Raw genomic sequence first — 42800 nt, 5'->3', positions numbered from 1 at the left:
CCACAGGTATTACATAAGCCCTAAGCCTGCGCCGTACCTGTGGGAGCGGGCTTGTCCCGCGAACACCGGCAAAGCCGGTGCCAGACACCGCGTTTCCCGGTTTGTATCCAGGGCAAGCCTCCTCCCACAGTGATCGCGCCAGCTTTCAAGCATTGTGCAAGCCAGTTCCACAGGTATTACATAAGCCCTAAGCCTGCGCCGTACCTGTGGGAGCGGGCTTGTCCCGCGAACACCGGCAAAGCCGGTGCCAGACACCGCGTTTCCCCGGTTGTACCCAGGGCAAGCCTCCTCCCGCAGTGATCGCGCCAGCGTTCAAGCATTGTGCAAGCCAGTTCCACAGGTATTACATAAGCCCTAAGCCTGCGCTGTACCTGTGGGAGCGGGCTTGTCCCGAACACCGGCAAAGCCGGTGCCAGACACCGCGTTTCCCCGGTTGTACCCAGGTCAAGCCTCCTCCCGCAGTGATCGCGCTAGCGTTCAAGCATTGTGCAAGCCAGTCCCACAGGTATTACATAAGCCCTAAGCCTGCGCCGTACCTGTGGGAGCGGGCTTGTCCCGCGAACACCGGCAAAGCCGGTGCCAGGCACCGCGTTTCCCCGGTTTGTCCCCAGGGCAAGCCTCCTCCTGGCAGTCAGATCTCGACCTGGGTCCCCAGTTCGATCACCCGGTTCAGCGGCAGGTTGAAGAAGCGCAGGTTACCGTTGGCGTTCTTCAGCAAGAACGCAAACAGGTTGCCCCGCCAACGCGACATGCCTTCCAGACGTGAAGCGATGACCGTTTCGCGGCTCAGGAAGTAGGTAGTGCGCATCGGGGTGAAGTCCAGATCGTCCCGATGGCACAGCTTCAATGCCGCCGGCACGTCCGGCTCGTCCATGAAGCCAAAGTGCAACACCACACGGAAGAACCCGTCACCATAAGCCTCTACCTCGAAGCGCTCCTGTTCCGGTACCCGCGGCCGGTCCTCACTGACCACAGTCAGCAACACCACCTGGCTGTGCAGCACCTGGTTATGCAGCATGTTGTGCAGCAGCGCGTGGGGCACGGCATCAGACCGTGCAGTGAGGAACACCGCCGTGCCTTCGACCCGGTGCGGCGGCTGAATGCGAATACTGCTGATGAACAACGGCAACGGCAGCGCACCTTCGTCGATGCGTTCTACCAGGATCTGCTTGCCGCGTTTCCAGGTGCTCATCAGCAGGAACAACACCCCGCCGGCCAATACCGGAAAGGCACCGCCCTGGACGATTTTCGGCACGTTGGCAGCGAAAAACAGCCCATCGACAAGCAGGAAGCCCACCAGGATCGGCACGGCCAGCACCGGCGGCCACTTCCACAGCAGCAGCATCACCGCCGATACCAGAACGGTGGTCATCAGCATGGTGCCGGTCACCGCCACACCGTAGGCCGCCGCCAGGGCGCCGGACGACTCGAAGCCGATCACCAGCAGCACCACGCCCACCATCAACGTCCAGTTCACGGCACCAATGTAGATCTGCCCCTGTTCGTCGCTGGAGGTGTGCTGGATATGCATACGCGGAATGTAACCCAGCTGGATGGCCTGGCGGGTCAGGGAAAAGGCCCCGGAAATGACCGCCTGCGAGGCAATCACAGTGGCCATTGTGGCCAACCCGACCAACGGCAGCAGCGCCCAGTTCGGCGCCAGCAAGTAGAAGGGGTTACGCGCTGCCTCCGGGTCTTGCAGCAGCAGTGCACCCTGGCCGAAATAGTTGAGCACCAACGCGGGTAGCACCAGGATGAACCAGGCCCGGGCGATCGGCTTACGGCCAAAATGCCCCATGTCGGCGTACAGCGCCTCGGCGCCGGTCAGCGCCAGCACCACCGCGCCAAGAATGGCCACGCCCATGCCCGGGTGCACCACGAAAAAGTTGACTGCCCAGCCTGGGTTGAAGGCCTTGAGCACCTCCGGGCTCTGAGAGATACCGTGCACGCCCAATGCGCCCAGCACCACGAACCAGGTGACCATGATCGGGCCAAACAGCTTGCCGATCTTGTCGGTGCCGTGCTTCTGCACCAGGAACAGCGCCACCAGCACCACCAGCGAAATCGGCACCACCCAGTGGTCGATACCGTCAAACGCCAGGCCCATGCCCTCCACGGCCGACAGCACCGATACTGCCGGGGTGATCATGCTGTCGCCGTAGAACAGCGACGCGCCGATCAAGCCGCAGATCACCATCAGCGTGCGCAACCGCGGATAGGCAGCCGTGGCCCGCCGCGCCAGCGCGGTCAGCGCCATGGTGCCGCCCTCGCCCTGGTTGTCGGCCCGCAGGATGAACATCACGTACTTGAACGACACCACCCACAACAGCGACCACAGGATCAGCGACAGGATACCCAGCACGCCATCGTGGTTGACCGGCACTCCGTAACCGCCGGTGAAGACTTCCTTGAGGGTATACAAAGGGCTGGTGCCGATATCGCCATAAACCACCCCGACCGCCGCCACGAGCAGGCCAAGCGAGCGAGCCGCGCCCTGCTTTGCCGCGTGCCCGCCCTCGACGTGACTGCTTGCCTGAACCATCGACCACTCCCGCAGACGGCCATCTCGGCCTTTAGTATTCACTCGCGCGCCAGGCCCTCGAAGGCACCATCACGCAACGGCGCGAAGCATAGCGCAGCGTTCGTCGTATTTCTGCTGGTCAAGCGACCTTGCGCTCGCTAGAATTGCGCACTTTTTGATCAGAGGCGCTAAAAAGCGCCCGTCAAGATCGCCCGCGATTCCGGCCGGGCGACCTGTATTCAATACCGAGGTTAGTCATGTCCACCACGCCCGCCACCCCCAAGGTAGGTTTCGTAAGCCTGGGTTGCCCAAAAGCCCTGGTCGATTCCGAGCGCATCCTCACCCAGCTGCGCATGGAAGGCTATGAAGTCGTGCCCACCTACGAGGACGCCGACGTGGTGGTGGTCAACACCTGCGGCTTCATCGACAGCGCCAAGGCCGAGTCGCTTGAAGTGATCGGCGAAGCGATCAAGGAAAACGGCAAGGTCATCGTCACCGGCTGCATGGGTGTCGAGGAAGGCAGTATCCGTGACGTGCACCCGAGTGTACTGTCGGTCACCGGCCCACAGCAGTACGAGCAGGTGGTTAACGCAGTGCACGAAGTCGTGCCGCCGCGCCAGGACCACAACCCGCTGATCGACCTGGTGCCACCACAGGGCATCAAGCTGACCCCGCGCCACTATGCGTACCTGAAGATTTCCGAAGGCTGCAACCATAGCTGCAGCTTCTGCATCATCCCGTCGATGCGCGGCAAGCTGGTCAGCCGCCCGGTAGGTGAAGTGCTGAGCGAGGCCGAGCGCCTGGTCAAGGCCGGGGTCAAGGAGATCCTGGTGATTTCCCAGGACACCAGCGCCTACGGCGTAGACGTCAAGTACAAGACCGACTTCTGGAACGGCCGCCCGGTCAAGACCCGCATGCTTGAGCTGTGCGAGGCCCTGAGCAGCCTGGGCGCCTGGGTACGCCTGCACTATGTGTACCCCTACCCGAACGTCGACGACGTGATTCCGCTGATGGCCGCCGGCAAGATCCTGCCGTACCTGGACATCCCGTTCCAGCATGCCAGCCCGAAAGTGCTCAAGTCGATGAAGCGCCCTGCCTTCGAAGACCGCACCCTGGCGCGTATCAAGAACTGGCGCGAGCAGTGCCCTGAGCTGGTAATCCGCTCCACCTTCATCGTCGGCTTCCCGGGCGAGACCGAGGAAGATTTCCAGTACCTGCTGGACTGGCTGACTGAAGCCCAGCTCGACCGTGTGGGCTGCTTCCAGTACTCGCCGGTAGAAGGCGCCCCGGCCAACGACCTGGGCCTGGAAGAAGTGCCGGACGACATCAAGCAGCAGCGCTGGGACCGCTTCATGGCCCACCAGCAGGCCATCAGCACCGCCCGCCTGCAACTGCGCATCGGCAAGGAAATCGACGTGCTGATCGACGAAGTCGAGGAGCAAGGTTCGGTTGGCCGCAGTTTCTTCGATGCCCCGGAAATCGACGGCAGCGTTTTCATTGATGGCGACCATGGCTTCAAGCCGGGCGACAAAGTGCGTTGCCGTGTAGTGGATGCCGACGAATACGACATGTGGGCAGAGCCCATCTAAAGCGGCTGAAACATGAAAAGCCCCTGCCCTGCCATTCCACGCAAGGAATGACGCGAGCAGGGGCTTTTTTCGTCAGAACGTGTGAAACAGCATCAGGCCACCCTCTGCATCCGGGCTCGCATCAGAGAAGCCTTTAACCGCGTAGAGCTGGACTTTCCATTGCTGGTTGAGCTTGTGGGTCAGGAACAGGGTGAGCTCCTTGATCTGCGAACCGGTCGAGACCACTTTCTGCCGCCAGTCGTAGGAGGCGCCCGCCGAAGTACCCGCAGCCACTGGCAGGGCGAAGCCGAGGCTGACAAATACCGGGTCGTCGAAATCGCTGTCGGGCGGGTCGCCGAACTTCTTCCAGCCCAATGTCGCGAAACCGGTGACCGGGCCAAAGCCCTTGGTGATGTCGACCTGGGCGGTGTAGTCATATTCACCGGTGCCAAGGCACTGGTCTTCATCGGCGGTTGGGAATTTGACCTTGCCGATCAGGTCGAGCATCAGGCCCCCGTCACTGCCATCTAGCAGGGCATACCCGGCGCTGGCGACCGTGTCACCCAGCCCGCTCTCCACATCCCGGCAACCTCCGGGCAAGGGGTCACCATTGGGGCCTACTTCCGGGTTGGTGATGCGCAACCAGGGCACGGTGACCTTGTAGGTCATGGGGCCGGTTTCATATTTGCCGACCACGGGGACGTACCAGATTTCCGAAGTGGTACCTGTGCCATAGTCGCCACTTGAATAGTCCATGCCGATGGCGGTGCTGAAGGTATCGGCCACGGTCGACGCACTGGTACATGACAGCAGGCAGGCAAAAAGAGGGAGCGCGGGTCTCATCTGCACCTCAGTACCCCTTCGGGAAGTGTGGTCGGACTTCCCCAGCCTAGTTGCCTAACGCCCGGATCGCTCCGGATGCTCTACTTTTTCGACGGTCTCTACCTTTTGCGGCCTTTCGATGGTTTCGATTTTCTCGACTTTTTCCACCTTCTCGACCTTTTCAGGCTTTTCGACTTTCTCTACCTTTTCAGGCTTTTCCACCTTCTCGACCTTCTCAACTTTTTCTACTTTCTCGACCTTTTCAGGCTTTTCCACTTTCTCGACCTTCTCAACTTTTTCTACTTTCTCAACCTTTTCCACTTTCTCGACTTCAACCTTCTCTACCCGATCACCCTTGCCACTGTTGCTGCTCTCGGGCTGCTCCACGGTTTCGACATGCTCTGACTTACCAGACTTGTCCACGCTTTCAGACCTGCCGTGACCACTGGCGTCTTCAACGGTACTGCGCCCTCTGTGATCATCACTGCTTTCGCTGCGAACGCTGGTCGCCTCGCTTGTTCCATGGCCGCTGTTGTCGGAGCCGGCTGAGTCAATGCTGCCGTGCTCGCCGCCATGCCCCGAATGGCCTCGGCCCGGGTTGTCAGCACGGTCATCCTGGAATTCCACACGGGTGGCCCGTAACTCGTGAGTACCACTGAGCACGCCGCTCACCCGAACGCGTTGATCGAGCGCCAATCCTGCAGGCTGCCTGCCGACAACCACAGTGCCCTGCCCCAGCGTCACATTAATGCCCGCGACCACCAGTTGCCGTGCCTGAACGCGCTGCACCAGCCCTTCGACCACCGCCTGCTGTACACGGCCAGCAAACGGCAGGCTCGGGTCTGGGCGGGTTTGTGCCACTTCCAGCTGGCGCCCGGTCCACTGGCCGCGCACCAGCACTTCCCGCGCGGGGGCTACGCGGGTGCCCAGCGTCAACCCTTGCAGGCTGCCTGGGCGGTCGATTGCACCAATGGCACTGGCCTCCCTGAGGCCCGGCGCCCGTTCGATACGGGTTGCCACCACTTCGCCCGTGGCATCGCGCAAGCCGCTGACCCGGACCGGCTCGCCCGCACGCAGCCCTTCAGCCACCCGCGCGCCTTCGGCGAGCCGCACAGGCTGGCCCATCACCCGCAGGGGGGCCGAAGCATTGGGGAGCGCCGTCAGCGGCCCTTCGTAGACGTTGAGGATCGAGATACGCCCTGCCTGGAGACCGCGCTGGGTGGCAATTGCCTCCACCGCTACAACCTGCCCGATCGCCAAGTGAGCACTGCTGGCGGGTGCACCGTTTTCACTCACCGGCACGTTTTTGCCATAGTGCACTTCCATGCCATTGACGCAGATCGAAGCAAACCCGGTGATGGTGCCGACGATGCCGGTACCACCGGTACCGCCTGGGCGCAGGATCGGCGCACCGGTACCGCCTACCCCGCCATTACCGTTATCAGAGTAGGTGCCGTCCACACCTTCGGCCACCGCGCCAGTACCGCCGGTGCCGCCAGGACGTTGCGGGAAGGGCGCGCCAGTGCCGCCGACACCACCGTTTCCACTGCGTGCACCGGTACCGCCTGTCCCCCCCGGAAACTGCAGGCCTGTGGCACCGGCCATGCCCACTTCGTCGCGGCTGACACAAACCGGTGCTGCGACCACATCGGCAGGCGCCGCCAGGTTCAACCCCAGGACCAGGGCAAAGGCAACGACACGGAGGCAGCGCGTGAGGGGCGTCATGGGCCTGGCGTCTTGGACAATTCGGGGTCGGTAGCTTCAGTGTAGAAATAAAGCCCGACAGTGATGCGCTGAGGTTGCTCCGCGCTGGGCACATCAACGCTTTCCAGCTCTGCTGCGAGCCGGCTGAAGGCCAGCAGCGTCTGCATGCCATCTTTGGCAACCACTTCACGCACGTGCTCGACGCTGGCCGGGCTCAAAGCATCGTAGTGCACACTGCGTTCGAAGAACGGCAGGCCCTGGCCACTGAGGTTGTGCACCGCTGCGCAGGCATGGTCATGCAGGTTGTGGCCGAAGTACGCGGCTTTTTCATCGAAACCTTTCTGCGGCACGAACGCCTTGGCTTCCAGGTGCACACGATCCTGCTCATCAAGCCGGACGATGCCAAGGCGCAACCACTCATCCAGCACCACACGCCCGCGGATATCAGTGCTGACCGTGGCCACCAAGGCATCGAATGAACACTCGCCACCCACACTTGCCAAACGCGGCAGTGCCAGGGCCTGGCCAGGTGCCGAGCAGAACGGCGGGCGGGTGGTCCATGCATTGACCAACTGTGCGCCCAGGGTGATGTTCGCCGGCAAGGCCTCGAGTGCCGTGCCACCTTCGCTGCGCAGCCGCCGGACATCCTTGCGATGCACACCCGTGAGCAGGCTGATGCGACTGTCGGTGGGCGGGGCGCCGTCCAGGCCAAACTCACGATGGGCTACGTCGACGAACACTTCCTTGAGCAGGTCGGCGAACATCGTATAGCTAACCCCTTTGCGCAACATCAAGCGCACCAGCGGGCGCATGACACGCCGCAGTGCGCTTAACAGCGAAGCGGGCAGAGTTGGGCTGATCAACGCCTGTCAGCCCCTGCTGTTGTCATCACCCGGTTCGCCACCCACATGGTTGCCGTGATCATCACCAGGTTCACCACCAACGTGATTGCCGTGATCATCGCCAGGCTCGCCGCCGACATGGTTGCCATGATCGTCACCGGGCTCGCCGCCCACGTGATTGCCGTGATCGTCACCGGGCTCCCCCCCCACATGATTGCCATGATCGTCACCCGCTTCAGCATGGTTGCCGCTGCGCCCAGCGTTTGAATCACCGGCGTGGCCCTGGCCGCTGCCACTGTTGCCGGCATGGCCACCGCCGTCTCCTCCACTGCCGTGGCCACCACCGCCGCCACTTCCACCGCCGCTTCCGCCCCCACCACCGTGGCCACCACCACCGCCGCTTCCGCCACCACCGTGGCCACCCCCTCCACCGCCGCTTCCACCTCCGTGGCCCCCCCCACCACCACCGCTTCCACCTCCGTGTCCGCCACCGCCACCGCCATCTTTGGCGTAGGCGCTGGAGCCATGAGAAATCGAGTCAGGGATCAAAACAACGGCCGTCGACAGCACGCCCGCTACAGCAGCCGCGATTAAAGCCTTCTTGAACAGCAGGTGGATTTGCATGGTCCGTCTCCAGATAGTCGCCACGAGAACGCCAGATCAGTACGAATCTTTTTCGAATTTTCTTTTTGTGGGATTTTTTCCCACGCTTAATTAATAGACCCCTGCACCCCACCGTTCAAGCACAGCACGGACAAGCCGACCGGTGGTTGGCCTGCTATGTTTTCCCTATCGCCATGGAGGACCACCGGCATGCAATCGCTACTGACGCTGCAAACCCCGCACTTGCGCGATTACGGCGAGCTGGTACAGATCTGGGAGGACTCGGTGCGTGCCACTCACGATTTTCTGCCCGAGGGGTACATCGTGTTACTGCGCGAACAGGTGCTGCGCCGCTACCTCGACGCGGTGATGCTGATCTGCTGCAAGGACCGGCAACGCATCTGTGGCTTTGCCGGGGTCGCCAACGGGCGCGTGGACATGCTGTTTGTTGCGCCTGAGTACCGTGGCAAAGGGGTAGGCAAGCGCCTGCTGCACTATGCGATCAACGAGCTGAATGCCGAGCGCCTGGACGTCAACGAGCAAAACCCTCAGGCCTTGGGCTTTTACCTGCATGAAGGCTTCGAGGTGATCGGCCGATCGGAAACCGACGGCTTGGGCCAGCCCTACCCGCTGCTGCACATGCGCCTTTGCAAAATGGCGTAAATGACACAGATTCCCAGCCCCTCTGCCGCTCAGGCAGGTACAATGCTGGCCTTTCCCTGCCTCTGCGAATTGCCGTCATGTCCGAACCCGTCCGCCTGTCCAAACGCCTTATCGAGCAACTTGGCTGCTCCCGCCGCGATGCCGAGCTCTATATCGAAGGCGGCTGGGTCACAGTCGACGGCGTGGTGGTCGAGCAGCCGCAGTTCAAGGTCGAACACCAGCACGTCGAGCTGCTCCCGGGTGCCCGGGTCGAAGCGCTGGAGCCGGTAACCCTGCTGCTCAACCAGGCGGCCGGCGTGGACAGCGAAAGCGCCCGCGCCAGCATGAACATGGGCAACCTCAGCGAGGCGCACCGCGAAGGTGTGCGCGCCCTGCACGGGCATTTCACCCGGCAGGCCTGCGTGGCACCGCTCGAGCGCGGCGCCAGCGGCTTGCAGGTATTCACCCAGGACTGGCGGGTCAGCCGCAAGATCGAGGCCGACCTGCGTCGCCTGGAGCAGGAGTTTATTGTCGAAGTGCGCGGCGAGACCACACCTCAGGCGCTGGAACGCCTGGCGCGCGGTGCTACGCGCAATGACCGCGAGCTGCCCAAGGCCAAGGCCAGCTGGCAGAACGAGACCCACCTGCGCATGGTCGTGAAAAACCCCCAGCCCGGGCAAATCGCCGAGCTGTGCGCCTACCTGCGCCTGGAACTGGTCAGCATGCGCCGCATTCGCCTGGGCGGGGTGTCGATGGGCAAGCTGCCCCTGGGTCAATGGCGCTACATGGCGACCACCGAACGTTTCTAAGCAATACGCCACGCACAAGCGTGGCACCTGAACAGGATTCTGCAGCAATGAACCACAACGACGTCCTGCGCAGCCTGCGCTACATGCTCAAGGTGAACGACGCCAAGATGGCCGAGATCATCGGCCTTTCCGGCCTCGAAGTGCACCCTCAGGTATTGGCCACCTACCTGAAGAAGGAAGAAGAGGAAGGCTTCGTGCGTTGCCCTGATCGGGTGATGGCGCACTTTCTCGATGGCCTGGTGATCCACCGCCGCGGCAAGGACGACAGCCGCCCGCCGCAGCCGGTAGAGCTGCCAGTGACCAACAACCTCATCCTCAAGAAGCTGCGGGTGGCCTTCGAACTGAAGGAAGACGACCTGCACACGATCCTCAAGTCGGTCAATTTCCCGGTCAGCAAGCCTGAACTTAGCGCGCTGTTCCGTAAAGCCGGCCACGAAAACTATCGCCCATGCGGCGACCAGTTGCTGCGCAACTTCCTCAAAGGCCTGACCCAGCGCGTGCGCGGCTGATTGGCCATGCAGCATACGGTTGCTCCGGTCGGCATCGTCCGCTCCTGCTTCAAGGAAAAATTCGCCATCCCGCGCCAGCCCCAACTGGCGCCTGCCGCGCGCGGCGTGCTCGAACTGCTGCCGCCGTTCGACCAAGGGGATGCGGTCGAAGGCCTGGAGCAGGTCAGCCATGTCTGGCTGCTGTTCCTGTTCCACCAGGCCCTGGAGGACAAGCCGCGCCTGAAAGTGCGGCCACCGCGGCTGGGCGGCAACAAGAGCATGGGGGTGTTCGCCACCCGTGCAACCCACCGGCCAAACGGCATCGGCCAGTCGGTGGTACGCCTGGAGGGTGTGGAGCCGGGGCGCCTGTTGCTGTCCGGCATCGATCTGCTCGATGGCACGCCGGTACTGGACATCAAGCCCTATGTGCCGTATGCCGACAGCATTGCAGACGCCAGCAACCAGATGGCCAACGCAGCGCCCGCCGCAATTGCCGTACAGTGGGGCGACAACGCCCTGCCCCAGGCCCGCGAGCATGCACTGCGCCTGGCTGAACCGCTGGTAGAACTGATTGAACAATGCTTGGCGCAAGACCCGAGACCGGCTTACCAGGTACCGCCGGCCGAACGGGTCTACGGGGTGAAGTTCTGGGATGTGCAGGTGAGGTGGCATTACCCTCAGCCGGATGTGATCCGGGTGCTGGAGGTGGTGCCGGCCTGACCGCGCACCGAGGCGAACCACACACATTAAAAAGGCGACCCGAGGGTCGCCTTTTTCGTACAACAGCCGCGCGATCAGCGCGCTGGGCCTTCTGCCACGCCCAGGTCATCGGTCGGACGGGTATCGACCAGCGGTGCACCACCGGAGGCCAGTTCGGAGGCCAGCTTGTCGTTGTCCATTTCCTTGACCCACTTGGCCACGACCACCGTGGCAACGGCGTTGCCCACCAGGTTGGTCAGTGCGCGGGCTTCGGACATGAAGCGGTCGATGCCGAGGATCAGCGCCAGGCCAGCTACCGGCAGGTGGCCAACAGCCGACAGGGTGGCGGCCAGCACGATGAAGCCCGAACCGGTCACGCCGGCAGCACCTTTGGAAGCCACCAGCAGCACCAGCAGCAGGGTGATCTGGTGGGTGATGTCCATGGTGGTATCGGTGGCCTGGGCGATGAACACCGCAGCCATGGTCAGGTAGATCGAGGTGCCGTCCAGGTTGAACGAGTAACCGGTCGGAATGACCAGGCCGACGACCGACTTCTTGGCGCCCAGGCGCTCCATCTTGGCCAGCATGCGGGGCAGGGCCGATTCCGAGGAGGAAGTACCCAGCACGATCAGCAGCTCTTCACGGATGTAGCGGATCAGCTTGAGTACGCTGAAGCCATGGGCGCGGCAGATACCGCCCAGCACCACCAGCACGAACAGCAGGCAGGTGATGTAGAAGCAGGCCATCAGGTAACCCAGTTGCACCAACGAACCAACGCCGTACTGGCCGATGGTGAAGGCCATGGCGCCGAAAGCACCGATCGGGGCCAGCTTCATGATCATGTTGATGATGTTGAACATGACATGGGCGAAGCGGTCGATCATATCCAGCAACGGCTTGCCGTAGCTGCCCAGGCGATGCAGGGCGAAGCCGAACAGCACGGAGAACATCAGCACCTGCAGGATATCGCCATTGGCGAAGGCGCCGACCACGGTGTTAGGGATGACGTTGAGCAGGAAGCCGACGGTGGTCTGCTGCGCGCCGGCGGCGGCGTAGGCAGCCACACTGCTGGCGTTCAGGGTGCTGACGTCGATGTGCATGCCAGCGCCTGGCTTGACCACGTTGACGACGACGAGGCCGATGATCAGGGCGATGGTGGAGACGATTTCAAAGTACAGCAGCGCGTAGCCGCCAGTCTTGCCAACCGACTTCATGCTCTGCATGCCGGCGATGCCGCTGACCACGGTGCAGAAGATGATCGGGGCGATGACCATCTTGATCAGTTTGACGAAGCCGTCACCCAAGGGTTTGAGGGCAACGCCCGTTTCCGGGTAGTAGTGGCCGAGCAGGATGCCGATGGTGATGGCAACGATCACCTGGACATACAGGGATTTGTACAGCGGCTGACGTGTCGTCATGGCTCATTTTCCTCAAGTGTGCCGGTTCACCCTTCCCAGGGTGATGCGGCACCTGAATCGCTAACCCTCCTGCACTTGGAGGGATTTGTCGTTGTGTTCGAGCTGCCTGGGCAGGCCTCTGCCATGATCAATAGCAAGGGTGGTGCCAAAATGCCCATGAAGGGTGCAAGGGCCACATTTGCTGGGGATAAATGCCCAACGACAGGGCGATTTGCCTGAGGAAGGCTGGCGGATTTCCGCCCGGTGGCGGTTTTTGTACACGGGGTATGGCGGGAATCCGCCCTCCTGAATCAGAAGTGCCGGCCAATCAATCGAGGTGGAAAGTGATTCTGAACGCCGCGCCCCCCAAGGGCGAGTCCCCCAGGCTCAGCTCGGCGTCATAGCTGTCGACAATGTCCTTGACCACCGCCAGCCCGATGCCCTGGCCCGGGTGCTGGCTGTCCAGCCGCTCACCGCGCTCCAGAATGCGCTCACGCTGGTCGGCCGGCACCCCGGGCCCATCATCTTCGATACACAAGGTCAACTGCCCGGGCGCCTGCTCAAGGCTAACCCGCACCTGGCCCAGGCTCAGGCGGTAGGCGTTTTCCAGCAGGTTGCCCAGCATTTCCAGCAAGGCGCCCTGCTCCATCGGCACCTGCGCCGCATCGGGCACTTCCAGCGTCACGTTCACCCGCTTGTCCCGGTACACCTTGGCCAAGGTGCTGCACAGGCTATCGAGCAACGGCCGCAGCCTCACGCTGTGGCGTACCAGGCCGCTCTTGCGCAGGCTGGCACGTTGCAACTGATAGTCGATCTGCTGGCTCATGCGCTCGATCTGGCTTTGTAGCACCCGCGCCTGCTCGCGCTCACCGCTACGCTGCTGCAGGCTTTCGCCCACACCTTGCAACACCGCCAGTGGCGTCTTCAGGCTGTGCGCCAGGTCGTCCAGTGAATCGCGGTAGCGCGTGCGCTGCTCACGCTCACTGCGCAACAGACGGTTGAGCGAGCGGGTCAGGCGCAACAACTCACGAGGGTGCTCGCCGCTCAGGCCATCGCGTGTGCCCGACTCCACTTCATCCAGCTCGCGGCTCAGCCGGCGCAACGAGCGCAGGCCCCAGGTCAGGCCAGCCCATAGCAATACCATCAGCGCCAGCAAGGCAGCACCAAAGCCCAGATAGAGCTTTTCCCGCAGGCCATTGAGGGTAGCCTTGTACTCGCTCACCGGCTGCAGGGCGACAATGCTGTAAGCAGCGCTCTGCCCCCCCAGCAGCTTGATCTCAACGTCGTACACGAAGAATTCTTCGCCATCTGCCTGGTGAATGCGGGCAAATTCGTTGCCGCGCCCGTCATATCGGGGGCGGTAGTTGATGTGCCGATCGGCGGTGGCACGCGACTGCCAGACAAGGTTGCCATCGCGGTCAAAGATGTAGCCGAGCAAGCCCGTGTAAGGCAGGTTGTAGCGCTCGTCCGGCAGCAGCGTCGGCATCTGCAGCTGGCCATGCTCGATACGCGCGGCGGAAATCAACGTGGTCACATCCGAAGCCAGGCGCTGCTCGATCGATTCCTGCAGGGCGAGGCTGAAGGCCTTCTGCAAGGCCGGCAGCAGGGCCAACATGAACAGCAATGCCAGCACGGCTGCGGCCAGCATCAGGCGTACCCGCAGCGAGCGGATCATCGGCAGCGCTCGGTGAACAGATAACCCAGGCCGCGCACGGTGTCGATGGGCTTGAAGCCATGCTCGCCCTCAAGTTTACGGCGCAGGCGGCCAACCAGTACTTCGATCACATTGGGGTCGCGCTCCTCGTCCCCCGGGTACAGCTGCTCCATCAGGCGGTCCTTGGCCACCACCTGCTGATGATGGCGCATGAGGTATTCGAGAATCCGGTACTCGTAGGCAGTCAGCGCCAAGGGCTGGTCGTCGAGGGTAGCCTGCTTGCGGTTGAGGTCGAGTACCAAGGGGCCAGCAGCGATGGTCGACTGGGTGAAGCCGCTGGAGCGGCGCAACAGGGCATTCAGCCGCGCTTCGAGCTCTTCGAACTGGAACGGCTTGACCAGATAGTCGTCGGCACCGGCGGCCAGGCCCTCGACCTTGTCTTGCCAGTTGCCGCGGGCGGTGAGGATGAGAATGGGGAAGGTCTTGTCCTGGTTACGCAGGCGCGTGATCAGCTCCAGGCCACTGATACCGGGCAGGCCCAGGTCGATGATGGCCAGGTCGAAGTGGTATTGCCCAGCCTGGAACAGCGCCTCCTCGGCATCGGCGACCGCCTCGACCACATGGCCGCTTTCGCCCAAGCGGGTGTAGAGGTGATGGCGAAGCAGGGCTTCGTCCTCGACCACCAGCAATTTCATGTGCAGCTCCTTGTGTGTATTGCCTGTGCCGGCCCTTTCGCGGCTAAAGCCGCTCCCACAGGTGCTGCACACGTCTCAGGAACTGTGCGATCCCTGTGGGAGCGGCTTTAGCCGCAAAAGGGCCGGTACAGGATAACGCGGCTCGCGCGTCAGAACTTGTAGCTTGCGGCCAGATAAGTCTGCGCACTGCTGGTCAGGCGCAGGGTGCCGTCCTTGGGCCCGCCATGCGCGCCCACTTCCGTCGCGGCATTGGTGCGCAGGTAACGATAGCCCAGCTCCACCGAAGCCTTGTCGGTGATGTCCTGGATCACGCCGGCCTGCAGGCCGTAGGCATAACCGTAGTCGGTATCCCGGCTGGCCCCGGGCGAGTCCTGGGTGAGCTTGGTCATGCCCAGGCTGCCACCGCCGAACAGTTTGGTGGTATCGCCCACCGGCAGGAACAAGTCGTAGCTGCCCAGCAGGTTTTCCTGGCGCAACTTCAGGCCACTGTGGTCGCCTGAAACGTTGTCATAAGTCATGTAGTAGCGGCCCTGGTCGTTGATCTTGCCCACACGTACACCCCAGGTGTCGTCCTTGCCGATGATGCCATCGGCGTTGAGCTGGTCAGTGTTGCGCTGCAGCAGGCCGGATTTGCGAACCTTGTCGCTGGTCTGGCCGTAGGTCAGGCTGGCGAAGTTGTCGTCGGCGGCCTGGGCAGTGGTGATGCCAGCGGCACAGACGGCCATGGCGGCAAGCAGGGTGTTGAAGGTTTTCATGGCTGGATACTCCAGTTGGGTGCGCTGTTTCGGTCTGGAAGCTAGAGTAAGGAAGGCACCCTGAACCGTGACTGAACCCTGGCTGAACACCGGCTGAACGAACTGTCTGCAAGACAAGGAGTAGTAAAGATGCGTGCCCTGCTGGCCCTGACCCTGATGTGCAGCGCCGCCCTCGCCCAGGCGGCAATAGTGACCCGCGAGATCCCCTATCAGGACGCCGAGGGCAAGCGCTTGATCGGCTACTACGCCTATGATGATGCAGTCCAAGGCAAGCGTCCGGGCATCGTCGTGGTGCATGAATGGTGGGGGCTGAATGACTATGCCAAGCGCCGCGCCCGTGACCTCGCGGCCTTGGGTTACAGTGCGCTGGCCATCGACATGTATGGCGATGGCAAGCAGACCGAACATCCGCAGGATGCCCAAGCGTTCATGGCCGAAGCGATGAAAGACCCGGCGGCGGCCGCCAAGCGCTTCGACGCCGGCCTGAAACTGCTGGAACTACAGCCTTACACCGATAAGAGCAGTTTAGGTGCCGTCGGTTACTGCTTCGGCGGCAAGGTGGTGCTCGATGCAGCACGACGCGGCGTGGACAAGCTCGATGCAGTGGTGAGCTTCCACGGTGCACTGGCCACACAGACGCCGGCCCAGGCTGGCAAGGTGAAGGCCTATGTACTGGTCGAGCACGGCGCCGCAGACAGCATGGTCACCCAAGAGCAGGTCAATGCGTTCAAAGCGGAAATGGACGCCGCCAAGGTCAACTACCAGTTCGTCAACATTCCGGGGGCCAAGCATGGCTTCACCAACCCGGATGCCGACCGCTTGAGCCATGGTGAGCATGGCGGACCGGATATAGGCTACAACAAGGCTGCGGACGAGAGCTCTTGGGCGGATATGCAGGCGTTCTTCAAGCAGGTGTTCAAATAAGGATTAGCGCAAACCTCAAGCGCTGCGCAACACCTGTGGGAGCTGGCTTGCCGGCGATGGGCTGCGCAGCAGCCCCCTGCTGTTCCACCTCCCACACCGCCGCTGCGGCTGGCACAATAGCCCCATGAACATTCTCCCCGCCTGCTGCGCCCCGCTCCAGCACCACTGGCCCCTGCCCCGCCCGCTGCCCGGCGCGGTGCTGGTCAGTTGCGCCTTCGACCCTGCCCGCCTGGCACCCGACGACTTCCAGCGCGCCGGGCTCGTGCCCAGCGCCAGCCTGCAGCGCTCGGTGGCCAAGCGCCAGGCTGAGTACCTGGCCGGTCGCGTATGCGCGCGCGCCGCGCTGCAGGGCCTGGACGGTCGCGACTACGTGCCTGGCACCCATGAGGACCGCTCGCCGATCTGGCCGGCGGGTATCCATGGCTCGATCACCCACGGTAAGGGCTGGGCCGCCGCCGTGGTCGCCGCCGAGCGCAGCTGCCAGGGCTTGGGCCTGGATCAGGAGGCCTTGCTGGATGACGAGCGCGCCGAGCGGCTGATGGCCGAAATCCTCACCCCGCCCGAGCTCGAACGCCTGGAGCGCCGCCAGCTCGGCCTGACGGTCACCCTGACCTTCTCGCTGAAGGAAAGCCTGTTCAAGACCCTCTACCCGCTGACCCGCCAGCGCTTCTATTTCGAGCATGCCGAAGTGATCGACTGGTCCACCGAAGGCCTGGCTCAGCTGCGCCTGCTCACCGACCTGTCGCCGCAGTGGCGCCATGGCACAGTGTTGCAGGGCCAGTTCTGCCTGCAGGACGGCCACCTGCTCAGCCTGGTCAGCGTCTGACCTTTACAGTGGCGCCTGCTGCCGTGGCCAGTTAAGGCTGAAGCAGGCGCCCCCCAGCGCTTCGCTGCGCCCCACCGTCGCACGGCCCGTGTGCCAGTAGATGATTCGCCGCACGATCGACAGGCCCAGGCCGTGCCCACCCGAAGCACGGGCGCGGCTGTCGTCCAGTCGGGTGAACGGGGTGAAGATGCGGTCCCAGAAGCCCTCGGGGATCCCGGGGCCGTCATCTTCGACATCAATACGGCACCGCTGCTGCCCCAACTGGTAGCTCACGCGCACCTCAGACGCCGCATGGCGCATGGCGTTACTGACCAGGTTCTGCAACGCCCGGTGCAAGTAGCGCGGCTCGGCCTCGACCCAGGCGCCTTCGGCATCCGCGCCCTGGCAATCGCCGCGCACTACCCGTACCTCGGCACGCAACGGCGCCAGCTCTTCGACTACCCGCGCGAGCAAGACGTCCAGGTCGACCCGCTGAAACTTCAAGGCCGGCGCGCCTTGCTCCAGGCGGGCGTAGGTCAGCATTTCGTCGACGAGCTTGTCGAGGTCCTGAATATCTCCGTCCATGCCCGCCAGGTGCTTGGCCCGCGCCTGTTCGGTGGCGGCACTTTCGATCATCTCCAGCCCAAAGCGCAGGCGCGCAACGGGCGTGCGCAACTCGTGGGATACCGCCCGCACCAGCTCGCGCTGCATGGTCAGCGAGCGCTGAAGGTGCTCGGCCATACCATTGAAGGCGGCAGCCAGGCGCCCTACCGAGTCGGCGTCACCGGCGGGCACACGGGTGTCCAGGCTGCCTTGGGCGATGCGTGTGGCGGCAATCTCAAGGCCCGACACACGGCGCTCCAACTGGCGTACCAGCAGGTAGACCACCAGACCGATCAGGCACAGGCCGAGAAAGGTAATCAGGACCAGCAACTGCGGCGGATACGGGTTTAGCTGGTACAACGGGCCGATTTCCAGTACCCAGGGCGAGCCCGCCAGCCCAGCAAACACACGAATCGAGTCGCCATCCTTGCCCAGCGCCATGACCGTGTCGCCCTCCTCTACCCGGCGCCGCTGGTCATCGTCCAGGCTTACCCGTTCGATGCGCTGCAGGGCGACGCCAAAACCGAAGCCCTTTTCCTGCTTGATCTGTGCCAGCCGCTGCTGCTGCTCGGTGATCGGGTAGCGCACCAGTTCATCGGCCAACAGGTACAGCGTGGCCCGCGCCAGTTGCTCGCTTATCTGTTTGATCTGCGCCACCAGCATCAGGTCTTCCTGGCCAACCTTGCGCAGCACTTGCGCCGCATGCGGGCCGGTCTTTTCGACCACCACCAGGCCGCGGTACAGGCGCGCCCGCTGGCCACCGTCGAGGCTGCGCGCCGTCATCGCTTGCAGCGCCAGCGGCACGCCGAGCAGTCGCTCCCAGATCAGCAGCGAGCGCTTGCGTTCGGTTGCATTCTGCTGTGCCAGGTTGTCAGCCATCAGGCTGAAGGTGCCCTGTGCCAGGCCCTCCCGGTGCTGGGCAGCGCGCACTTCATTCACCAGGTGCAGGCTGAGCACGCCGAGCAGGGCAACCAGCACCAGCACAGCCAGCATGCCGCCGTAGATGCGCAAAAAGATCGAGTTGTTCATGATGCCTCGCCGACAAACAGGTAGCCTTTGCTGCGCAGGGTCTTGATCAGCCGTGGCTGAAGCGGGTCATCGCCGATCTTGGGGCGGATTTTCGAGATACGTATGTCGATGGAGCGGTCCTGGCCGTCGTAACCGACGCCACGCAACGCGGTGAAGATCTGTTCGCGGGTCAGTACCCGCCCGGCGTTGCTGGCCAGCAGCCAGAGCAGGTCGAATTCGGCACCGGTCAGCTCGATCAGCTGGTCACCCAGGCGCGCTTCACGCAGGCGGTTGTCGATACGCAGGGCGCCAAAGGCCAGGCCCTGGCGCTTGCTGTCCACGGCTTCGCTGCGGCGCAGCAGAGCCTGGATACGCGCCAGCAGCAGGCGTGGGCGTACGGGTTTGCAAACGTAGTCGTCGGCCCCAAGGTCCAGGCCTTGGACCTGGTCGAGTTCGTCACTGCGTGCGGTAAGCATGAGAATCGGGCCAGGGTACTGGTTGCGCACCCGGCGGCAGATGCTCAGGCCGTCCTCACCGGGCAGCATGAGGTCGAGGATGACCAGATCGGGCTGGCTGTCGACGATGCGCCGCGCGGCGCGGGCGCCATCGCCCTCCACCGCGACCTCGAAGCCGTTGGCCTGCAGGTACTCGGCGGTGAGCTCGGCCAGGCGCTGGTCGTCTTCGACGATGAGGATGCGGGGTACGGGGTGGTCCATGGCTTTGGCCTTGTTGTTCTTGGGATCGTGTAAGGGCAGCTGAGAGTATGGCTGTAGATGGGTGGCGCCTGCGAGACCAAGCGCCGCCCGCTCGCGATGCGCCGCGCGGGCGGCGCTCGATCTCCCAGGCACCCCAGATCTTCAGACATGCAATACCGCCACCTGAACTGAACCGTTTTTTGTGACAGGTATCCCGCCCGAAAAAAACTGCCCAAGGGCGTCACCACGCAGAAAAATACTGCAAACCACTTGGCACAAGGCCTACAGCGAATACCCACCATTCACACACAAAGTACGCACAAGTTATCCACAGGCGCTCGCCTTGCAAAGCCCCCAATACCGCATTATCTTGTATCCCGAACGCAGCGAACCACTACATATAGGGTTTCGTGCAAAATCACACACAAAAGTCAACCCGCAAAATCAAGCGATTTTACGAGCTGAACTTCAGGTGATTTCAGCAGCCAAACCGCTCCTGCGGAGGCGACCGAGGCAAGCCCCTCCAGGGCCTTGTTCGGGTATGGGTGTTGCAGGCCAGCCCTGGCATCCATCAGCAACAGTTTTTGGGCCCTGCCCAAAACCTTTGACTTCGGCCAGGGAGCGGCAAGCTATTGCCCCTTATTCCTGAGTCTGTCCCGAAGTCGGTACGCCCGTGCGGGCGGATGCGCATGCATTGCGCATCCCCCGCCGGGTCATCGAGCAAGTGGACGGAACGGTGGGCGCCCAAAAGGCGCCTGAACAATATAGAAACTGTGGAGACACCCACCCATGCAAACCGACACAACTCGCGAGAACCCGCAGGCCAAGGTGCCGCAGGCCGCCGATTCCAACCAGGATCTGGCCGCCACCGCCCCTGGCCAACTGCGCGTGATCAAGCGTAACGGCACTGTCGTCCCTTACACCGACGACAAGATCACCGTTGCCATCACCAAGGCGTTCCTCGCAGTTGAAGGCGGCACCGCCGCCGCTTCGTCGCGCATCCACGACACCGTTGCGCGCCTGACCGAGCAGGTCACCGCCACGTTCAAACGTCGCATGCCATCGGGTGGTACCATCCACATCGAAGAAATCCAGGACCAGGTAGAACTGGCCCTGATGCGCGCCGGCGAGCAGAAAGTCGCCCGCGACTACGTGATCTACCGCGACCAGCGCGCCAAGGAGCGCGCCACCCGCGCCAACACCGACGCCGTGGTCGAGCCGCACCCAAGCATCCGCATTACACTGGCTGACGGTAGCCTGGCGCCGCTCGACATGGCCCGACTGAACACCATCATCAGCGAAGCCTGTGAAGGCCTGGCCGAAGTCGATGGCGACCTGATCCAGCGCGAAACCCTGAAGAACCTGTACGACGGCGTCGCCATCAAGGACGTCAACACCGCCCTGGTGATGACCGCCCGTACCCTGGTCGAGCGCGAGCCGAACTACTCGTTCGTGACCGCCCGTCTGCTGATGGACACCCTGCGTGCCGAAGGCCTGGGCTTCCTCAGCGTTGCCGACAGCGCCACCCACCACGAGATGGCTGACCTGTACGCCAAGGCCCTGCCGGCCTACATCGCCAAAGGTATCGAGTTCGAGCTGCTGAACCCGGCCCTGGCCGACTTCGACCTGGAAAAACTGGGCAAGGCGATCAACCACGAGCGCGACCAGCAGTTCACCTACCTGGGCCTGCAGACCCTGTACGACCGCTACTTCATCCACAAGGATGGCGTACGCTTCGAGCTGCCGCAGGTATTCTTCATGCGCGTGGCCATGGGCCTGGCGCTGGAAGAGAAAGACAAGGAAGCCCGTGCGATCGAGTTCTACAACCTGTTGTCGTCCTTCGACTACATGGCCTCGACCCCGACCTTGTTCAACGCCGGTACCCTGCGCCCGCAGCTGTCCAGCTGCTACCTGACCACCGTGCCGGACGACCTGTCGGGCATCTACCACGCGATCCACGACAACGCCATGCTGTCTAAATTCGCCGGTGGCCTGGGCAACGACTGGACCCCGGTGCGTGCACTGGGCTCCTACATCAAGGGCACCAACGGCAAGTCGCAGGGCGTCGTGCCGTTCCTGAAAGTGGTCAACGACACTGCCGTTGCCGTCAACCAGGGTGGCAAGCGCAAGGGCGCCGTGTGTGCCTACCTGGAAACCTGGCACCTGGACATCGAAGAGTTCATCGAGCTGCGCAAGAACACCGGTGATGACCGCCGTCGTACCCACGACATGAACACCGCCAACTGGATCCCTGACCTGTTCATGAAGCGCGTCTTCGATGACGGCAAGTGGACCCTGTTCTCGCCTTCGGAAGTGCCAGACCTGCACGACCTGACCGGCAAGGCCTTCGAAGAGCGCTACGAGTACTACGAAGCCCTGACCGAGTACAACAAGATCAAGGTGTTCAAGACCATCCAGGCCAAAGACCTGTGGCGCAAGATGCTGTCGATGCTGTTCGAGACCGGCCACCCGTGGCTGACCTTCAAGGACCCGTGCAACCTGCGTTCGCCGCAGCAGCACGTGGGCGTGGTCCACAGCTCGAACCTGTGCACCGAGATCACCTTGAACACCAACAAGGACGAGATCGCGGTCTGCAACCTGGGCTCGATCAACCTGCCGAACCACATCGTTGACGGCAAGCTGGACACTGCCAAGCTGCAACGGACCGTGAACACCGCCGTGCGCATGCTCGACAACGTGATCGACATCAACTACTACTCGGTGCCGCAGGCGCGTAACTCGAACCTCAAGCACCGCCCGGTCGGCCTGGGCATCATGGGCTTCCAGGACGCACTGTACCTGCAGCACATCGCCTACGGCTCCGACGCTGCCGTCGAGTTCGCCGACAAGTCGATGGAAGCGGTCAGCTACTACGCGATCCAGGCATCCTGCGACCTGGCCGACGAGCGTGGCGCCTACGAGACCTTCCAGGGTTCGCTGTGGTCCAAAGGCATCCTGCCGCTGGACTCGCAACAGATCCTGATCGAAGCCCGTGGCCAGAAGTACATCGACGTCGACCTGAACGAGACCCTGGACTGGGCGCCGGTGCGTGCCCGCGTGCAAAAAGGTATTCGTAACTCGAACATCATGGCCATCGCGCCAACCGCGACCATCGCCAACATCACCGGCGTGTCGCAGTCGATCGAGCCGACCTACCAGAACCTGTACGTGAAATCGAACCTGTCGGGCGAGTTCACCGTGATCAACCCGTACCTGGTCCGCGACCTGAAGGCCCGCGGCCTGTGGGACTCGGTCATGATCAACGACCTGAAGTACTACGACGGTTCGGTGCAGCAGATCGAGCGTATCCCGCAAGAGCTCAAAGACCTGTACGCCACCGCGTTCGAAGTCGAGACCAAGTGGATTGTCGACGCAGCTTCCCGTCGCCAGAAGTGGATCGATCAGGCTCAGTCGCTGAACCTGTACATCGCTGGCGCCTCGGGCAAGAAGCTGGACGTGACCTACCGCATGGCCTGGTACCGTGGCCTGAAAACCACCTACTACCTCCGTGCCCTGGCTGCAACCAGCACCGAGAAGTCGACCATCAACACCGGCAAGCTCAACGCCGTTTCCAGCGGTGGCGACAGCGCCCCGGTCCAGGCAGCCGGCCCAGCGCCAGTGCCGAAGGCCTGCGCGATCGACGAGCCTGACTGCGAAGCCTGCCAGTAAGGCCTGAATGCCGCGCGGGGTGCCTACGGGCGCCCCGCGCGGCATTTTTGTATCCGCGTCACTGAGAAGCCCTGCCCTTTTCCCGCTGCGTACGCGGTTCGGTAAAAGGACAAGACCTCTCTAAAAAGGACGCAAGCCCATGGCGCGGAAAAAAGTGGCAACTACTCGCAAGATTGGTCGTAATGCTGAAACCGGTCGTTTTACCTCGGTCGAAGAAGCTCGCAAGCAGCCCAAGACACACATTGTCGAAACGCTGCACACCCACCGCAGCTAGTGTTGCCTGACCGGGCCTCATCGCCGGCAAGCCAGCTCCCACAGGTAGTGCATCGCCCTGAAGCCGGGCGCGCTGCCAGTGGGCGCTGGCTTGCCGGCGATGAGGCCGGCACACACAACACAAACCCACAAAACACTATATGGTGTGCCTGTAAATTTAAACTGGCACAAGATATAGGTTGGCGCTACACTCTCCCCCCGTAGAAGAACACAGCCATTTCGTGAACGGACGCACGCAAACCCGGTCGAAAAAGTTACCCTCGCCCGCAAGACATGCGCCCCGATCGAAGGCGAATTCCGGTATACTTTGCGCCCTCTGAAAAGAGCGCCATTCATTGTCCTGGCCCCTCCCCGAGGCCTGGCCAGGTACAAGCCAGAACACATTCAGATGTAAACGAGAGTCAGCCTCTCGAGCTGTCCATTCGCCGTTACGGCCTTGCGTCAGGCATCACATTCTTTAAATCCAACCGGTTGCCCCAGGGCGACCCTCAAGCAGGAGCCAAACCATGCTGAGCTGGGACGAATTCGACAAAGAAGACGGCGAAGTAGCCGCCAAAGGCAACACCCCTGCGCAGGCCGCTGCCGCCGCCACCCTCGACAAGCTCGACAGCGCCGGTGGTGCCGCCGCCCTGGAAGCCCGTGCGGCCACCGCTTCTGACTCCGATGCCGTCAAACGTGCCAAGGCTGCCCTCGACGCCCTCGACGTTGCCGAAGGCCTGGCCGAGCTGGAAGGCTCCTCGGCCCGCGTTGCTGTTGATGAAAAGCGCATGATCAACTGCCGCGCCGACCTCAACCAGCTGGTCCCTTTCAAGTACGACTGGGCCTGGCAGAAATACCTGGACGGCTGCGCCAACCACTGGATGCCGCAAGAGGTCAACATGACCGCCGACATCGCCCTTTGGAAGAGCCAGGATGGCCTGACCGAAGACGAGCGCCGCATCGTCATGCGTAACCTGGGCTTCTTCTCCACCGCCGACTCGCTGGTTGCCAACAACCTGGCCCTGGCCGTGTACCGCCTGATCACCAACCCGGAGTGCCGCCAGTACATCCTGCGCCAGGCCTTCGAAGAGGCGATCCACACTCACGCCTACCAGTACTGCATCGAGTCGCTGGGCATGGATGAAGGCGAAATCTTCAACATGTACCACGAGATCCCGTCGGTCGCTAAAAAAGCCGCCTGGGGCCTGAAGTACACCCGCGCCATCTCCGACCCGGAATTCAACACCGGCACCGTCGAAACCGACAAAGAGCTGCTGCGCAACCTGATCGCCTACTACTGCGTACTGGAAGGCATCTTCTTCTACTGCGGCTTCACCCAGATCCTGTCCATGGGCCGCCGCAACAAGATGACCGGCGTTGCCGAGCAGTTCCAGTACATCCTGCGTGACGAGTCGATGCACCTGAACTTCGGTATCGACGTGATCAACCAGATCAAGATCGAAAACCCGCACCTGTGGGACGCGGCGATGAAGGAAGAAGCGACCCAGATGATCCTGCAAGGGACCCAGCTGGAGATCGAATACGCCCGTGACACCATGCCACGCGGCGTGCTGGGCATGAATGCGGCGATGATGGAGGATTACCTCAAGTTCATCGCCAACCGCCGCCTGACCCAGATTGGCCTGAAGGAAGAGTATCCAGGGACTACCAACCCGTTCCCGTGGATGAGCGAGATCATGGACTTGAAGAAAGAGAAGAACTTCTTTGAGACGCGTGTGATTGAGTATCAGACGGGTGGTGCTTTGAGCTGGGACTGATTGTCCGGGCTGAACATCAGGAGGCTGCCAACTGGCAGCCTTTTTTATTGGTAGAGCAAGCCCAAGGGTGAGCGGACCGTTCTGCCTGTGTTGGCCTCTTCGCCGGTGAACCCACCGAAGCGGAGCTCTAGCTTTGAGGCGGTGTTTTACCTTGTGTTTTTGGCCTGAGACTGCCGAACCCAGCACGGGAGATTTGGCAAGGTAGCTGGCGGCCATGGCGCCAAGGAGCGCTGGATCTTAGCCGGCAAGCGTTGCGAAAAAGGAAGATGCCTCGCCCACGCCGACAGGAGGGATACGACACCAACGAGGATGCCGGGACTGGACATGCCAGTCTGAGTGGTCGAGGGCGAGGCCAGATCTGAAGATAGCGCATGCTCGCGGATGGGACCACTGCTGATTTGATGCGTAAACCATGTCCCGGGTTTGAGGTGCAAGGCAGGCTATGACGGGCATGGCCCAGGCTTTGCCCTTGTTCGCGGGCATGTCCGCTCCCACAGAAGATCACATACGGCGCGAGGGACCCAGTCGTAGTATGTCTGTACAGCGTGCACGGTAGAGCTTCTGCAGCCCGGAATTTGCGTCCTGGGACCCTAATTGCTCAGCTATCAGCCGTTGACAGCTCACCTCTCACTTGCTAATAATCGCCCACAGTTGTACGACAACACATAACAAAAACAACAATCAGTGGACGATCCCATGTCGACACCCATCCCGCTCTACCCACGTCTGTTGCACCCCCCTCTTCGCCCGGCCAGCTCGCGTACACCTGCCGGTACGTAGCGCCCGGTTACTGCGCATTCACCCCTGGCCCTGACCGGCCCGTTAACTACCCGCCCCTGCCGCAGGCCGCTTGCGCGTGCCCGGTGGACGGGCTGCCACACCCTTCGGGAGCACAACAATAATGAAAATCTGCCACACCCTGCCCTTCGCCCTGCTTGGCGCCGGGGTCATCGCCGGCCTGCCGGGCACCAGCCTGGCCGCGGGCTTTGTCGAAGACAGCAAGGCCACCCTCGGGCTGCGCAACTTCTACATCAACCGCAACTTCACCAACCCCAGCAACCCGCAGAGCAAGGCCGAGGAGTGGACGCAAAGCTTCATTCTCGATGCCCGTTCGGGGTTCACCGAGGGCCCGATCGGGTTTGGCGTGGATGTGCTGGGGCTGTGGTCGGTCAAGCTCGATGGCGGTGGCGGCACCTACGGCACGGCGTTGCTGCCGCGCCATGACGATGGCAAGCCAGCAGACGACTACGGGCGCCTGGCGGTGGCGGGCAAGGCGCGTATTTCCAAGACCGAGCTGAAGATCGGTGAGTGGATGCCGGTGCTGCCGATTCTACGCTCGGACGACGGTCGCTCGTTGCCGCAGACCTTCCGTGGCGGGCAGGTGACCTCCAATGAAATCGCAGGGCTGACCCTGTACGGCGGCCAGTTCCGCGGCAACAGCCCGCGCAACGACGCCAGCATGGAAGACATGAGCTACGGCGGCGGCGTATCGGACCGTTTCAACTTCGTCGGTGGCGAGTACAAGTTCAACCAGGACCGCACGCTGGTGGGGCTGTGGAATGCGGTGCTCAAGGACGTGTACCAGCAGCAATACCTGCAACTGAGCCACAGCCAGCCGGTGGGTGACTGGACCCTGGGTGCGAACCTGGGTTACTTCCATGGCGACGAGGACGGCTCCGAGCGCGCCGGGCAGCTGGACAACAAGACCTACTCGGGGATGTTCTCGGCCAAGTACGGCGGCAGCACGTTCTGGGTGGGGCTGCAGAAAGTCGATGGTGATACCTGGATGCGGGTAAACGGCACCAGCGGTGGGACCTTGGCCAACGACAGTTACAACTCCAGCTTCGACAATGCCAACGAGCGCTCGTGGCAGGTGCGTCATGACTTCAACTTTGTGACCGTCGGGGTACCGGGGTTGACCCTGATGAACCGCTACATCAGCGGGCGCGACGTGCATAGCGGGGGCGTGACCGATGGCAAGGAGTGGGTGCGTGAGACCGAACTGGCGTACGTGATCCAGAGCGGAGCGTTCAAGGACTTGAGCGTGAAATGGCGAAATTCGTCGATTCGGCGGGATTACAGCAATAACGAGTTCGATGAGAACCGGCTGATCTTCAACTACCCGCTGTCGCTCTTGTAACCGAGAAGACCGGCACTGATTGAAATTGGGGCCGCCTTGCCCCATCGCCGGCAAGCCAGCTCCCACCAGGCCGCAGTAATTTCCAGCCAAGTGGAGTAGCTGTGGGAGCTGGCTTGCCGGCGATAGGGGCCTGACAGGCCATAAAGAGACGCAGGCCTCATTGACAACACCCGAACCCACCGCCAATAATCAGAAAAGTCATACGACAACCTACAACAATCAACAACAAGAGCCGGCCATGACCACTACCCCCCTCAATCGCCTGCTGCTCACCGGAGCCGCAGGCGGCCTGGGCAAGGTCCTTCGCGAACGCCTGCAAGGCTACGCCGAGGTCCTGCGCCTTTCCGACATCAGCGCCATGGCCCCCGCTGCGGGCCCGCATGAAGAAGTCATCACCTGTGACCTGGCCGACAAGGCTGCGGTACATGCCTTGGTCGAAGGCGTGGATGCCATCATCCACTTCGGCGGCGTGTCCACCGAACATTCCTTCGAAGACATTCTCGGCCCCAACATCTGCGGCGTGTTCCACGTCTACGAGGCGGCGCGCAAGCACGGGGTAAAGCGCATCATCTTCGCCAGCTCCAACCACACCATCGGCTTCTACCGCCAGGATGAGCGTATCGACGCCCACTCCCCGCGTCGCCCCGACAGTTACTACGGGCTGTCCAAGTGCTACGGCGAGGATGTCGCCAGTTTCTACTTCGACCGCTACGGCATCGAGACTGTCAGCATTCGCATAGGCTCGTCGTTCCCGCAGCCCCAGAACCCACGCATGCTCTGCACGTGGCTGAGCTATGACGACCTGGTGCAGCTGATCGAGCGCGGGCTTTTCACCCCCAACGTTGGCCACACCATCGTCTACGGCGCTTCCGACAACCGCACCGTGTGGTGGGACAACCGCCATGCCGAGCACCTTGGCTATGTGCCCAAGGACAGCTCCGAGCCCTTCCGCGCCGCAGTAGAAGCCCAGCCGGCGCCCGCCGCAGATGACCCGAGCATGGTCTACCAGGGCGGCGCTTTCGCCGTCGCCGGCCCGTTCGACTGACCCACGCACGCCAGGAGGCACGGCCATGAACTGTGAATTGATCGTTGACGCCCGTAACAGCACAGGCGAAAGCCCCGTGTGGCACCCAGGCGAGCAGGCCCTGTACTGGGTCGACATTCCCGCCCGCCAGCTGCACTGCTGGCAAGCGGCCGATGGCAGACACCAGGTCTGGCAGGGTGACGAGATGCTGGCCTGCATCGCCCGCAGCGGCCAGGGTTGGGTCGCCGGCATGGAAAGCGGCATCTTCCAGCTCCAGGCCAAGCCCGACGGCAGCCTTGATAGCCGCCTGCTCAGCAGCGTGCCGCACGCTCAGGCCGGCATGCGCTTCAACGATGGCCGCTGCGACCGCCAAGGCCGCTTCTGGGCCGGCACCATGCTGCTGGACATGCAGCAAGGTGCCCATGTGGGTGCGCTGTACCGCCATGATGGAGAAGGCCAGCTGCACCTGCAGCAAGACGGGATGATCGTGCCCAACGGCCTGGCTTTCAGCCCCGACGGCACGCGCATGTACCTGTCCGACTCGCACCCCAACGTGCAGAAGGTCTGGGCTTTCGACTACGACATCGACAGCGGCACGCCGCACAACAAGCGGCTGTTCGTCGACATGCGCGGCTACCCAGGGCGCCCCGATGGCGCGGCCATCGACCAGGACGGCTGCTACTGGATCTGCGGCAACGATGCTGGGCAGATCCACCGCTTCACCCCAGACGGGCGCCTCGACCGCTCGCTGAGCGTACCGGTGAAAAAGCCGGCAATGTGCGCCTTTGGCGGCGCCAACTTCGACACCCTGTACGTCACGTCCATCCGCCCAGCAGGTACAGACCTCAGCGACCAGCCCCTCGCTGGCGGGGTATTTGCCCTCAACCCTGGCACCAAGGGCCTGGAGGAACCTGCCTACCGGGGCTGACGCCCCTTGCCGCACCCACACTTGCACACACGAAACCGGATAATAAAAACCACGGAGTTTCATCATGACGTTCAAACGCAAGCTACTCCTTGCCGTACTCCCGTTTGCCTTTAGCGTGGCCATGCCTGCTTCGGCACTGGACATCAAGTTCGCCGAAATTCACCCGGCCGGCTACCCGACCGTGGTCGCCGAACAGAACATGGGCAAAAAGCTCGAGCAGGCCAGTAATGGCGACATCACCTTCAAGATGTTTGCCGGCGGTGTGCTGGGTTCGGAAAAGGAAGTGATCGAACAGGCGCAGATCGGTGCCGTGCAGATGACCCGCGTCAGCCTGGGGATCGTCGGCCCGGTGGTGCCGAATGTGAACGTGTTCAACATGCCGTTCGTGTTCCGCGACCATGATCACATGCGCAAGATCATCGACGGCGAGATCGGCCAGGAAATCCTCGACAAGATCACCAACTCCGATTTCAACCTGGTAGCCCTGGCCTGGATGGACGGCGGCTCGCGCAGCATCTATACGAAGAAGCCGGTACGCAGCCTGGAAGACCTCAAGGGCATGAAAATTCGCGTACAGGGCAACCCGCTGTTCATCGACATGATGAACGCCATGGGCGGCAACGGCATCGCCATGGACACCGGGGAAATTTTCAGCGCCCTGCAAACCGGCGTGATCGATGGCGCCGAGAACAACCCGCCTACCCTGCTTGAGCACAACCACTTCCAGAGCGCCAAGTACTACACCCTGACCGGCCACCTGATCCTGCCGGAACCCGTGGTGATGTCCAAGACCACCTGGAACAAGCTCAGCCCCGAGCAGCAGGCGTTGGTGAAAAAGGTTGCACGTGAGGCGCAGATGGAAGAACGCGCGCTGTGGGATGCCAAGTCCGCCGCCAGCGAAGAGAAGCTCAAGGCCGCAGGTGTCGAGTTCATTACCGTGGACAAAAAGCCGTTCTATGACGCCACCGCTTCGGTACGCGAGAAGTACGGCGCGCCGTACGCCGACCTGATGAAGCGTATCGACGCCGTCCAGTAATACCAGCCCCTTCCAAGACGACCTCGGCAGTGCGGCGCCCGCCGCCCTGCCGCTTTGGTGATGCCTATGAAATCGCTTTTCCTGAGCGTGAACGACACGCTGTACCGCAGCTGCATCTGGATCGCGGGCCTGTCGATCCTGGCCATGACGCTGATCATCCCGTGGGGCATCTTCGCCCGCTACGTGCTGGGCACCGGCTCCAGCTGGCCAGAGCCAGTCTCGATCCTGCTGATGGTGGTGTTCACCTTCGTTGGTGCCGCCGCCAGCTATCGCGCCGGGGCGCACATGGCGGTGGGGATGATCACCGACCGGTTGCCGCCGCTGCAGCGCCAGTTGGTCGCCCTGCTGGTACAACTGCTGATGATCGTGGTGTGCGTGTTCATGACCTATTACGGCACCCGGCTGTGCATCACCACCTGGAACCAGTCGCTGGCCTCGCTGCCCGGTGTGCGGGTTGGCATGACCTACGCGCCGATCCCGGTCGGCGGCGTGCTGACGCTGGTGTTCGTGCTGGAAAAACTCCTGCTGGGCGATCAGAGCAACCGCAAGGTCGTGCGCTTTGACCTGGTCGAAGAAAACGAAGGAGCTGCATAAATGGAAGCGTTCATTCTGTTGGGCAGTTTCATCGTGCTGATTCTGATCGGTATGCCGGTGGCCTACGCCCTGGGCCTGTCGGCGCTGATCGGCGCCTGGTGGATCGACATCCCGCTGCAAGCGATGATGATCCAGGTGGCCAGTGGGGTTAACAAGTTCTCGCTGCTGGCCATTCCGTTCTTCGTGCTGGCCGGCGCAATCATGGCCGAAGGCGGCATGTCACGACGGCTGGTGGCCTTTGCCGGGGTGCTGGTGGGCTTCGTGCGTGGCGGCCTGTCGCTGGTCAACATCATGGCCTCGACCTTCTTCGGCGCAATTTCCGGCTCGTCGGTGGCCGACACCGCCTCGGTGGGCTCTGTGCTTATCCCGGAGATGGAGCGCAAAGGTTACCCGCGTGAATTCTCAACCGCCGTGACCGTCAGTGGCTCGGTGCAGGCGCTGCTGACCCCGCCCAGTCACAACTCAGTGCTGTACTCGCTGGCGGCGGGCGGCACGGTATCCATTGCCTCGCTGTTCATGGCGGGCGTGATGCCCGGCTTGCTGCTGAGCGCGGTGATGATGGGCCTGTGCCTGATCTTCGCGAAGAAGCGCAACTACCCCAAGGGCGAAGTGATCCCGCTGCGCCAGGCGTTGAAGATTGCCGGTGAGGCGCTGTGGGGCCTGATGGCCATGGTCATCATCCTCGGCGGCATCCTGTCGGGCGTGTTCACCGCGACCGAATCGGCAGCCGTGGCGGTGGTGTGGTCATTCTTCGTGACCATGTTCATCTACCGCGACTACAAGTGGCGCGACCTGCCCAAGCTGATGCACCGCACGGTACGGACCATCTCCATCGTGATGATCCTGATCGGCTTCGCCGCCAGCTTCGGCTACGTGATGACCCTGATGCAGATCCCGTCGAAGATCACCACGGCGTTCCTGACCCTGTCGGACAACCGCTATGTGATCCTGATGTGCATCAACTTCATGCTGTTGCTGCTGGGCACGGTGATGGACATGGCGCCGCTGATCCTGATCCTTACGCCGATCCTGCTGCCGGTGATTACCGGTATTGGTGTAGACCCGGTGCACTTCGGCATGATCATGCTGGTGAACCTGGGGATCGGGCTGATAACGCCACCGGTGGGCGCCGTGCTGTTCGTGGGCTCGGCCATCGGCAAGGTGAGCATCGAGTCGACGGTGAAGGCGCTGCTGCCGTTCTACCTGGCGCTGTTCCTGGTGCTGATGGCGGTGACTTACATACCGGCCATCTCCCTGTGGCTGCCTAGCGTGGTGCTGTAACTGCAATCGGGGCCGCTCTGCGCCCCATCGCCGGCAAGCCAGCTCCCACAGGATTGTGCAGCCTTCCAGCCCTGCGCAACCCCTGTGGGAGCTGGCTTGCCGGCGATGGGCTGCAAAGCAGCCCTCTGGTTCTTTCTGCAAATGGATCCTGCACATGGCTGTTCCCTCCTCGGCTGTACCTCTATTCCCGCGCAAACTGGCCATCGCCCTGCTCGCCCTGCTGGCCTGTTCATTCGCCGGCAACCACATCGCCGCGCGCATTGCCTTCGATGACGGCACCGGCGTGCTGCTGGCGATTCTCTGCCGCTCAGGCATCACCTTGCTGGTGCTGGCCTGCCTGCTGTTGTGGCAACGCCAGGCGCTGGGCCTGCCCGCAGGCACCCGGCACTGGCAACTGCTGCTCGGCCTGCTGATCGCCACCCAAAGCCTGTGCCTGTACTCGGCGGTGGCGCGCATTCCGGTAGCCCTGGCGCTGCTGGTGGGCAACACCTTCCCGATGCTGCTGGCGCTGCTCACCTGGGCGCTGGGCGGCGCTCGCCCCACGGGCCGCACCGTGCTGTTCATGGGCCTGATCCTGTGCGGCCTGGTGCTGGCGCTGGATGTGCCGGCACGCCTGGCCGACAGCAGCGTGGCCAACCCGCACTGGGTGCCTGGGGTCAGCCTGGCCTTTGGCGCCGCCTGTGCCTTTGCCTGCGCCTTGTGGATCACCGACCACAAGCTGGCCAGCGTGCGCGGCCCCGTGCGCAGCCTGCTGACCTTGCTGATCGTGTTCTCCAGCATGCTGGTTGCAGGCGCAAGCGGCGTGATGCCGTCAGGCTTGTCACTGCCGGGCAGCAGCAGTGGCTGGGTGGCTCTGGCCTGCCTGGTGGTGCTGTATGGCCTGGCCTTCACCTTGCTGTTCGTCTGCGTACCAAAGCTGAACATGGCGCAGAACGCACCGGTGATGAACGTCGAGCCCATCGCCACACTGCTGCTGGGCTGGGCCTTGCTCGACCAGCAGCTCGGCACCCTGCAATTACTCGGCGGCGCCGTGGTGGTGTGCGGCATCGTGCTGCTCACCTACCGTCGGGCCAGTTGATTGTTCATCTGAAAGGAGCCTTGAATGGCTGTGACCGAACTGCACCTGCAGGACCGCCTGACCCGCCTGAGCCTGGCTCCGGAGCTGGGCGCCAGCCTGGTCAACTGGGAAGTGAAAGCGAGCGGGCAAGCGCTGCTGCGCCATTCCGACCTGGCCGCATTGGGAAGTGGTACGCCACGACGCCTCGCCTGCTACCCGCTGGCGCCTTGGTCCAACCGTATTGCGGAGGGTGGTTTTGCCCGGCCCGAGGGTTGGCAGCCACTGGCACCGAATACCGGGCATGACCCTTATCCGATTCATGGCAGTGCCTGGCAGCAGGCCTGGCAGGTGGAGCACCACAGCGAGCGACGCGCGCGCCTGACGCTGCACAGTGAAGTGCCGTTTGCCTACCTGGCCACGCTGGACGTGCACTTGCACGAGGGGTGCCTGAACCTGGACCTGCATGTCACCCATCTGGATGAGGCGGCAACCTGGTATGGCTTGGGGTTGCACCCTTACTTTCCGCGGTATCCCGATACCCAGCTGTATGCCACGGCACGCAAGGTGTGGCTGGCCGAGCCCGGGCGTTTGCCGTCGTACCAGGCCCAGGTGCCCGAGCAGTGGTGCTTCAATGCCTTGGGCCGTTTGCCCGAGACGGTGGTCGATCACGCCTTCAGTGGCTGGCCCGGAGAGTGTGTGATCGAACAGCCAAGCGCGGGTTATCGACTGGCGTGCAGTGCCAGCGGGGCTGAGCACTTCTTGCTGTTTTGCCCGCAGGGGCAAGGTTTTTTCTGCTTTGAACCGGTAAGCCACCCGGTCAATGCGCATCACCTGCCAGGGCGGCCGGGGTTGCGGTTGTTGCAGCGGGGGGAAGGAATGAGCCTGGGGTTCAGGATGCAGTATCGACCCCTTTGATTGTGTTGCCTTGATGGGGGCTGCTGCGCAGCCCATCGCCGGCAAGCCAGCTCCCACCCGACCGGATGCGCAGTACCTGTGGGAGCCTGGCTTGCCAGCGATGGGCCGCAAAGCGGCCCCAAATTCTCACGCCTTAAGCCAATGCCTCGGTAGCCCTCACCATTGGCTTGCTGGATACATCTCCCCGCACCTCCCGCGCCACCTTCCACACCAGCACTGCCGCCACAACATCGAACGCCGCCAGCACCACGAACAGCGGGCTGTAGCCAATCTGCGTGACAAGCACCCCGAACACCAGGGTAAACGCTGCTGCCCCCAGGTAACCGCACATGCCGCCCATGCCGGTCGCCGTGGCCACCTGGTCCTTGCTGAACGAGTCGGAAGTGATGGAGTACAGCGCCCCTGACAGCGTCTGGTGGGCAAACCCGCCAATGCACAGCAACAGGATCGCCGTGTAAGGGCTTTCCACCAGGCCGATGCAGGCCGGGCCGATCATGCAACTGGCCCCAAACACCAGGACCATCTTGCGCGAGGTGAACAACGACACCTTGAAGTAGCGGTGGAACAGCGGGCTCAGATACCCACCCAGCACACAACCTATATCGGCAGCCAGGAACGGCAGCCAGGCGAACATCGCCACTTCCTTGATGTTCATGTGCCGCTCGGTCATCAGGTACAGTGGAATCCAGGCATTGAAGGTTTGCCAGGCCGGCTCGGAGAGGATCCGCGCCGATGCGATGGCGTAGAAGTTGCGCGCCTTGAAGATGCGCTTCCACGCGCCCTTCTCGCGGCTGTCCTGTTTGAAGTGCGCTTCCTGCCCGGCCAGGATGTAGTCGCGCTCCTCATCACTCAGGCGTTTCTGGTCGCGCGGGTGCTTGTACAACAGCATCCACAGCAGGGTCCAGACGATGCCGGAGACGCCAACAATCACGAATGCCAGCTGCCAGCCACTGTGCAGAATCGCCCACACCACCAGCGGCGGTGCCAGCAAGGCGCCCAGCGATGAGCCGATATTGAACCAGCCGATCGCCACCGAGCGCTCCTTGGCCGGGAACCACTCGGTGGTTGCCTTGACCCCGGCCGGCAAGCCGGCGGCTTCGGTCATGCCCAGCAGCCCGCGCATGAAGGCCATGCTCTGCCAGCCGGTGGCCAGGGCCGCGCCAGCACAGGCCAGCGACCAGGCCATGGCGAACACGGCAAAGCCCAGCTTGGTGCCAATGAAATCAATGAACCAGCCGGCTACCGGCTGCATGAGGGCGTAGCACACCTGCCAACTGGCGACGATCTTGGCGTATTGTTCGGTACTGATGGAGAGGTCGGTCATCAAGGTGGGGGCGGCCACCGAGAGGGTGTTGCGGGCGAGGTAGTTGACGACGAGCCCAGCCGTGACAAGGCTGACCATCCACCAACGGATGCCTTTCATCTTCATGGTTCACCTGAATTTCTTGTTTTTAGACTGGCGAGCGATTGGCGCGAACACCGGCAGCGGTATTTGCGACAAATTGTTTCAGGCGAAAGAGTGCCACGTCATAGGTCGTCGTACAACACTTATTATTTCTTAATGTTTCGCCCCGTGTTGTACGACCTCAGTCCAGCTGTTGGGCCCGCAGCGCCTGCGCTAGCAGGTCGATGAAGGCCCTGACCTTGGCAGAGCCGTACTTGCTCTCGCGATGCAACACATGAATCGGCCAGGGCGCCTCCTCGTACTCCGCCAGGATCACCTGCAACTGCCCACTGGCCAGCTCATCTGCCACCTGGTACGACAACAGGCGGGCAATCCCCAGCCCGCCGCTGGCGGCAGCGATCGCCCCGTCATTGCTGGTCACCGTCAGGCGCGGCTTCATGCGCACCAGGGTTGGCTCTTCAGTCACGCCAAAGCGCCAGCCGGCACGGGGCGACAGGTTGGTGGTGCCGATCACGGCATGCCCGGCCAGGTCGGAGGGATGCTTCGGCACGCCATGGCGCGCCAGGTAGTCGGGGGACGCACACAACATGCGCCGTACCCTGCCGACCCGCAACGCCTTCAACCCGGAGTCGGGCAATGGGCCGATGCGCACGGCCACGTCCATGCCCTCCTCGACCATGTTCACCACGCGGTCGAGGAAGTAGGCAGAAACATCGACGTCCGGGTACTGCTGCAGGTAGCGGACGATACACGGCATGACAAACTTCTTGCCGAACAGAATCGGGGCGGTTACTGCCAGGTCGCCTTTGGGGGTGGCGTTAATGCCGGCGGCCGCTTCGTTGGCCTCATGGATACTGGCCAGAATATGCCGGGTGTCCTCCAGGTAGCGGCCGCCAGCTTCGGTCAACCGCACACTACGGGTAATGCGCAGCAGCAACTTGACCCCAAGCTGGTCTTCCAGGGCACTGACGGCGCGGGTGACGGCGGCCGGGGAAATGTCCAGGCGCCGGGCGGCAGCGGCGAAGCTTTCCAGCTCACCTACCGCGACGAACACCTTCATCAGGTGGATCTGGTCCATGCGGGCTCCTGAATATTTGGGGTGCCGGGATTATCGGATATTCGGCTGTTCTGTGCTGCCTGCCGGCGATGAGGCCAGGACAGGCATATCAGATATCCAGCACCAGCGCCTGTACCCCCTCCTCCACCTGCGCCGGCACCGCACAACAGATCAGCACCGATCCCGCCCCCGGCAGCTCTGCCGGCGGGTTCGGATAATGCACCTGGCCGCTTACCAGCCTGGTCTTGCAGGTACCGCACGACCCACCCCGGCAACTGAACTCGGGCGCAAGCCCCCGTGCCTCGGCCAGCTCCAGCAGGGTGCCGCTGCCCGGTACCCATCGCGCTTCCTTGGCCGACGCTGCGAAGTACACGGGTACTGGCTCGCTTGCCGAGGGCGGCTGTTGCAAGGTAGGTTGGCCTGCATCCGTGTGCCGCCGCAGCGTCGACGGCCCAAAGGCTTCAGCGTGAATGCGCGCATCGGGCACATGCACCGAACGCAGCCCTTCATACAGGTCCTGAGTGAAACTGCCCGGGCCGCACAGGTAGAAATCGTAGTCGTCCAGCGCCAGCGTCGCCTTGACCTGCTCGATACCCAGCCGGCCGACAAACTCATAATCCTGCCCGACCACGGCATGGTCTTCTGGCTGACTCAGGGCGCGATGAACGTGCAGCAAGCCCCCAGCCTGTTGGCGCAGGCCCGCCAGTTCCCGCCCGAATGGCAAGTCGGCGAGGCTGCGAGCACCATGGAACAAATGAATTCGCCGTGCATGACCTTTGCGCAATTGCTCACGCAGCATGGCCAGCAACGGCGTGATCCCCACACCCGCGCCAATCAGCACAAGCGGGCGCGTACTCTGCTCATCCAGTGTGAAACTGCCCATAGGCGCGCGCACATCCAGCACATCACCTGGCTTGACGCGCTCATGCAGGTGCCGAGAGGCGGGCCCCTGCGCTTTTACGCTGATACGCAGGTAGCCATCGGACGGTGCGCTCGACAAGCTGTAGGTCCGGATCATCGCGGCCTCACCGTCGATCTGCACGTGCACCGGAATGTGTTGCCCTGGCGCAAAGGCCACACTGCTATCACTCGGCGGCTCAAGGTAGAACGAGCGGATATCGCGGCTCTCCTGCTCCACCCGCAGCACACGCCAGGCCTGCCATTGACGCTGTCGCTGGCGTTGCTGCAGGCGTGCATCTGCCTCGGCCCAGGTGCCCGTCATCAGGCTGGTCGGTGCGTACTCCTTGAACGCCCAACGCAGGGAAACCGCCGCCGGGCGCCACACTACCTGCTCCACTTCCAGCGTCCACAGCCGCTCGGCACCTTCGAAGGCCTGGATGGCCGGGCTGTCCAGCAGCACCTCGGCACGCCCGCACAGCTGCAGCACGTTGCCGTTGCTGAAGTCGATGAACAGCAAGCCGGCCCGCGGGTTCACCAACAAGTTGCCCAAGGTGTTGAAGTGCAGGTTGCCCGCGTAGTCGGGAATGATCAGCCGATTACCCTCGACCTTGACGAACCCTGGCCGGCCGCCACGGTGAGAGACATCCACAGAGCGCTGGCTGTCACCCTGCTCGACATAGCTGGCGACAAAGAACGTGTCGGCGGCCTGGATCATGCTGACGCTTTTGGCGTCCAGCGTTGTCGCATCGACACGCGCCTGGGCGGGCTCGGCGACACGGGTGTAGTCACGCAACTGGATGTACTGCGGGCAGTTGCCGAACGACTGCTCCACCCTCACCTGCAGTTGCCCTTCGGCAGCCTGGCGGATCTGCCCGTTGATGCGATTGCGCCGACGGGTGTGCAGTTCGATACCCAGCAGGCCGACCGCCTGCCCGGCTACCAGCCCCGGCGTGGCGGGGTCATCTGCTGGCAGCGTGGTGTCGATCGTCAGCACGCGAGGGTCGGGCGAACTGACGAACCCTTCCGGCCCTTCCAGCAGGGTGGCCCAAGGCCGACCCAAGGCGTCCACACTGGCGGCGACCATGAACGGCAACTGGTGATAGAAACTACGGTGCTGGTCGGGCATGTAGTCACGAATGACCTTTTGCCCGAACGCCTCCATGCGCTCTGCTACACCGGCCTTTTCCTGCAGGGTTTTCTCGCCCGCATGCCAGGGCGAGGGGCGATGGTCCGGGGGCTGTTGCATGGTGGCGTTCCTCTCGAAGGCGAGGTATCAGGCGCTGGTCTGCAGCCCGATCACAGTACGTGGCATGGGCACGAAGCCCGGCAGCGACTCGATCCGTGCCAGCCAACTGCGCACGTTGGCATAGGGCTCCAGCGACACGTTGCCTTCGGGGGCGTGGGCGATGTACGAGTAGTTGGCGATGTCGGCGATGGTGGGCGTGCTGCCCGCCAGGAATGGCGCCTTGACCAGCTCGGCGTCGATCACCTTGAGCAGGGTATGGGCACGGGCAATGACTTCGTCGGTGTTGAACGCAGCGCCGAACACGGTCACCAGGCGCGCAGCAGCGGGGCCAAAGGCCAGCGGGCCGGCAGCCACCGACAACCAGCGCTGCACACGGGCGGCGGCAGCGGGTTCTTCGGGCAACCAGGTGCCGTTGTCGTACTTTTTGGCCAGGTAGACGAGGATGGCATTGGAATCGGCGATCACCGTGCCGTTGTCATCGATGACCGGGACTTGGCCGAACGGGTTGAGGGCCAGAAAATCCGGCTGCTTGTGCGCGCCTTTGGCCAAGTCGACGAACACCAGCTCGGTGGGCAGGTTGAGCAGCGAGAGCATCAATTCGATGCGGTGGGCATGGCCAGACTTGGGGAAGTTGTAGAGCTTGATCGGGTTCGACATGGGTTTTGCTCCTGGTCAGCACCGGGATGGGCTGGTGGAGCCTATGCTGCACTGGATCGGCTGGCAGCAGAATCAGCGCGCAAGGGAAACCATAATTTCGCGGGGCGGAATAATGGTTTCCTCTGCGCAAGTACGGGCAGGCCAGCGCTAGCAAACAAACATCAGGTCAGTGCAACTTCTTGAAATGCCGGAACAATCCACGTGCAGCCTCGACCACCTGCGGAACACAGTCCTGGATATCGGCTTCGCTCATCTGGTCTAGCAGCTCGAAGTTATCTTCAAGCCCATGCAGGGAAATGGCCTTGAGCAATGGGTCCTGCTCTGGCGGCAACTCGCCCCAACCGGCAACCTGGGTGCCGCGCATATAGCCGAAGCACCACTCCTCCAGAACGATCACCGTGCCTGCCTCGCCCTCGGTTTCCTCGAACAGCGGCTCGAAATGGTCGACGTTGTCAGACAGTTCCTCATTCACCTGATTGGCATAGCGCAACATCAACGCGGTGTACGCTTCCTCGTGCGCTGGCTTCTTGAACTTCGGTACCTTGCCACCGGCCACTGCGGGCAGCCATTGCTCGGGGAAAACGGTCACCGGCGAGCTGGCCAGTGCTGTGAAAAAGCCATTGAGCTCGGCCAGGTTCAGCACGGAATAGTCGTTGCCGTAGGTGATCAACAGGTCTTCGAGACGGTCGAGTTCTTTTTCGCTGAGTACGGGGAGCATGGGTCAGAATCCTGGGAAGCAAAAGTGTGTGCACCCTAGCACAGCAAGGCCGCAAGGGCTGCCCGCGTGATACATGGCGCGGGCAGATCGGTCAGGCGTGCAACCAGTCCTGCAGCTCATGTCGCCGGTCGGTGCCGATCAGCAGCCACAGCAAGATGCGGCACTTGCGCGGGCAGAGTTGCCCGGCCATGTGCACGCCTTTTTTCTGCAGATCGATCTCTGCACCGGCAAATCCATAGGTTGCCCGGGCGGTTGGCCCATTACCTGTGCGTGTGGCCACCACTACCGGCAAGGTGGGCGCCACGTGTTCCAGCACATCGGACCAACTCGCGCTGACATGCCCAGCGCCGAAGCCGGCGATGACCAAGCCTTCATAACCCGATGTGGCCACCGCGTGCAGCAGCGCCGTGTCTGCGTCCAGGCAGGCTTCCAGCAGGGCAACGCGCTGGTCGGTGCGATGCGGTAACGGCAGCACTTCCCGGCGCCCTGGCGAATGGTGATACAGCACAGCCCCCTCCACCACTTCGCCCAATGGGCCACACCCCGGCGATTCGAATGCCGCTATCGCCATGCTGGCGGTCTTGCGAACCCTTGCCGCGCAGTGGACCTGGTCATTCATCACCACAAGCACACCTCGCCCGCAGCTGCCCGGTGCCAATGCAACCTGAGCCGCAGCCAACAGGTTGGCCGGGCCATCGTTGCCCGGCTGGCTGGCCGAGCGCATGGCACCGGTCATCACCAATGGCGCATCGAACGGCCAGAGCAGATCCAGAAAATAGGCCGTTTCCTCAAGGGTGTCGGTCCCTTGACTCACTACCACAGCCTGGGCTCCGCGCTCCACCTCGCACCGGGCCCATGCCAGCACTTGCAGCAACGTCGCGAAGGCCAGCGATGCACTCGGGACCAGGCACAGTGAAGCTACGTTCAACTGCGCCATCTCGCGCAACTGGGGGACTTTAAGCAATTGCTGCTCGCAGTCGAGGCTTGGCGTTACACCACACCCAACAGCCCCCGCCTGCATACTGACTGTGCCCCCCAGGCTGGCGATCGACAGCCTGGGCAGGCTCGAATGTTCACTCATGCTTCTCCCCCCACAAGTAACCCAACCAGAGGTACGATCCCCAAGGTGCTGATGGCCATCGATACCACGTTTCCTATGTAGCCATGCACATAAGCAGGCAAGCGCTGCGTGATCGCCACCGCCAGCGGCGGAGCCACCAGCGCACCCAGCACCGCGCTGGCCATCACCACTTGCCAGCCGCCGCCATGCGTCAGCAATGCGGCCGGGACGACCGATACGATCGGAATGTAAGTAGGGCATCGTAGAGGTCGATACGCCGGTCCCGCGGCAGGTCGTTGAGGTTGTTCCAGATCGGCGCCGAGCGTGCACTGCTCAGATCTACATCGGCATAGAGAATTTCTTCGGCCTCTGCGCTGCCCACTTCGCCGATCGGCCAGCCATTGGTACCGGCGATCAGCGAGCAACCCAGGAAGCGCCCGCCCCGCTCACGCCCGACGCGGTTCGCGGCGGCGATATAAACGTTGTTGACATGCGCTGCGGTCATGGTCAGATACGAGGCCATGCAGCGCCCTGCTTCATCGAACAAGGGTGGCGGGGTCCATACCCAGTTGTTGAGGCTGCAGATGATGTCGGCGCCTTGCCCCGCCATCAGACGCGGGACTTCCGGGAACCATATGTCCCAGCATATCAGCAGGCCGATACGGCCAATCGGCGTCTCGAATACCGGGAACCCCAGATCGCCGGGGGTGAACCAAAGTTTTTCCTGGTTCCAGAGGTGCGCCTTACGGTAGTGCCCGAGCCGGCCTTCAGGGCCAAACAGTACGGCGCTGTCGTAGAGCTTCAGCCCGTCGTGCTCGGAAAAACCTGCGGCCAGGTAAACCTGGTATTCCCTGGCGAAGTCTGCCCAGGCTTTCAGACTGGGGCCGTCCTGCAGCGTCTCTGCATGGGCATAGGCTTCGGCGCGGGAGTTGAAGGTGTAGCCGGTATTGGCCAGCTCAGGCAGCACTATCAGGTTGGCGCCTTCGCGTGCTGCGCGCCGGGCCAGTGCCAGACCATTACCCAAGTTGCGCTCACAATGCTCAAGACCGACCTGGGGGGCGTACTGGATGACAGCGATACGTACAGGGCTGACGGGGGAACAGGACTCAGACATGGCGGCTTCCTTTTTGTGATTGTTTTGGAAGGACACCAGTAAAGCGATGTTGGGCTTGGGAGGGACAGTCAGGAGGGTCCTATGGGACCGTAGGGCAATCGCATGATCGCAGTAGGACTCCCCCTACAAAATGCCCCGTACGCCGCTATTTCCCAACCTGATAATGTGGGTAGTGCTTAAGGGTAAAGCCACCATTGAATTGCGCTGAAGTGTTGGTGCAGAGGTTGATGACCGTATCAATTGCCGTGCGCAAACACGGCTCGGTCCACCCGGCGTCAACTGAGAAGGCGATATCCGACCCTGACCCGGCCATTTTCCAGCCTCTGCACCGCGCACACGGACGTATCTGTCAGCAGCCCGTCAGCTCATTTCAGAAGGTGGTCATAAAGCGAGATCCCTCCCATGCCGACGTCCAGATACAAGAAGCTTTCGTCCAGGGCCGCAAGCCCCAGATAGGCAGGTCCTTGAAACGGCAATCCCCTGCAATCTTATAGAACCAACTGTGATGTTCTGGTGTTCTCCATGAGTTGAAGAACCTGAGAATGGCCAATTGCGAGATCAGTTCAGGGGTGGTTATGCACCACCCGCCAACACCCACAGAACCGCAAGGCTCATGTGGATGCCAGCTTGAAGTTACGATGCGGGCGTTATGCCTTACACCGCCAGCGCACGCTCACGCAGCTCGCTGTTGAGGATGCGGTCGTTCTCGCTGTAATCGACCGGGCAGTCGATCAC

37 protein-coding genes and 2 pseudogenes are annotated in these 42800 nt (G+C 62.6%); 18 read left to right on the top strand and 21 right to left on the bottom strand.

Annotated features, from left to right (window positions below):
* Positions 1–631 precede the first annotated feature (631 nt).
* Positions 632–2542, bottom strand: coding sequence for a potassium transporter Kup (locus LU684_RS28635; RefSeq protein WP_232895294.1), 1911 nt, complete (start codon positions 2540–2542; stop codon positions 632–634).
* Between the two features lie 236 nt (positions 2543–2778).
* Here LU684_RS28635 and rimO point away from each other — a divergent pair, with 236 nt between their 5' ends.
* Positions 2779–4110 carry a 30S ribosomal protein S12 methylthiotransferase RimO gene (rimO, locus tag LU684_RS28630; protein WP_016488669.1) on the top strand — a complete coding sequence of 444 codons (1332 nt, stop codon included), beginning with the start codon at positions 2779–2781 and terminating at the stop codon, positions 4108–4110.
* A gap of 72 nt (positions 4111–4182) precedes the next feature.
* Here the strand turns inward: rimO and LU684_RS28625 are convergent, their stop codons facing one another.
* Genes LU684_RS28625 through LU684_RS28610 form a run of 4 tightly spaced genes read right to left on the bottom strand, consistent with a single transcriptional unit; the run spans position 4183 to position 8081 of the window.
* A complete protein-coding gene (locus LU684_RS28625) occupies positions 4183–4932 on the bottom strand; it encodes a hypothetical protein (protein WP_016488670.1) in 750 nt (249 codons plus the stop codon).
* A gap of 54 nt (positions 4933–4986) precedes the next feature.
* The gene (locus LU684_RS28620) at positions 4987–6636 is read right to left on the bottom strand and encodes a DUF5666 domain-containing protein (protein WP_232895293.1); all 1650 of its coding nucleotides are present in this window, start codon (positions 6634–6636) and stop codon (positions 4987–4989) included.
* Positions 6633–7427, bottom strand: a complete 795-nt coding sequence (locus LU684_RS28615; protein ID WP_442964213.1) for a DUF6502 family protein — start codon at positions 7425–7427, stop codon at positions 6633–6635. The genes LU684_RS28620 and LU684_RS28615 overlap by 4 nt, the downstream gene beginning before the upstream one ends.
* A gap of 57 nt (positions 7428–7484) precedes the next feature.
* A complete protein-coding gene (locus LU684_RS28610) occupies positions 7485–8081 on the bottom strand; it encodes a hypothetical protein (RefSeq protein ID WP_434119749.1) in 597 nt (198 codons plus the stop codon).
* Between the two features lie 189 nt (positions 8082–8270).
* On the opposite strand from LU684_RS28610, the gene LU684_RS28605 reads away from it, so the two are divergent.
* The 4 genes from LU684_RS28605 (at position 8271) to tsaA (ending at position 10719) form a co-directional block, all read left to right on the top strand.
* The gene (locus tag LU684_RS28605; RefSeq protein ID WP_016488674.1) at positions 8271–8723 is read left to right on the top strand and encodes a GNAT family N-acetyltransferase; all 453 of its coding nucleotides are present in this window, start codon (positions 8271–8273) and stop codon (positions 8721–8723) included.
* 77 nt (positions 8724–8800) lie between these two features.
* A complete protein-coding gene (locus LU684_RS28600; RefSeq protein WP_016488675.1) occupies positions 8801–9511 on the top strand; it encodes an rRNA pseudouridine synthase in 711 nt (236 codons plus the stop codon).
* Between the two features lie 47 nt (positions 9512–9558).
* Entirely contained in the window at positions 9559–10020 is a 462-nt protein-coding gene (locus tag LU684_RS28595; protein WP_016488676.1) for a DUF1456 family protein, read from the top strand.
* Between the two features lie 6 nt (positions 10021–10026).
* Positions 10027–10719 carry a tRNA (N6-threonylcarbamoyladenosine(37)-N6)-methyltransferase TrmO gene (tsaA, locus tag LU684_RS28590; RefSeq protein WP_016488677.1) on the top strand — a complete coding sequence of 231 codons (693 nt, stop codon included), beginning with the start codon at positions 10027–10029 and terminating at the stop codon, positions 10717–10719.
* Positions 10720–10793: 74 nt separating this feature from the next.
* Here tsaA and LU684_RS28585 read toward each other — a convergent pair whose 3' ends face one another.
* From LU684_RS28585 to LU684_RS28570, 4 genes are all read right to left on the bottom strand, one after another.
* A complete protein-coding gene (locus tag LU684_RS28585) occupies positions 10794–12116 on the bottom strand; it encodes a dicarboxylate/amino acid:cation symporter (RefSeq protein ID WP_016488678.1) in 1323 nt (440 codons plus the stop codon).
* A gap of 307 nt (positions 12117–12423) precedes the next feature.
* The gene (locus tag LU684_RS28580) at positions 12424–13770 is read right to left on the bottom strand and encodes an ATP-binding protein (protein WP_102689914.1); all 1347 of its coding nucleotides are present in this window, start codon (positions 13768–13770) and stop codon (positions 12424–12426) included.
* Complete coding sequence (locus tag LU684_RS28575; RefSeq protein ID WP_016488680.1) at positions 13767–14444, bottom strand: response regulator; 678 nt, start codon at positions 14442–14444, stop codon at positions 13767–13769. The genes LU684_RS28580 and LU684_RS28575 overlap by 4 nt, the downstream gene beginning before the upstream one ends.
* Positions 14445–14593: 149 nt before the next feature.
* Entirely contained in the window at positions 14594–15199 is a 606-nt protein-coding gene (locus LU684_RS28570) for an outer membrane beta-barrel protein (RefSeq protein WP_016488681.1), read from the bottom strand.
* A 129-nt stretch (positions 15200–15328) separates the two neighbouring features.
* On the opposite strand from LU684_RS28570, the gene LU684_RS28565 reads away from it, so the two are divergent.
* Both LU684_RS28565 and LU684_RS28560 read left to right on the top strand, forming a co-directional pair.
* The gene (locus tag LU684_RS28565; protein WP_016488682.1) at positions 15329–16123 is read left to right on the top strand and encodes a dienelactone hydrolase family protein; all 795 of its coding nucleotides are present in this window, start codon (positions 15329–15331) and stop codon (positions 16121–16123) included.
* A 124-nt stretch (positions 16124–16247) separates the two neighbouring features.
* On the top strand, positions 16248–16949 hold the full coding sequence (locus tag LU684_RS28560) for a 4'-phosphopantetheinyl transferase family protein (RefSeq protein ID WP_145913767.1): 702 nt from the start codon (positions 16248–16250) through the stop codon (positions 16947–16949).
* Between the two features lie 3 nt (positions 16950–16952).
* On the opposite strand, the gene LU684_RS28555 is transcribed toward LU684_RS28560, so the two are convergent.
* Entirely contained in the window at positions 16953–18560 is a 1608-nt protein-coding gene (locus LU684_RS28555) for an ATP-binding protein (protein WP_232895291.1), read from the bottom strand.
* A complete protein-coding gene (locus LU684_RS28550) occupies positions 18557–19255 on the bottom strand; it encodes a response regulator transcription factor (RefSeq protein WP_232895290.1) in 699 nt (232 codons plus the stop codon). Before LU684_RS28550 ends, LU684_RS28555 begins: the two co-directional genes overlap by 4 nt.
* A 768-nt stretch (positions 19256–20023) precedes the next feature.
* Here LU684_RS28550 and LU684_RS28545 point away from each other — a divergent pair.
* The 11 genes from LU684_RS28545 to LU684_RS28500 all read left to right on the top strand — a co-directional run bounded on the left by LU684_RS28545 (position 20024) and on the right by LU684_RS28500 (position 33908).
* Positions 20024–22903 carry a ribonucleoside-diphosphate reductase subunit alpha gene (locus tag LU684_RS28545; protein WP_016488686.1) on the top strand — a complete coding sequence of 960 codons (2880 nt, stop codon included), beginning with the start codon at positions 20024–20026 and terminating at the stop codon, positions 22901–22903.
* A gap of 139 nt (positions 22904–23042) precedes the next feature.
* Positions 23043–23177 carry a hypothetical protein gene (locus LU684_RS30555; protein WP_023048542.1) on the top strand — a complete coding sequence of 45 codons (135 nt, stop codon included), beginning with the start codon at positions 23043–23045 and terminating at the stop codon, positions 23175–23177.
* A gap of 505 nt (positions 23178–23682) precedes the next feature.
* Complete coding sequence (locus LU684_RS28540) at positions 23683–24933, top strand: ribonucleotide-diphosphate reductase subunit beta (protein ID WP_016488688.1); 1251 nt, start codon at positions 23683–23685, stop codon at positions 24931–24933.
* Between the two features lie 901 nt (positions 24934–25834).
* A complete protein-coding gene (locus LU684_RS28535) occupies positions 25835–27073 on the top strand; it encodes an OprD family porin (protein WP_004577198.1) in 1239 nt (412 codons plus the stop codon).
* Positions 27074–27311: 238 nt separating this feature from the next.
* Complete coding sequence (locus tag LU684_RS28530) at positions 27312–28118, top strand: NAD-dependent epimerase/dehydratase family protein (RefSeq protein ID WP_023047838.1); 807 nt, start codon at positions 27312–27314, stop codon at positions 28116–28118.
* A 25-nt stretch (positions 28119–28143) separates the two neighbouring features.
* Positions 28144–29025, top strand: coding sequence for a glucurono-1,5-lactonase (locus LU684_RS28525; RefSeq protein ID WP_016488690.1), 882 nt, complete (start codon positions 28144–28146; stop codon positions 29023–29025).
* Positions 29026–29089: 64 nt separating this feature from the next.
* Positions 29090–30061, top strand: a complete 972-nt coding sequence (locus LU684_RS28520; protein ID WP_232895289.1) for a TRAP transporter substrate-binding protein — start codon at positions 29090–29092, stop codon at positions 30059–30061.
* A gap of 66 nt (positions 30062–30127) precedes the next feature.
* Entirely contained in the window at positions 30128–30655 is a 528-nt protein-coding gene (locus LU684_RS28515) for a TRAP transporter small permease (protein WP_003254832.1), read from the top strand.
* The gene (locus LU684_RS28510) at positions 30656–31936 is read left to right on the top strand and encodes a TRAP transporter large permease (RefSeq protein ID WP_016488692.1); all 1281 of its coding nucleotides are present in this window, start codon (positions 30656–30658) and stop codon (positions 31934–31936) included.
* A gap of 154 nt (positions 31937–32090) precedes the next feature.
* Positions 32091–33014 (top strand): EamA family transporter, encoded by a 924-nt coding sequence (locus tag LU684_RS28505; RefSeq protein ID WP_102690351.1) that lies wholly within the window; start codon positions 32091–32093, stop codon positions 33012–33014.
* Between the two features lie 24 nt (positions 33015–33038).
* The gene (locus LU684_RS28500; RefSeq protein WP_232895288.1) at positions 33039–33908 is read left to right on the top strand and encodes an aldose 1-epimerase; all 870 of its coding nucleotides are present in this window, start codon (positions 33039–33041) and stop codon (positions 33906–33908) included.
* 133 nt (positions 33909–34041) lie between these two features.
* On the opposite strand, the gene LU684_RS28495 is transcribed toward LU684_RS28500, so the two are convergent.
* From LU684_RS28495 to LU684_RS30895, 10 genes and pseudogenes are all read right to left on the bottom strand, one after another.
* Positions 34042–35337, bottom strand: coding sequence for an MFS transporter (locus LU684_RS28495; RefSeq protein WP_232895287.1), 1296 nt, complete (start codon positions 35335–35337; stop codon positions 34042–34044).
* A gap of 157 nt (positions 35338–35494) precedes the next feature.
* Positions 35495–36391 carry a LysR family transcriptional regulator gene (locus LU684_RS28490; RefSeq protein WP_232895285.1) on the bottom strand — a complete coding sequence of 299 codons (897 nt, stop codon included), beginning with the start codon at positions 36389–36391 and terminating at the stop codon, positions 35495–35497.
* A gap of 88 nt (positions 36392–36479) precedes the next feature.
* Entirely contained in the window at positions 36480–38516 is a 2037-nt protein-coding gene (locus tag LU684_RS28485) for a pyridoxamine 5'-phosphate oxidase family protein (protein WP_096426677.1), read from the bottom strand.
* Positions 38517–38543: 27 nt separating this feature from the next.
* Positions 38544–39173 (bottom strand): glutathione S-transferase family protein, encoded by a 630-nt coding sequence (locus LU684_RS28480; protein ID WP_095116712.1) that lies wholly within the window; start codon positions 39171–39173, stop codon positions 38544–38546.
* A gap of 166 nt (positions 39174–39339) precedes the next feature.
* Positions 39340–39891 carry a UPF0149 family protein gene (locus LU684_RS28475; protein ID WP_016488699.1) on the bottom strand — a complete coding sequence of 184 codons (552 nt, stop codon included), beginning with the start codon at positions 39889–39891 and terminating at the stop codon, positions 39340–39342.
* Positions 39892–39982: 91 nt separating this feature from the next.
* Positions 39983–40972, bottom strand: a complete 990-nt coding sequence (locus LU684_RS28470) for an asparaginase (RefSeq protein WP_191086894.1) — start codon at positions 40970–40972, stop codon at positions 39983–39985.
* Positions 40969–41208: pseudogene (locus LU684_RS28465) on the bottom strand (hypothetical protein); the annotation flags it as partial. The pseudogene LU684_RS28465 and the gene LU684_RS28470, both read right to left, overlap by 4 nt.
* Positions 41163–42065: a nitrilase family protein gene (locus LU684_RS28460; protein ID WP_232895284.1), complete on the bottom strand. Its 903-nt coding sequence runs from the start codon at positions 42063–42065 to the stop codon at positions 41163–41165. The pseudogene LU684_RS28465 and the gene LU684_RS28460, both read right to left, overlap by 46 nt.
* 145 nt (positions 42066–42210) lie before the next feature.
* Positions 42211–42354 (bottom strand): annotated as a pseudogene (locus tag LU684_RS28455) (FAD-dependent oxidoreductase); the annotation flags it as partial.
* Positions 42355–42719: 365 nt separating this feature from the next.
* Positions 42720–42800: hypothetical protein (locus LU684_RS30895; RefSeq protein ID WP_370593837.1), on the bottom strand; the 81-nt coding region annotated here is incomplete at its 5' end.

The organism is Pseudomonas sp. NMI542_15 (assembly GCF_021283425.1).
GTDB classification, from domain to species: domain Bacteria; phylum Pseudomonadota; class Gammaproteobacteria; order Pseudomonadales; family Pseudomonadaceae; genus Aquipseudomonas; species Aquipseudomonas fortuita.
The sequence above is the reverse complement of the archived record's forward strand: the minus strand, read 5'-3'. Positions and strand labels throughout refer to the sequence as shown.

Coding starts and splice junctions, on each gene's coding strand:
- LU684_RS28460 (WP_232895284.1), bottom strand. CDS start 42,065: ATGTCTGAGTCCTGTTCCCCCGTCAGCCCTGTACGTATCGCTGTCATC.
- rimO (WP_016488669.1), top strand. CDS start 2,779: ATGTCCACCACGCCCGCCACCCCCAAGGTAGGTTTCGTAAGCCTGGGT.
- LU684_RS28525 (WP_016488690.1), top strand. CDS start 28,144: ATGAACTGTGAATTGATCGTTGACGCCCGTAACAGCACAGGCGAAAGC.
- LU684_RS28475 (WP_016488699.1), bottom strand. CDS start 39,891: ATGCTCCCCGTACTCAGCGAAAAAGAACTCGACCGTCTCGAAGACCTG.
- LU684_RS28540 (WP_016488688.1), top strand. CDS start 23,683: ATGCTGAGCTGGGACGAATTCGACAAAGAAGACGGCGAAGTAGCCGCC.
- LU684_RS28565 (WP_016488682.1), top strand. CDS start 15,329: ATGCGTGCCCTGCTGGCCCTGACCCTGATGTGCAGCGCCGCCCTCGCC.
- LU684_RS28595 (WP_016488676.1), top strand. CDS start 9,559: ATGAACCACAACGACGTCCTGCGCAGCCTGCGCTACATGCTCAAGGTG.
- LU684_RS28470 (WP_191086894.1), bottom strand. CDS start 40,972: ATGAGTGAACATTCGAGCCTGCCCAGGCTGTCGATCGCCAGCCTGGGG.
- LU684_RS28530 (WP_023047838.1), top strand. CDS start 27,312: ATGACCACTACCCCCCTCAATCGCCTGCTGCTCACCGGAGCCGCAGGC.
- tsaA (WP_016488677.1), top strand. CDS start 10,027: ATGCAGCATACGGTTGCTCCGGTCGGCATCGTCCGCTCCTGCTTCAAG.
- LU684_RS28625 (WP_016488670.1), bottom strand. CDS start 4,932: ATGAGACCCGCGCTCCCTCTTTTTGCCTGCCTGCTGTCATGTACCAGT.
- LU684_RS28485 (WP_096426677.1), bottom strand. CDS start 38,516: ATGCAACAGCCCCCGGACCATCGCCCCTCGCCCTGGCATGCGGGCGAG.
- LU684_RS28535 (WP_004577198.1), top strand. CDS start 25,835: ATGAAAATCTGCCACACCCTGCCCTTCGCCCTGCTTGGCGCCGGGGTC.
- LU684_RS28490 (WP_232895285.1), bottom strand. CDS start 36,391: ATGGACCAGATCCACCTGATGAAGGTGTTCGTCGCGGTAGGTGAGCTG.
- LU684_RS28545 (WP_016488686.1), top strand. CDS start 20,024: ATGCAAACCGACACAACTCGCGAGAACCCGCAGGCCAAGGTGCCGCAG.
- LU684_RS28570 (WP_016488681.1), bottom strand. CDS start 15,199: ATGAAAACCTTCAACACCCTGCTTGCCGCCATGGCCGTCTGTGCCGCT.
- LU684_RS28610 (WP_434119749.1), bottom strand. CDS start 8,081: ATGCAAATCCACCTGCTGTTCAAGAAGGCTTTAATCGCGGCTGCTGTA.
- LU684_RS28510 (WP_016488692.1), top strand. CDS start 30,656: ATGGAAGCGTTCATTCTGTTGGGCAGTTTCATCGTGCTGATTCTGATC.
- LU684_RS28585 (WP_016488678.1), bottom strand. CDS start 12,116: ATGACGACACGTCAGCCGCTGTACAAATCCCTGTATGTCCAGGTGATC.
- LU684_RS28620 (WP_232895293.1), bottom strand. CDS start 6,636: ATGACGCCCCTCACGCGCTGCCTCCGTGTCGTTGCCTTTGCCCTGGTC.
- LU684_RS28515 (WP_003254832.1), top strand. CDS start 30,128: ATGAAATCGCTTTTCCTGAGCGTGAACGACACGCTGTACCGCAGCTGC.
- LU684_RS28635 (WP_232895294.1), bottom strand. CDS start 2,542: ATGGTTCAGGCAAGCAGTCACGTCGAGGGCGGGCACGCGGCAAAGCAG.
- LU684_RS28575 (WP_016488680.1), bottom strand. CDS start 14,444: ATGAAATTGCTGGTGGTCGAGGACGAAGCCCTGCTTCGCCATCACCTC.
- LU684_RS28580 (WP_102689914.1), bottom strand. CDS start 13,770: ATGATCCGCTCGCTGCGGGTACGCCTGATGCTGGCCGCAGCCGTGCTG.
- LU684_RS28480 (WP_095116712.1), bottom strand. CDS start 39,173: ATGTCGAACCCGATCAAGCTCTACAACTTCCCCAAGTCTGGCCATGCC.
- LU684_RS28550 (WP_232895290.1), bottom strand. CDS start 19,255: ATGGACCACCCCGTACCCCGCATCCTCATCGTCGAAGACGACCAGCGC.
- LU684_RS28615 (WP_442964213.1), bottom strand. CDS start 7,427: ATGCGCCCGCTGGTGCGCTTGATGTTGCGCAAAGGGGTTAGCTATACG.
- LU684_RS28560 (WP_145913767.1), top strand. CDS start 16,248: ATGAACATTCTCCCCGCCTGCTGCGCCCCGCTCCAGCACCACTGGCCC.
- LU684_RS28505 (WP_102690351.1), top strand. CDS start 32,091: ATGGCTGTTCCCTCCTCGGCTGTACCTCTATTCCCGCGCAAACTGGCC.
- LU684_RS28520 (WP_232895289.1), top strand. CDS start 29,090: ATGACGTTCAAACGCAAGCTACTCCTTGCCGTACTCCCGTTTGCCTTT.
- LU684_RS28605 (WP_016488674.1), top strand. CDS start 8,271: ATGCAATCGCTACTGACGCTGCAAACCCCGCACTTGCGCGATTACGGC.
- LU684_RS28500 (WP_232895288.1), top strand. CDS start 33,039: ATGGCTGTGACCGAACTGCACCTGCAGGACCGCCTGACCCGCCTGAGC.
- LU684_RS28600 (WP_016488675.1), top strand. CDS start 8,801: ATGTCCGAACCCGTCCGCCTGTCCAAACGCCTTATCGAGCAACTTGGC.
- LU684_RS28495 (WP_232895287.1), bottom strand. CDS start 35,337: ATGAAGATGAAAGGCATCCGTTGGTGGATGGTCAGCCTTGTCACGGCT.
- LU684_RS28555 (WP_232895291.1), bottom strand. CDS start 18,560: ATGAACAACTCGATCTTTTTGCGCATCTACGGCGGCATGCTGGCTGTG.
- LU684_RS30555 (WP_023048542.1), top strand. CDS start 23,043: ATGGCGCGGAAAAAAGTGGCAACTACTCGCAAGATTGGTCGTAATGCT.